We start from the raw sequence: 57671 nt of genomic DNA, 5'->3' as shown, positions 1-57671 counted from the left end.
TTTCATTAAACCGTGTGTTTATTTTATCCGGTGCAAAAACAGCATCCGCTGCTGAATTAACAATTAACTCACTAAAGCCATATACAACGGTGGTACAAATTGGGCAAAGCACCTTTGGTAAAGATAAGGGCGCTGTTATTATCAGAGACACCCGTTCACCACAACGCATCCCCTGGGCTATATTGCCCATCACTTATAATCTCTTAAATGCCAAAGGAGAAGGAGGATATACACAGGGGATTACGCCCCAGTATCAGCTGGATGAACTGGCAACTCAGCCCTTATCTCCTATTGGAAATACGAATGATCCCCTGATAGCAAAAGCAATAAATATCATTAACGGAGGTGCAAGAGAAAGAGAAACAAATACGGCAGTGAGGAGTTATTATGATTCAAGACAGCAGGCAGCAGATATGAACATTGTAAAAATACCCCGGTAAAAATAATAGCGTACTGTAGATACAGTACGCTTTGTTTGAAACATTTGATTGAGAGATGAATCGTATCTCTTTAATCGCCAAGGGGGTATTCTATTCTTTAGCAGGTATTAATCTTTTTGAATGTCATTAATGGATACTTTCTTTCCGGTAGCCCGCAAACTAATATCCTTAATAACAGTTCCACTTCCCGTTCCCATTAATAAAACACCAGGAGTTAAAGCAGGATCCTTCAGCGGCACATAATCCATATGTACATATTGCATAATAGCGGAAGTATCTTCAGGAAGATATCCTCCATACACAAATTCTCTTCCACCTACCAGCTTATCGTGACTAAATATCATTTTAGATTGAGAATTTCTCCCTAATAAAACGATTCCATTCCAGATAGGACTAACAGTATCTTTTACAAGAATAGATATAGGGAAATAAGGCTGCCCTTTCGCCAGTATTTTTGAACCACGGGTAATGATTAGACCACTCCCCTTTTTTCCTGGCAGCAGATCAATAACAGTACCCGGTTCAATTTGAATAGTAGCTTCATTACTTATATATACCCAGTCCTGAATGTACCATGTATGTGTATTTGTCAACAGGGTATTCCCGGTAATAATTGCCTGTAAGGTATCATTGGCCGGTATTGTCTGCAACTGTTGTTTTCCGGGTATATTGCCCTCTTCCTTTTTACAGCTGATGCAAAAAAGAAACACTATCAGTGGGTATAACTTTACTAAACTCATTTCAATAGCAATGGTTATTATTTTAAGGGCTGAGGAGGTTAACAAACAATAGAAACTAATATTCAGCATTCTGTGAAGCAAATTTCCATCTACCTCTTTGCTGTACACCATAAGCAGTAATGATCTGACTTTTTCCGGGAATAGGGCTGATGGCACACTCTTCAGATGAAAAAGCATCTATCAGGAATTCACCGGTAACAGTGTTTTTAAACTTCAATATATATGATATTGGCACTTCATTTTCAGTGGCCAATAATGAGATCTGAGTTGGATGTAATTTATTCTTTTCAAATCCTTTCCAGGATATACCTGTATCCTCATATTCTGTACCATTAAATTTGAATAAATATGCATCAATTTGTACATCATCTGCCTGTAATTCTACCGGCAACTGATTGTAAAGGAAAAACGAAGCAGAATCAGCAGCAATAACAACATTGCCGGCTGTCATAAAGCTTTGTATTCCTAATGTTGGGCTGTATGCCAGTTTTAATGCCAGCAAGGCACCTGCTGTTGCATTTACTGTCGTATCCAATAACAGCGTATCTGTTCCTGCCTTTTTAAAAATGATCTTGCTTGATTTACCTGCAGACAACATTAATGGTGATGATAATCCTATTGTCTTACCTGCCACAAGCGTATCTACCTTTGTATCGTCTACATATACGTCAACAGTCATCGTCCCCGGTAGTGCCAGAAGCTCCGCCGTAAAAGACGCAAAATAATATTCATTCACAGGTTCCCCTTTCTTACAAGCCGCCAGGAATATCAAAGCGGTAAATAAAATGCACTTGAAAAATTTAATCATTTTTGCTTTTTTTAAAAAAAGTGTGGAGAGCTGCCTCTCCACACTTTTACATAATTGAATCTTACTAGAAACGTGACCAGTTTGCAGCCCAGTCAGCACCACCATATGTGAATGCACCGGCAGCAAATGTGCGGGCATCACTTGATGTACTAGGATAATAATTTGCAGCACTGGCAGTAGTAGGCCTTACGAAAGGATTAACCAGTAATATACCTGCATTAGGAGTAGCACTTGAGTAACCACTGTTCAGCAACTGAGCAACAGCTGTAAAGTTAGCTGTAGTTAAACATGCGCTGGTACCTTCGATTCCGAATGGAGTTACGAAAGCATGAACCAGGTTGTTGTTTATTACAGACAGACCTCTTGAATAAGCACATGGAGTGTTACCTAAATTACCATCCAGAGAAATACCTTTATTGAAGCCCATGAAAATAGAATTCTGGAGATCAATACGGCTGCTTCTTCTGATATGAGCACCACGGCCATAAATACCAGTACCTGATGGCTGACCATTGGTGATGCTTGCAGCAGCAGCTGTAGCCTGACCGATGATAGTCATGTGATCAACAACAGCCTTAGTGTAAGGAGATACTGTTGAATCACCAGATGCCAGGTTATCACTTTCGATACCGTTAGACTGACTCTTATCAGCGCGGGTAACATCAGAAATACCTAAAGCATAAGAAATGTGACCAGAGAAACCGTTGTCGAAATCGAACATATCATCCAGTGCATCAACAGCTATCAGATAAGAAGCATTTACTGCACCACCGAAAAATTCGAATGCGTCATCTTTGGATTTGAAAACTTCAACGTGGTCAACTGTAGTACCAGAACCAACACCACCAAATGTAAGACCATTCAGTTCATTGTCAGTTGATAATTCATAACCTGCATACTCAATACGAACATACTGCAAAACACCTGAGTTATCAGCATTGTTGCTACCACCATAATAAGGGCTTGCTGGAGGAACACCACCGATACCTTCGATCAGAGCAGAATCACCCTGGTTGATATCAGCCTTTCCAAGTAAAACAACTCCACCCCAGTCACCAGATACTGGTGCTGCCTGATCAGAAGTAAATAAGATAGGGCTATACTGAGTACCTGCAGCGATGAGCTTAGCGCCTCTTGTGATTACCAGTGTTCCACCTGGAGCACCTTTGATACCCTGAATCAGAGCACCTTTAGAAATGGTCAGTGTAGCGTTGTTGGATACGTACACGATACCGCTCAATTTGTAAACTTTACAACTATCCAAAGAAAGGTTAGATGTAATTACGCCAGTAATGGTACTGTCTCCGCAGGAATGAATTGGACCAGCGGTTAAAGACCTGTCGTTGTTGGCAACCTGGTTCTCTTTCTTACAGGCTGTACCCAATGCCAGTACAACTGCTGCAAGTGATAAAATAAGGGAACGATTTTTCATGGGTTCTCTTTTTGTTTTGTTAAAGATGGAATGAATGATAAATGAATACCTGATCAGGATATATTTGTGTTTACGCGTTTACTCTTAAAAACTATAGCCAATTGTGATACTGAAGGTTCTGCCTGGTCTTGACTCATAATCTATCAAATCCTGTCCCTTCTGATAAAGCAGGTCCTTGATACTCGGATCCTTCTGGTGATTGCTGATCGCCGCATCCTTATAGAAATTCCTGTACACCACCGAATAACTGTTCAACAGGTTAGAAATATTCAATCTCAACTGCATCTTCTGCTTCAGCAAACGGATAGCCAGTTGTCCGTCTAATGATTCCAGCGGACGTTCGAACAATGATTCACTGTAATATGCCGCAGGGCGGAACATACGGTTTGTCACATAGTTATATACCAGGCTGAAAGAAACAGGCTTGATATCATAATAGAAACCTGCATTTACCATATAGTTACTGGCACCTGTCTGTGGTCTCTTTTCTTCTTTACCTACCTTTTCAACTGGCAGTACTTTGTTAGGATCATTAGGGTCCAGACTTCCATAATCTATATCTACAGGGGTTACACGTGAGGACAATGCTGTAAAATTGCCATACAAGGTAATATTACGTATTACAGGTACCTGGGTAAAAGACAATGATTTTCTTACCTCTACTTCCAGTCCATAATTCTTCGCATATTTATTATTCTTCAGAAAATAGATCCTGTTATCTCCCTGTTTATAGATCTCCATAGGATCTCTGAATTTCTTATAGAATAATGTTGCAGAAAGCACTTCACCAGCTGCAGGATACCATTCATATCGGAAATCAAAATGCTGTACTGTTGTGGATTTCACCAAATTGCTGCCATAAGTACCTCCCAGTTCAAAATCATATTCATTAAAGAAAGATAACTCTCTCAGGTCCGGACGGATAATACTCTCTGCATAAGCCAGGCGCAGATTCATCTGCTGTGTTAAAGTGTAAGTAAGGTTTGCTGAAGGGAAAAAGCGCCAGTTAGGCTCCCGGTTTGTAAGGGCACTATAATCCAACTGAGTACCAGGACCTCTTGATTCATTGATCTGGCGGAAAAGAGAATCCAGTACATTATTGATCTTATTAAGATTATAACCTTCTGCTCTTACACCCCATACCAGTCTCCACCGGTCATTGATCTTATTGTCCAGCATAGCATATACACCATGTAATACTGCTGTTTTATGGAAATCATCTGTAAACCTGTTGAAGTAGATCTCACCACCACGTTCCGGGACAAATGTCTGTGCCAAAGGAGGGAAATCCGCTGTGTTATATCCTTTTGACCCACTGTTCAATACATAGAACAACCTGTTCTTGCTCCATCCTGCATAACCCACTTTTAGTGTATTCTCAGACTTTAGTTTGCCAGTTCCAAGATTAAAAGGAGCGGATATTGCAAGATCCCAGTTATAATCCTTCTCATAAGTACGGCTCCACCAACGTAAGGCCCCTTCACTAATACCACTGCTGAATGGTGAGCGGATATTGAATTCATTTGATTCCAGTTTATCATTATCCAGCATAGTGGCCTTCAGCTGATGATTATCCGGTCTTTGTTTATCAAGTAATACATAACTACCCATCCACTTTAACCTGATGCCACGTTTTCCTAAGGCATGCTCTCCCTTCAACTGGTTCTGCCATAAGTTAGTCTGGGTAGTAAGATCATAATACCCTAAAAGAAATCCTGATGGATCTGAGTGATAACCAGAACCGATCAATAATTGCTGATCCAGGCTACGCAGGAATAAGCTCTGAAAACTAAGACGGGTACGTTCATTTTTATATCCCAATCCAAGTAAGCCACCGAGGCTGGTAGAAAAGCCATAGCTCTTGCCACTAAATGCCGCTCTGCCAGCTTCATCACCGTCACCGGCCCCGTCAAAACCATCTCTGCTCATACGCACATCTTTTGTCTGAAACGTATTGCGGTAACTCGCAGATACTACAACCCCAAACTGGTCTTTTGATGTTGGATGAAATACTTTACCTGCTGATAACTGATAATTCTGTGAAACAGGCGCCTTCATTTCATATACACCCCAGTTATTACTAAATGAGACAGACTGCTTATTTTCTGCATTATATTTAGCAATTACATCAGCAGTGTTCGTCCAGTCCAGCTTACCCAACAGGTTGCGGTGAGATGCTGCTTTACCCCAATACTCCTGCCCTTCCAGTTTCAGCGTACGAAAGTTTTTACCGGTCGTTTTATCATTTGTACTGCCACCTATGCCGATGTTAAGAAAATCCTGTGCGGGCATGTCCAGTGTATTCACTTCCACAGATCCTCCGCCAAATTCTGCACTACGGTCTGGTGTAAGGGTTTTAACAACTGTTACATTTTCTACGATATTGGAAGGAATGATATCGAAACTGAAATTCTTTCTGTTCATCTCAGTGCTCGGCATTACCTGTCCGTTTAATACGGCCTGGTTATAACGCTCACTTAATCCGCGTACTACCACATATTTATTATCAACAGTAGCTAATCCACTTACACGTTTTAATACATCTCCTATATTTTTATCCGGCGTACGGCTGATCTGTTCCGCACTGATCCCATCTGTGATAGATGCATTGTTTTTCTGCAATGCATACAACCCCTCGACAGATGCACGTTTATAATTTCCTGTGATGGTTACTTCCTTCAGATGAGAACCCGCACTTTTCATAACGATATCCAGCGGTAGAATGCTTTTCTCTTTCACAATTACATCTGTTACTTTGCGGGTATCATAAGAAATATAGCTGAATGTAAGTGTGTATGTACCTGGCTGCAGACTAAGTGTATAAGTACCGTCCACGCTCGTAACAATGCCCTGTCCATCACTTGACTGTATCGTTACGCCCGGTAATGGCTCATTTTTATTGTCTACTATTTTACCTGTAACCCGACCTTTATCCTGTCCTGCCACACGTTCCTGTTTTCCCTGTTTTAATGCGACTGTTTTATTTACAAAAGCGATATCTAAAGGAGCATATACATCCAGGAAATGGAGTACATCTCCTAACGGCTGATTATTAAATTTTACAGTTGAAAATGCACAATGTTGCAGATATTCCGGATCATACGTAAAAGTATACGGTGTCTGCTTTTCGAGCGATTTCACTACTACATCTGCGGTAGTATTTTCCAGGTTTACGGAAACCTTTTCTGACAATGATTGATACGATTGCGCCAACAGCGCCACAGGAGAACCTGTCACTAAAAAACTTAACAGGAGTTGCATAGCTTTCCCATTACAAAATCTGTTTGTAGATTTTTGCATACTTGAAGATTACTTTTAGTTATAAATAAATACAGAACCGGGCCCCCCCGGGAGTTATTGTTGATCTTGTTGTGTCTATTTTATTTCATACGTGTTGCTACTCAATCTCACTATTTTAAATCCGTGTACATATTGTATGGCTTCCAGTATATTTTCTAATGATTCACCTGCGGAGAACACACCTGATACCTTACGTGTACCAGACACAGTACTATCCATTATGATCCGGCATCCCAATCTCGTCTGCAGTTTGGCAAAGACATCCTTCAATGGCATACCATCAAATACCAGTTTGCCATATTTCCAATCCAGTACTTCCTTTGCTTTAAATACTGCCGGTACAGCTGTTTTCTGATTTTCACCATACTGTACCATCTGTCCCGGATGTAGTATACAGGAGAAAGAGGCAGCTATTACAGAGACTTTACCTTCTACCAGACTTACCTGTATATGTCCGTCTGCAAGATTAGCCGTAGAGATGTTAAAGGCAGTACCCAGCGCTGTAGTCACCAGCTTACCTGTGCGTACACTGAACGGACGTTGGGGATTATGTGCTACCTCAAAATAGGCTTCCCCGTTCAGTGACAACTCCCTGCTTGTGTCATTATAATTATTCGCATAGGCCACCGATGAATGCGGGCCTAACCATACTTTGGAACCATCTGTCAGTGATAAGAGCTTGATATCATTACTCTTATTGGAGAGCGTATCCCAGTTAAACGCCAGAGGCGCTTTACCGGCCGTTTGAAGCCTCGACTGCCATAACCATGCACATACTCCCAATAAGACCGCTACGGCAGCTGCTATGCTGTATAAACGGCGATATATACGATTACCTGTCTTCTTTATTTTCACCGGCTGACTCAAAGCATACATCTGACCGAACCAGTCATCTACTTCCGGTGTTTCCGGTTGTTCCAGCCAGGCTTCTGCCATTGCAGCTTCTTCAGCTGTGCAGTCACCTTTAAAGTATTTTTCAAGTATTTGCGGATCTATCTTCATTTCCTGTGTGTGGTAATAAGAGTACGCAGATGAATAGGGGAAGTACCAATGGGATAAGTGGAGTTTACAATTCCTTAACACCGGCCCTGCCGGGCAAAAGAAAAGCGTATGGTAGATACCATACGCTTGTTGTTAAGATTGTCATGTGAATGTTCGAGAATGCAAATCGTGCAGATCCTTTTGGGATCCGTTAATTATATTAGTACCTAATGAGAAATAATGTTTATTGCTAACAATAAATAATGTTGATGAATATAGTATGTTGCTGGCATATAGTCTTTATAATAAGGTTCTACAACACGTTCCTTCTACAATGCTTCCTCGTTCTTTGCGGGTATATACCCCCGCGTTACTAATAGTACACCTTTAAAATTTTTAATGACAAAGGGTTTTCTATTCATACGTGTTGCGCCAAGGGTTATACACAAATCATTCTTCGGGTCCGGAAGTGTTCATGCAAATTACATCAATTCACTGAAAGTTCCACAGCAGTAAAATAAAATTTCAACTTTTTTACATACAACTTTTGTGTGAATTAAAGCCCTTCCTTGTCCTCTCTAGCTATTTAGTCTGTGTTCTTACCGCAATATAGTATAAAGGAATACCAAGCAGGATAATTCCAAGTCCGGGTAATGCATAATTACTTTCAAATACTAACAGTAACAAAGCCAGCGAAGTTGCTACCACTATATATATAAGTGGCAACACAGGATAACCGAATGCCTTATACGGACGAGGTGCTTCAGGACGTTTTTTACGTAAGATAAAGATACCCAGTATGGTTAACACATAGAATATCAATACACCAAATATTACTAATACTAAAAGGTCATTGTATTTTCCGGAAAGACATAACAGAGATGCCCAAACGCACTGTATCCATAACCCGTTGGCAGGTACATTAAATGCATTCAGTTTGGCTGCTTTTTTAAAGAACAGACCATCTTCTGCCATCGTAGAATAAATCCTTGCACCAGACAGAATCAATCCGTTATTACATCCGAAAGTAGATACCATGATCATCACTGCAATGATGGTAGAACCAACCCCGCCGAAAATCTCCTGCGCTGCCGCTACTGCCACGCGGTCTTTTGCCGCAAAAGCAATATCATGTAATGGCAGTACTGCCAGGTACATCAGGTTAGCGCTTACATAAACGATGGTAACTAACAGTGTACCAAAGAATAATGCACGGCCAATGTTCTTCTGCGGGTTCTTGATTTCCGCTGCAATGAAAGTAATGTTGTTCCAGGCATCACTGCTGAACAGTGAACCTTTCATGGAGATAGCCACTGCACCAAACAATGCAAGGCCTGATAATAAGGTAGTTACGACTTCTCCGTTATTCTGTGTCAGAGATACAGCATCCCAGGCATGTGCCCAGTTCGCATTCCATATCTCCTGTTTTGCTCCCAGCAGGAAACCGAAGATAATCAGACCAAACAGCGATAACAGCTTAGCCAGAGTGAACACTGTCTGTATGATCTTTCCATTGCGGATACCCCGGGTATTGATCCAGGTGAGTAAGACAATGGAGATGATAGCGACTATCTGCGCGGCTGAGACTTTCAGAAAGCCCAGGTCCATCAGTATGTTTTCTTCACTAAAGGAAGGAATGATATAAGAGGAGAATTTTGCGAAGGCAACTGCCACAGCTGCAATCGTACCTGTCTGAATTACACTGAATTGCGTCCATCCAAACAGGAAAGCAACAAAGGGATTATAAGCTTCCCGCAGGTATACGTACTGGCCGCCTGCTTTTGGAAACATACCGGATAACTCTCCATAACTAACTGCTGCTATAATTGTAACAATACCTCCCAGTACCCACATGAGTGTGAGCCAGCCGGCAGATCCCAGGTTACGGGTAATTTCTGCTGAAACAAGGAATACGCCTGATCCTATCATGGAACCGGCAACAATCATAGTAGCATCCAGCAGGCTAAGGCTGGGACGGAAAGCCGAATTCTGGTTGTTCTCCATACAGGTTAATGGTTATATCGGTGTAATTAGAAAATCCCGTTCAGTCTATTTTGACAGAACGGGATTCCAAGTTAAAGTTTTTTTTATATGTTTTGCTATAGCAAGTATTATTTTTTCTCAGAAGCGTCCGCTTCATTCAGCCCTTTAATTACCTCATTGGTGATATTATACTGTTCATCTTTGTACAGTACATTGCTGGCTCCGGAGCGATAGGAAAGGATATATGCATACTTTTTGTCGCTGTTGAACTTCTGTAAGAAGTCGTTCAGCCTTTTCTGCAGTTCATCATTGAACTTACCTTCCTGTTCGGCATACTGTGCACGCATGTTCTGTGCTTTGCCTTCCAGTTGCTGTTGTTTGTCGTATAACAGGCGCTGAGCGGCTTCACCGTCTGCCTGTGTCATACTCTGTGCTTTACGCTGAAAATCAGCTGCTTCGTTCTGTAATGCCCTTACATTAGCTTTCAGTTCATTATCGATCGCCTGCTGTTTCTTTTCCAGTTCTGCTTTCTTCTCTTTGAAGTAATTATAGTTTGCTTCTACGGTGTCAATATCCACATAAGCAATAATAAACCCTTGATTAACAGTTGCTGTATTATTCCCTGTTGTAGTTGCCGCAGCGGGTGTGCTGCCTTGTTTAGCTGGTTGCTGACAGGCCATAAATGTTCCGGCTGCCAATGCTGCCAATACTCCGCTTTTCACAAATTGTTTACTAGTGCGCATGTTGTTAGGTGGATTTTTTTAATCTCCTTTGATTCGATTTAAAAATTGAACGGCTAAAATAAGGTTTTTACATGATTATAGGTAGTGTCCAGCCATCTTAACAACACTTTCACATTTGATATTTTAATGCATAAACGATACCAGTTTAAAACTATCTGCCACGAGCGCATTTCCATATACGATCCAGCTATAGATCTTCTGATTCTCTATTACAAAGTTGGAATCAATATTTCCACGCAGGCTCAGACTTGAATCTGCATAACGGATATCACGGATATGTGTTCCTGCCTGTACCGGTATAAAACTGGTGACAGCCGTATAACTGATACGCTGAAAACGTAAGGTATCCCCGAGATAGAAATCGAGTGTTACCTGGTTGGGAACAGTATCATAAGTATCACTCAGGTTCACGATACGCAGGTTACCCATGTTGGCTGCCGGTGGCGTGAGATTATCTTCTGCTGCCTGCAAACGCAGGTTATTATTATGGTCCAGGGAAAGGAATACGGAGGAGAAGTGACCATTGCGCAGACTGATTTGTCCGCCCGCAATAGTATCCAGGTGATTCCCTGCTGTAAAGATGTATAAGTTATAACGTTTTGCCAGGAAGCTGTGATAACCGGTACTTTGTCCGGCCCCCAGATTAGTACCAATAGTAGCTGTGTCGATCATTACATCATATTGTTTACCGGGTACTGCTAAAACCACATTGATACTGGAACTGGTAACAGGGATAGAACTATCACTGTTTTTATTACAGGCGATGAAACCTGTTATAAGAAGTATAACTATTAAAAGGATCCTTTGCTTCATAATACATTTGAAAGTTGCGGAAAGTTACAGGTAAAAAAAATGTCCCGGGCAAAGTGCCGGGACATTTTTTTTATACAATGATGTACTAAACTATTCTTCTTCGTCGAACTGGAATACTTCTTTAGAAGATGCCAGGATGTCGTATTCTTCTTTAGAACCAACGATCATGTTTTCGAACTCGCGTAAACCTGTACCTGCTGGTATCAGATGACCCGTGATTACGTTTTCTTTCAGGCCAAGCATATCATCTGTTTTACCGTTGATGGCTGCAGAAGACAGTACTTTGGTTGTTTCCTGGAAGGACGCAGCAGAGATCCAGCTGTGAGTACCCAGTGATGCTTTGGTAATACCCTGCAACAGTGGGCTGGAAGTAGCCGGAGCAGCGTCGCGGTATTCCACCAGTTGTTTATCTGCACGGCGCAGTAAGGAGTTTTCTTCCCTCACCTGACGCAATGTTACGATCTGGCCAGCTTTCAGGTTACCTGATTCACCAGGTTCTGTAACTACCTTCTTATCGTAGATATGATCGTTCTCTTCAAAGAATTCAAACTTATCGGTGGTATCACCTTCCAGGAAACGTGTATCTCCGGGATCTTCGATATTCACCTTACGCATCATCTGACGCACGATCACTTCAATGTGTTTGTCGTTGATCTTCACACCCTGTAAGCGATAAACTTCCTGGATTTCGTTCACCAGGTATTCCTGTACTGCGAACGGTCCTTTGATGGAGAGGATATCTGCCGGAGTGATAGAACCATCAGACAAAGCTGTACCTGCTTTCACGAAGTCACCGTCCTGAACCAGGATGTGACGTGTCAATGGCACCAGGTATTTCTTGATGTGACTTTCACGGCTTTCGATGATGATCTCACGGTTACCACGTTTGATGTTACCGAAAGCTACCACACCATCAATTTCAGATACGATGGCAGGATTGCTTGGGTTACGTGCTTCAAACAGTTCAGTTACACGTGGCAGACCACCCGTGATATCTCTCAGTTTACCGAGGATACGTGGGATCTTCACGATAACCTGACCAGCTCTTACAGTATCTCCTTCTTCAAGGATGATATGTGAACCAACCGGTAAGTTGTAAGATTTCGCTTCTTTATTACCATCTACAAACAGAGATGGGATCTTATTCTTGTCTTTGGTTTCAATTACCACTTTCTCACGGTGACCAGTTTGTTCATCAGCTTCTTCACGGAAGGTGATACCTTCTATGATACTGTCGAAACGAATGCTACCCGCAATTTCAGAAACGATAACGGCATTGTACGGATCCCATGTGCAGATGATATCACCTTTCACTACTTTCTGTCCGTCTTTCACCAGCAGGCTGGATCCGTAAGGAACGTTATTAGTGATCAGCAGACGGTCATTCTTCACATCCACGATACGTAATTCACCTGTACGGCCAATTACTATCTGTACTTTTTCACCATCACTGTTTTCGTAAGTGGTCGTTCTCAGACCATCAAATTGTACAGTACCATCAAACTTAGCCTGTAAGCCGGTATCTACTGAAGTAGAACCAGCCACACCACCTACGTGGAACGTACGCAGTGTCAGCTGTGTACCAGGTTCACCGATTGACTGAGCTGCAATGATACCAACGGCATCACCACGCTGTGTTACATAACCGGTTGCCAGGTTCTTACCGTAACATTTCACACACACACCTCTGCGGCTTTCGCAGGTAAGTACGGAGCGGATCTCTACGGTTTCGATAGAGCTGTTATCAATTTTATGAGCGACATCTTCGGTTATCATAGCTCCTGCTGCAACGATCAGTTCTTCCGTGTGTGGTTCAAACACATCGTGCAGGGAAGTACGGCCTAAGATACGGTCGTATAATGGTTCAACTACTTCTTCATTGTCTTTCAGTGCAGAAGTGGCAATACCGCGGAGGGTACCACAATCTTCTTCATTGATTACCACGTCCTGTGCAACGTCTACGAGACGACGGGTTAAGTAACCAGCATCCGCTGTTTTCAACGCCGTATCCGCAAGACCTTTACGCGCACCGTGCGTAGAGATGAAGTACTCCAATACGTTCAGACCATCTTTAAAGTTGGACAGGATCGGGTTTTCAATGATCTCAGAGCCACTGGAACCACTCTTACGCGGTTTGGCCATCAATCCCCTTAAACCTGCCAGCTGTTTGATCTGCTGTTTGGATCCACGCGCACCAGAGTCAAGCATCATGTACACAGAGTTGAAGCCCTGTTTGTCATTTGCCAGTTCACGGATCAGCGTTTCTGTTACTTTGGTATCTGCACGTGACCAGATATCGATAATCTGGTTATAACGTTCGTTATTCGTAATCAGACCAGAGTTATAGTTATCCCAAACTTCGTCTACTTCACTGGTAGCACCATCAATCATGTGCTGTTTAACTTCCGGTATGATCAGGTCATTGATGTTGAATGACAGACCACCACGGAACGCAGTGCGGAAACCAAGCTGTTTGATATCATCCAGGAACTTCGCAGTTTTCGGGATGTCAGTATATTTAATGATGTCACCGATGATTTCACGCAGTGACTTCTTAGTCAGCAGTGCATTTACGAAACCAGCTTCTTTTGGAACGTGCTGGTTGAAAATTACACGGCCTACAGTTGTTTCGATCAGTTTCCATTCCAGTTCATCCTTTTCGTTACGTATTGTTGCCTTTACGCGGATGTTGGCATGGAGGTTTACTTTCTCCTCATTGTAAGCGATGATTACCTCTTCTGCTGAGTAGAATGCTTTACCTTCTCCTGCTACCTTTTCGGTTTCAGTTGATCTCTTACCCTTAGAGATGTAGTACAGACCCAATACCATGTCCTGTGAAGGCAGGGTGATTGGTGTACCGTTCTGTGGGTTGAGGATATTGTGAGATGACAGCATGAGCAACTGTGCTTCCAGTACTGCTGCATTACTCAGCGGTACGTGCACGGCCATCTGGTCACCATCAAAGTCGGCGTTGAACGCAGAACACACCAGTGGGTGTAACTGGATCGCCTTACCTTCTACCAGTTTAGGCTGGAATGCCTGGATGGAGAGACGGTGCAGGGTTGGCGCACGGTTTAGCATTACAGGATGTCCTTTCAGTACATTTTCCAGGATATCCCATACAACTGCTTCCTTACGGTCTACCAGTTTCTTCGCTGATTTTACGGTTTTAACGATACCTCTTTCGATCAGTTTACGGATAATAAACGGTTTGAACAGCTCTGCCGCCATATCTTTTGGCAGACCGCACTCATGCAGTTTCAGTTCAGGACCTACCACGATAACAGAACGACCGGAGTAATCCACACGTTTACCTAACAGGTTCTGACGGAAACGACCTTGTTTACCTTTCAGTACATCAGACAATGATTTCAGGGCACGACCACCTTCTGCTTTCACTGCGTTTGACTTACGGGAGTTATCGAACAGGGAGTCTACCGCTTCCTGCAGCATACGTTTTTCGTTACGCAGGATCACCTCAGGTGCCTTGATCTCGATCAGACGTTTCAGACGGTTGTTACGGATAATTACCCTGCGGTACAGATCGTTCAGGTCGGAAGACGCAAAACGGCCACCATCCAACGGCACCAGTGGGCGCAGTTCAGGCGGTACTACAGGGATATATTGCATCACCATCCATTCAGGATGATTTTCCACACGGCCATTCGCTTCGCGGAATGCTTCCACCACGCTCAGACGTTTTAAGGCTTCTGCCTTACGTTGCTGACTGGTTTCAGTAGCCGCCTGGTTACGGAGCTGGTAAGACAGGCCATCCAGGTCTATCCTGGCCAGCATCATCTCTACCGCTTCAGCACCCATCTTGGCGATGAATTTGTTTGGATCTTCATCCGGCAGCATCTGGTTATCTTTTGGAAGCGTATCCAGTACATCCAGATATTCTTCTTCAGTTAACAGATCGCCATAGTTCATACCCTTTTCCTGTTTGGCACCAGCCTGGATGATCACGTATCTTTCATAATACACGATGGTTTCCAGTTTCTTGGAACTCATACCCAGCAGGTAACCAATCTTATTAGGCAGGGATTTAAAGTACCAGATGTGAACAACAGGAACAACCAGACGGATGTGACCCATTCTTTCACGACGTACTTTCTTTTCAGTTACTTCCACACCACAACGATCGCACACGATACCCTTATAACGGATACGTTTATATTTTCCGCAATAGCACTCATAGTCTTTTACGGGGCCGAAGATCCTTTCACAGAATAAACCATCACGTTCCGGCTTGTAAGTACGGTAGTTAATGGTTTCCGGCTTCAACACTTCCCCGTAAGAGCGTTCCAGAATGGAATCCGGAGATGCCAGACTGATGGTAATGCTGCTAAAGTTTGATTTAGGACGATTTTCTTTCTTGATGGCCATATATGTTGTTTAAAGAAAATTCACATGTAGAATTAGAAGCTGCAACTACTAAGAGCTATGGCAGTACTCCGTTTCACGAAATACTGCCTTGCTCATAGCTTATATTTTGTAACTACTAATCAAATTTCAGATCCAGACCCAGACCGCGGAGTTCATGTATTAATACATTGAATGATTCCGGAACGCCTGCTTTTGGTATATTATCACCCTTCACGATGGCTTCGTATGCTTTAGCACGGCCTACGATATCATCCGATTTAATGGTTAACAGTTCCTGCAGGATATTGGATGCACCATATGCTTCCAGTGCCCACACCTCCATTTCACCAAAACGCTGACCACCAAACTGTGCCTTACCACCCAACGGTTGTTGTGTAATGAGACTGTATGGTCCGATTGAACGGGCGTGCATCTTGTCATCTACCATGTGGCTTAATTTAAGCATGTAGATAACACCCACGGTTGCTTTCTGGTGGAAACGGTCTCCGGTTTCTCCATCATACAGGTAAGTATGACCAAAGCTTGGCAGTTTAGCTTCTGTGATGTAGTCTGCTATTTCTTCAGTGGTAGCACCATCGAAGATTGGTGTAGCAAACCTTAATCCCAGCTGCAGACCAGCCCAACCCAGTACGGTTTCGTAAATCTGTCCAAGGTTCATACGGGAAGGTACGCCCAATGGGTTCAGTACGATATCTACCGGTGTACCATCTTCCAGGAACGGCATGTCTTCATCACGTACAATCTTGGCAACGATACCCTTGTTACCGTGACGACCTGCCATCTTATCCCCTACTTTCAGTTTACGTTTGCTGGCCAGGTATACTTTCGCCAGTTTCAGTACGCCGGCTGGTAACTCATCACCAATGGAGATGTTGAACTTTTCGCGTTTGTAGCGACCCAGTTCTTCATTGTACTTGATGTTATAGTTATGCAGCAGTGTATTGATCTGATCGTTGGTACCCTCGTCTGTAGTCCAGCCCAGCGGATTTACGTTCTGGAAATCGATGTTCGCAAGGTTCTTCTGAGAGAACTTGGAACCTTTGGAGATCAGTACTTCACCATATGTATTGGTGATACCGGATGAAGTTCTGTCTTTCAGTAAAGTAAGCAGTTTGCTCATCAATACTTCCAGCAGGTCTTCTTCATTCTTCTGGTGTACTTTTTCCAGTTTTTCCAGGGACGCTTTTTCGCGGGTCTTGGAATTTTTATCTTTCTTGGCGCGGCTGAACAATTTCTTGTCGATTACCACACCTTCTGTGCTTGGAGGCGCTTTCAGAGAAGCATCTTTCGCATCGGAAGCCTTATCACCGAAGATAGCGCGAAGCAGTTTTTCTTCAGGAGAAGGATCAGATTCACCACGTGGGGTGATCTTACCGATCAGGATATCACCTTCTTTGATGTGAGCACCTACGCGGATGATACCGTTCTGGTCCAGATCTTTAGTAGCTTCCTCACTTACGTTTGGAATATCTGGTGTCAGTTCTTCTTCACCCAGTTTGGTATCACGTACTTCCAGTTCATATTCATCGATATGGATGGAAGTGAAGAGATCCTCGCGGCCTACACGTTCAGAGATTACGATCGCATCCTCAAAGTTGTAACCTTTCCATGGCATGAAGGCCACTTTCATGTTACGACCCAGGGCCAGCTCACCACCACGGGTAGCATAACCTTCTGTAAGGAAGTCGCCGTATACCAGCTGTTGTCCTTTCTTAACGGCAGGACGTAAGTTGATACAGGTACTCTGGTTCGTTTTAGCGAATTTAACCAGTTGATATACTTTCAGGTCATCTTCAAAAGACACCAGTTTCTGCATTTCGTCCCGTACGTAACGTACATGGATTTCATTTGCATCTACGAATTCAACTGTACCATTACCTTCTGATGTGATCTGCAGACGGGAGTCACGGGCTGCCTTACCTTCCAGACCAGTACCTACGATAGGCACCTGTGGATTGATCAGCGGCACTGCCTGACGTTGCATGTTTGATCCCATCAACGCACGGTTGGCATCATCATGTTCCAGGAACGGAATCAGGGAAGCGCTCAAACCAACGATCTGGTTAGGGGCAACGTCCATGTATTCTACTTCCTCTCTGTCTAATATCGGGAAATCACCGGTTTCGCGGGATTTTACCTTTTCATTTAAGAAGTGACCTTCTGCATCTAACGGTGCATTTGCCTGGGCTATCTTCACAGAATCTTCTTCTTCAGCACTCAGGAACTGCACTTTGTCCATATCCACTACACCGTTACGCACCTTGCGGTAAGGCGTTTCGATGAAGCCCATGTCGTTCACTTTGGCGTGTACGCAAAGGGTAGATATCAGACCGATGTTTGGTCCTTCCGGAGTTTCGATAGTACACAGACGGCCATAGTGGCTATAGTGTACGTCACGCACCTCAAAACCTGCTCTTTCACGACTTAAACCACCGGGCCCGAGCGCGGAGATACGACGTTTGTGCGTAATCTCAGACAATGGGTTGGTCTGATCCAGGAACTGGCTCAGCTGGCTGGTACCGAAGAAGGAGTTGATCACGGAACTTAATGTTCTGGCATTGATCAGGTCTACCGGAGTAAATACTTCATTATCACGTACGTTCATTCTTTCACGGATGGTACGGGCCATACGGGCCAGACCAACGCCAAACTGAGCGTACAGCTGTTCACCCACGGTACGTACACGACGGTTAGACAGGTGATCGATATCATCGATTTCCGCCTTACTGTTCGTAAGCTGTACCAGGTATTTTATGATAGAGATGATATCATCCTTGGTAAGCACCTTCATATCCAGTGGTGTAGGCAGACCCAGTTTCCTGTTGATCTTATAACGTCCTACATCACCCAGATCATAACGCTTATCAGAGAAGAATAATTTATCAATGATACCCCTTGCTGTTTCATCATCCGGCGCATCTGCTCCGCGCAACTGGCGGTAGATATGCTGAACGGCTTCCAGTTCGGAGTTGGATGTATCTTTATTTAAAGTATTGTAGATAATTGAGAAGTCGCCGCTCACCTCTTCTTTCTGCACGAACACGCTTTTCACGCCCATATCCACGATAGTCTCGATATTGGCTTCATCGAGGATACTGTCACGTTCAAGCATGATTTCATTACGCTCGATACTCACTACTTCACCGGTATCTTCATCCACAAAATCTTCCACCCAGCTTCTGAGTACACGGGCACCCAGTTTCTTACCAGCGTATTTCTCCAGGCTCTTCTTATCTGCTTTTACTTCGTCTGCCATGCCAAACAGCTGCAGGATGTCCTTATCTGTTTCGTAACCGATGGCACGTAACAGAGTAGTAACCGGGAATTTCTTCTTACGGTCGATGTATGCGTACATCACATTATTAATGTCTGTAGCAAACTCCATCCACGCTCCTTTGAACGGGATCACCCTTGCAGAGTAGATCTTGGTTCCGTTTGGATGTACAGATTGACCAAAGAATACACCAGGAGAACGGTGGAGCTGTGATACTACCACGCGCTCTGCGCCATTTATCACGAATGTACCTCTAGGCGTCATGTAGGGTATGTTCCCAAGGAACACGTCCTGCACAATTGTCTGGAAGTCTACGTGCTCCTCATCATTACAGCTGAGGCGCAGTTTAGCCTTCAACGGTACCGAGTAGGTAAGCCCACGTTCAATACATTCCTCTATAGTATATCTCGGAGGGTCTACAAAGTAGTCCAGGAACTCCAGATTAAAGATATTTCTCGTATCTGTAATCGGGAAGTTCTCCTTAAATACTTTAAAAAGGCCTTCATTGTTACGTTTGTCTGGTGTGGTTTCTAACTGGAAAAAATCCTTGAAAGATTGAATCTGAATAGCCAACAAATCTGGAGTCTCCGTAACTTGTTTGATCTTTCCAAAATTTACTCTTTCTTGTGTTTGGGCTTTTTTTAGAGACATATTCGAAGTTAGCAGTTATATTAACTTATATAATATTGTGAAGAAGCAAATCACAACATGAATCGGGGAAATTAAGATTTCTTTGCCAAATACCCTCCAAAAATTATCTGTCTTCCCTATTTGTCAAATCCACCGACCTGGTGATTTTCCCCTTTTTGACTCTCCGAAAAGACACTTTCCCAAAGGGAAGAAGGCCAAAAGTGCCAGAAGCACTTTTGACCTTATAAAGAGGTATCCTTAAGCAAAGAATTACTGAATTTCAACGTCAGCGCCTGCTTCTGTCAATTTGTTCTTCAGGTCTTCTGCTTCAGCTTTGCTCACACCTTCTTTCAAAGGTTTAGGAGCGCCGTCAACTAATTCCTTAGCTTCTTTCAGACCAAGACCTGTCAGATCCTTAACGATCTTAACTACGTTCAGTTTGCTAGCACCTGCAGATTTCAGGATAACGTTGAAGGCAGTTTTTTCTTCAGCGGCAGCAGGGCCTTCGCTTGCAGAAACTACAACTGCAGCAGCAGCTGGTTCAATACCGTATTCACTTTTCAGAAAATCGGCCAGTTCTTGTACTTCCTTAACAGTTAAACCTACTAATTGTTCGGCTAATGCTTTAACGTCTGCCATTTGTATAATTTTTAAAAGATGTTTGTAATGTTGTTAAACAGAGTGTTTTATAATTTGACTTGGAAGCCATTTTTGTTTGTTACCCGGGGGTAACTGATTATTCTGCTGCAGGAGCTTCTACACCAGCTTCTTCTTTCTTGCCTTTTTCCAGCAAAGCAGCGATAACGCGTTTTGCAGGAGATTGCAACAGACCGATAACGTCTCCAATGAGTTCGTTCTTGGTCTTGATTTTCACCAGGCTAGCCAGTTGGTTGTCTCCCAGGTAAACTTCGTCTGCTACGAAAGCAGCTTTCAGTTCTGGTTTCTCCACTTTCTTATTTTCCTTACGGAAAGTAGAAATGATCAGGGCTGGTTCTTTAGGACTGTCAGAGAACATCAGGGCAGTTACGCCATTCAGTGCGCTGTATACGCCTTCGTACTTAGTACTGTCCAGAGATTCCAGTGCTTTACGGATGAGGGTGTTTTTAGCCACCTTCATTTCTACATTCTTATCAAAACAAACCTTTCTCAGGTTGTTCACCTGTGCAACGGTCAGAGACTCGGTGTTGGTGATGTAGAAGTTGTTATATTGAGTGAACTTGCTTTTCAGCAGTTCAATCGCTTCGTTTTTTTGATCTTTGTTCATAGCTTTTTTCAATTTGTTGATCTACCGGAAGGTGAATCAGTTAGTTTTGAACAGATTTAGTGTCAACTGTGATACTTGGGCTCATGGTGCTTGCCATTGCCAGGCCTCTCAGGTAAAGACCTTTCGCTGTAGCAGGTTTTAACCTGATGATAGCGTTGATCAGCTCCTGTGAGTTCTGTTCGATTTTGTCGGAAGCAAATGATACGCGGCCGATAGAAGCGTGGATGATACCAGCTTTATCTACCTTGAACGTAATCTTACCACCTTTCACCTCGTTCACTGCTGCAGCTACATCATTAGTAACAGTACCAGTTTTAGGGTTAGGCATCAGGTTACGGGGACCAAGTATTTTACCCAGCTTACCTATTTTAGGCATTACCGCCGGAGTAGCAACAATTACATCAATATCAGTCCAACCTGCTTCGATCTTCTGGATAAATTCATCCAGACCAACGAAATCAGCACCAGCTTCTTTTGCTGCAGCTTCTTTATCAGGAGTGCAAAGAACCAGTACACGTTTAGTTTTACCAGTACCGTGGGGAAGCGTTACGGAACCACGGATAGCCTGGTCAGCTTTCTTGGGATCTACGCCCAGACGGATATGTAAATCGACAGAGCTGTCGAATTTTGTGCAGTTAAGATCTTTTACAAGAGTGGATGCTTCTTTCAGGCTGTACAGCTTGTTTTTGTCCACCTTTGTGTCGGCTGCTTTTCTTTTCTTCGTTGCCATTGCAAAATGTTTTAAAAGTTAACCTGCTTGTTCAACAGGGTGACACAATTAGTTGCCCCAAGGAGCGTTACCCTCAACAGTAATACCCATGGAACGGGCAGTACCAGCTACCATTTTCATAGCGCTTTCCTTAGTAAAGCAGTTCAGGTCGGCCATCTTATCAGCTGCAATAGCTTCAATCTGTGCCCAGGTTACCTTTCCTACCTTATTACGGTTGGGCTCTTTGGAACCACTCTGCAATTTGGCTGCTTCCAGTAACTGTACAGGTGCTGGAGGTGTTTTAATTACAAAATCAAATGATTTGTCGGTGTAAACAGTCAGCAATACAGGCAATACCTTACCCATTTTATCCTGGGTGCGGGCGTTGAACTGTTTGCAAAACTCCATGATGTTCACACCTTTGGAACCCAGTGCGGGACCAATCGGAGGTGCAGGGTTGGCCTGGCCGCCTTTTACCTGCAATTTCACGTACGTTGCGATCTCTTTTGCCATGTTGTTTCAGTTTAATTTGGTGAAAACGTTCCGCCTAAGACGGGACTCCCAAAACTAAAAGGACGAAATTTTACCTTTTAAAGGGGATGCAAAGGTATATAATAATGTATTGATTCGCAAAAAGAATTTGCTTTCGGGCATCCTTTTTGCTATTATCACCATTTTGAGGTTAAAATTTTACAATTCTATTGCAAAACTATTTTATCTTAAACCGCCGGTACGAACATTCTGGGTTAACACATCCCCGGCGAGCCTGACAAATCTAATTTAATTTACCGGAATTCCCAGCCCCGTTAACAAGTCTGTCCCAAATTCCCCCTAAGATTGTCTCTTATGCCCTCAACCTTCCCCGCTTCTATCTGTTATCTTTAATAAAATACCACCAATTATGAAACGTCTGTTGTTATTTGTCACTGTTATTCTCCCCTTCCTTGCCAAAGCACAAACCGCCGATCAGCAAAAAGCCTGGATGGAGTACATGACTCCCGGCCATGTTCACGAAATGCTGGCCAAATCAGATGGCGCATGGACATTCGAAATGACTTACTGGATGTCTCCCACTGCCCCTCCTTCCAACACCACCGGTACCACAGAAAACAAAATGGTACTGGGCGGACGTTACCAGGAATCCGTTCATAAATCCCAGATGGAGGGAATGCCTTTTGAAGGACATGGCCTGCTGGGTTATGACAACGCCAAAAAGATCTTCCAGAACACCTGGGTAGATAACATGGGCACCGGTATTATGACCATGGAAGGAAAATGGGACGATGCCACCAAATCCATTACCCTCACTGGTACCAGTTACGATTGCATGGCTGGTAAAGATGTAAACGTAAAAGAAGTATTTAAGATGATTGATGATGATCATCATACCATGGAAATGTACATGCCTACCGCTGACAACAAGGAATTTAAGAACATGGAGATCAAATTCACCCGCAAAAAGTAATTCGGTTCCATCGCAAACAAAAAAGTCCCGGCAATCTGCCGGGACTTTTTTAATATTATAAAAGAAATAGTTAGCTGATTTTCTCTACCTGCATGAAGTTCAGTTCTACAGGAGTAGCACGGCCAAAGATCTTCACCGTAACCTTCAGTTTCTTCTTATCTTCTATCACTTCTTCAATCACACCGTTAAAGTCATTGAATGGTCCATCGATGATCTTGATGGTTTCACCAACGATGAAAGGTTCGCTCATGGTCAGTCCGTTATCAGACATCTCATCTACTTTACCCAACATTTTATTTACTTCTGCTTTACGCAGAGCGATAGGTTTATCCTTACCGAGGAAGTGAATAACACCGGAAACGTTACGGATAGCCTGGATCACATCATCAGACATTTTGCCGTCTATCGCTTCGATCATTATATAACCAGGATAAAAGTTCTTTTCGCGCATCACTTTTTTACCTGCCAGTACCTTGTACACTTTTTCTACAGGTAAAAAGATCTGAGCAATCATACTACCCCAGTCAGAACGGCGAACCTCAATATCCAGGTACTCCTTCACTTTTCTTTCCTTACCACTTACTACGCGAAGTACATACCATTTTGTATCCTGAGCAGGTACAACAGCTTCATGTTCTACCTCAGGGATAGGAGCTTTTTGTTGTTCCTCTTCCTGATGTTCATGTTCCTCTTGTTCCTGTTCGGGGTTAATTGATTCTTCGATCATTATCAGAACATTTTATAATACTGAGTTAACACTAAGTTAGAAAGGGCATCCATACCCCATACAACGAGTGTAATAACAACAGTTGCTATTAAAACTACCATTGTAGAGGATTGCAGCTCCTGCCAGGTAGGCCAGGACACTTTATGCACCAGTTCGTGATAAGATTCCCGGAAGTAAGTTCTAATCTTATTCATGGTTTATGATATTAACCGTTTGGAAACGTAAAAGGTGAAAAGTGAAATGTGATTAAAATCATTCACTTTCCACCTTTCACTTTTGACAATTTGGATGCACGGGCAGTAGGATTCGAACCCACATCAAAGGTTTTGGAGACCTCTATTCTACCATTGAACTATGCCCGTATAAAAAGCCATTAGCGGTGAGCGTTTGACTAATCAGCTGATCAAATTTACTAAATTTTCTCTGCTAATCGCAATTTGCTAATTGCTAATGGCCTTATCTCGAAAAAGTGATTACTTAATAATTTCTGTAACCTGACCAGCACCTACGGTACGTCCACCTTCGCGGATAGCGAATTTCAGACCCTTTTCCATAGCGATTGGCTGAATCAATTTAACAGTCAGTGATACGTTATCACCTGGCATTACCATTTCAACACCTGCTGGTAATTCAACTTCACCTGTTACGTCAGTTGTACGGAAGTAGAACTGAGGACGGTATTTGTTGAAGAACGGAGTGTGACGGCCACCTTCTTCTTTGCTCAGTACGTATACTTCACATTTGAATTCAGTGTGCGGAGTGATAGAACCTGGTTTGCAAATAACCATACCACGACGGATCTGGCTCTTTTCAATACCACGTAATAACAGACCTGCGTTATCACCAGCTTCACCTCTGTCCAATAATTTCTTGAACATTTCAACACCTGTACAGGTAGATGTCAGTGGTTTTTCCATCAGACCTACGATCTCAACGGGTTCACCTACGTTAATAACACCACGCTCGATACGTCCTGTAGCAACAGTACCACGACCAGTGATAGAGAAAACGTCTTCTACAGACATCAGGAAAGGCAGATCAACCGGACGAGGAGGTAATGGAATGTAAGAATCCACTGCATCCATCAGCTCATCTACAGCTTTCACCCATTTTTCATCGCCAGCAAGAGCGCCGGTTGCAGAACCCTGGATAATTGGAGTATTGTCTCCGTCGTAGTTGTATTTGCTTAACAATTCGCGAATTTCCAGTTCAACCAGTTCCAGCAACTCAGGATCATCAACCAGGTCAACTTTGTTCATGAACACAACTATACGTGGAACGCCTACCTGACGAGCCAACAGAATGTGTTCTTTAGTTTGTGGCATCGGACCATCTGTAGCGGCAACCACCAGGATCGCACCGTCCATCTGCGCAGCACCAGTGATCATATTCTTCACATAGTCAGCGTGACCAGGACAGTCAACGTGTGCGTAGTGACGACTTGCAGTCGCGTACTCAACGTGTGCTGTATTGATAGTAATACCTCTTTCTTTTTCTTCAGGAGCCGCATCGATCTCATCATATCCTCTCTTCTCTGCCAGACCCTTATTTGACAGGATCGTAGTAATGGCAGCAGTTAAGGTTGTCTTACCGTGGTCAACGTGGCCGATGGTACCAATGTTTACGTGGGGTTTATCCCGCTTAAAGGTTTCTTTTGCCATTGTATTTTTTTTAGATGGTTTGTAAAGATTGTATTGATAGTTGTTTTAAAAAACGGTTTTTACAAACTTGTACCGATGATGAGAATCGAACTCATGGCCTTTTCCGGTAAAATACCAGAACTGCTCTTCCACTGAGCTACAACGAAATTCGGATTCAAATTGTTGAAACCCTTTAGAGCTGTTGATGAGAATTGAACTCACGACCTCTTCCTTACCAAGGAAGTGCTCTACCCCTGAGCTACAACAGCTTTTACTAAATTTGTAAAGAACTCTTTCGTTAACCAACAGTTGCCCATTACTTAACTAATGAGCGGGAGACGAGGCTCGAACCCGCGACCTACAGCTTGGAAGGCTGTCGCTCTACCAACTGAGCTACTCCCGCATAAAAAATAATAATAAAGAACTAGCGTAACAAGGAAGTTCCGCCTTTGCTAGGGGCAAAGGCGGAACATTTGCACTGTGTGGGCAGGATAGGATTCGAACCTATGAAGACGAATCAGCGGATTTACAGTCCGCCCCATTTGGCCACTCTGGAACCTGCCCAACTAAAATCCTAAAACTCCTTTTCAAAAGTCACGTCCATCGTCCGGACTTTAATTTTGCTTCGGAATTTTTCCGGAGCCACCAGAGGGATTCGAACCCCCGACCCACTGATTACAAATCAGTAGCTCTGGCCAACTGAGCTATGGTGGCATACCAAGTATTTATAAAAGGTATCCGTTAAAAGAGGTGCAAAAATAACAGTATTTAGATAATCTCAAAATCTTTTTTTTGCGCCCGGATACAAATTTCAAAACTTGTTTGTATTGGCTAAAATGCCCTACAGTAAAGAACTTTACTACCTTCGCCGATCCCTTTTTTCGATCGGGATGGCAAAGGTAGTAAACAGATATTTAATTCCAAAATATTTTTAAGGATTTACTGAAATTTCTTCTCTTTCTGCCTCTTGATCTGGGTTACGACTGAATCAAAGGCGGAGTCGAACGACTCTTCAAAGGATTTAGATTCATGCTTTACAAAGACGTCCTGGCGGGGGATATGGACTTTAATCTCAGCAATTTTGTCTTTAATCTGGTGGGCTATTCCATCTAACTTTAAAAAAACTTCAACACTGATAATGCGATCGTAGAATGTATTGAGCTTCTGTAGTTTTTTGCTCACATGGTCAATCAGTTTTGCATCCGCATCGAAGTGTACAGTTTGAATCTGAACGTTCATAGCATTTTAATTTTAATATTTAACAATCTTAGTACATGCTTGTAACATTGTTTACATAGGCTCTCATTTGTTTTAATGGTATCAAATATGCTTTACAAAGAACTCATTACTAATTTAGTCACTTTTGCACTCTTATTGATAACCATTTAGTAATATTTTGTTAATGTTCATTATCCTTTCGGATGAGCCTTCTTGAAAGCCGCCTTCAGCTTCTCTATGCTATTGGATGTATATACCTGTGTAGATGCAAGACTGGAATGACCCAGCAGTTCCTTCACTGCGTTCAGATCCGCTCCGTTATTAGTGAGATGTGTGGCAAACGTATGCCGGAGTATATGGGGACTCTTTCTGTTAATCGTTGTTATCTCGTACCGGGTGAGGTAATCCCGCACCACATTGTACACATATTTGGGGTATAACTTACGGCCCGACTTCGGATTTACCAGCAAAACCTCCTGGTCATATTCCGCCAGTTCCTTCCTGCAAACTGCCCGGTAAGTGTTTATTTCCTCCATCAGATGTGGACTGATAGGGATAATCCGCTCCTTATTGCCCTTTCCAAGCACCTTAATGCTCAGATTACCGGCATCAATATGCCTTTCCTTCAAAGAGATCAGCTCAGACAACCTGATCCCCGTATTATACAGCAATTCAAATATCAACTGGTGCGTACGCCCTTCCAGACTATCCGTAAACACCGGCTCCTTCTCCTCTCCCCTACGCATACTATGATTATCCTCCAGCGCCCGCATCCCCTTTTCATCAATAAAGCCAGGCAGCCGCTTCCCGATCTTGGGCGCAGTCACCTTCGTCATAGGGGTCATACTAACCTCCCCATGCCTTAATGCATATTTGAAGAATGATTTTAAAGAGGAAATCTTGCGGTTAACAGTCTTGGCCACATTACTATGCTCCATGAGCCAGGCCAGCCATGTACGGACATGGGAATGGGTGATGCCCGTAAGTGGCACATCACCGTAAGTTGACTGCAAAAACGTAAAAAACTGGGTAAGATCTTGCTGGTATGCAGAGAAAGTATGCTCAGAGTATCGTTTTTCGAGCCGGATATAAGCCAAAAAGCGGATGGCTACCGGATGTAATTCTTCACTCAATACAAAAAAATTGATGATTGTAAAGTTATGTAAAACCTTACAATCATCACATATCTTGCGTTGGAATTATCTGTAGTTCGAATTAATCGTCCAATTTACCACTAGCCAACTGCTGTTTGTAAACAGCTTTCAGTACCTGAGTACGACGCTTTACAGAAGGCTTGGTGAAAGATTGACGTGTCCTGAGTTGCAGCAGGATACGAGCTTTCTCAAACTTCTTTTTATACTTCTTGAGCGCCTTGTCAATATTTTCGCAATCTTTAGAATCGATGATCAACATAGTATTAGTCTCCTTTTTTTCAGGAAGGCAAAGATATAGCATTGTTTTAAAAAAACAAAAAAATGTAAGTATCAAATCCACTCTTTTGCAGGCAGCTCCCATCTCCTTATTATTAATTAATTTAGCTCCATGTTTACAGGAATAATAGAAGCATCAGGAGAAGTAATAGCCACCAGCATGGAAGGCAGCAATATGGAGATCACCATCCGGTCCTCACTGGCCCCGGAACTGAAAGTAGATCAGAGCATCTCTCACAACGGCGTATGTCTCACCGTTACAGAGATCAGACACGATACCTATAGCATCACTGCCGTGGCCGAAACCCTGCAGAAAAGCAATATAGGCTTACTGGCCCCCGGCCATAAAGTAAACCTGGAACGTGCCATGGTATTCAACGGACGTATAGACGGACACCTCGTTCAGGGCCATGTAGACAGCACAGGGGAATGTATCTCCTGTACCCCCATGGACGGCAGCTGGGAGTACCGCTTCCGCTACCCTGCCCAGTTCGCAGCCCTTATAGTGGAAAAAGGCTCTATCTGCCTGAATGGTATCAGCCTCACCGTATTTAATGTAACTGATACCGAATTTACCGTGGCCGTCATCCCCTATACATACGAATTCACTAACATCTCTTCTGTTTTACCCGGCAGTACCATCAACCTGGAATTTGATATACTCGGCAAATACGTGGCCAGGCAACTATCCGTCAAATCATAATTATGAAACTTACCTCTGCCCTGGCTATCCGTTACCCCATCATTATGGCCCCCATGTTTCTCGTTAGCAATGAGAAAATGGTAAAAGCTGCTATGGACAACGGGATTGCCGGTACTTTCCCCTCCCTCAACTTCCGCAAAGAAGGTGAACTGAAGACAGTACTGGAAAATCTCAATAAATACATGGCTACCTTACCTCCCGGACAAGGGACCTATGGTATCAACCTGATCGTTCAGAAGACCAATCCATTGTATAGCAAGCATTTAAAAGAATGTGTAGAGGCTAAAGTTCCTTTTTATATTACCTCACTGGGTAGTCCTAAAGAAGTGATAGCGGCAGCCCATAGCTATGGGGCTAAAGTTTTTTGCGATGTAACTAATATGCTTCACGCGGATAAAGCTGCCCAGGCGGGCTGTGATGGATTCATTGCCGTATGTGCCGGCGCCGGCGGTCATGCCGGTCCCTACCCCATGCACATACTGGTGCCTGCTTTGCAGAAAGCCTATCCGGATAAGATACTGATAGCGGCTGGTGGTATCGCTACCGGTCAGCAAATGGCCAGTGCGCTTCTGTTAGGTGCGGATGGGGCTTCTATCGGTACCCGTTTCATTGCCAGCAAAGAAGCTCCGGTTAGTGAAGAGTATAAAAATGGGATCGTTAATTATGGGATGGAAGATATTGTGCTGACAGAACGCCTCTCTGGTACGCCCTGTAATATAATTAACACCCCTGCGGCGAAGAAAATGGGCTATAAGCAGCATTGGTACGAGAAACTGCTTAGTAACAACCAGCGCACCCGCAAGTACTTTAAAATGCTGGTACAGCTGCGTGGCATGAAGAAACTGGAACAGGCGATAAAGCCGAATAACTATAATCAACTCTGGACTGCCGGTCAGAGTGTTGAAATGGTCCATGAAGTGAGCAGCATAAAAGATATTGTTGCTGATATAACCACAGACCTTAAAGCCACCCTGCAGAAAAACTACCTCTAATTCACCTGTGGATCCCCTTCATTTTATGATATAATAATTCCAATTATATTTTAATGCATTGCTAATCAGTAGTAAAAAAGCATCGAAATATTAATAGGTAGTGTTAACCTACTGATATTCTGTGCATTAGGGTATATAACCCGTATATAAGCCGTATATAACCCCTATATAACAGGTATATAAGCCGTACCTATAGAGATACGGCTTATATAGGGTTTATATACTAGTCTATTCTTAGTTATAAAGAGTTTACAAGAGGGTTTAGGCTCTTGCTGAGTTGTCTGAGATGTTTACTACACAAACCTGGAGCTTATTGAATAGTAGTGTTCACCGGGCTTTAGGGTCAGTCCCGGCGAATCTCTCCCCTATTTCTGGAACGATTTTTTCTACTTTTATCTCATGAGAATATTTTTCACTGCATTACAACTGCTGTTCTGGATACCTGCCCTTGGCCAGACAGCCATCTCTGCTACCTACGATTCCACCTCCGTCGCCGAACTTTACGACCGCATTCCTATCGGATTAAAACTCTTATATGATAACGGCCAGCTTAGAAAAACAGAAGGTTTCCTTCAAGGTGATTACCGCTGGAACCGCCTCAAAATAAACACTAACAATGGCTCCTTCCAGAATGGTACCCTGGTCATTAACCGTAAGCAACTGGCAGAACAACAATACACTGTACAACTGTCCGTTACCGTTCCTGACAAAGCACAATCATTCCAGGTACCGCTCAAGCTTCCTTATTTGCAAAGTATCCGGTTTAACCATTATGCAGACAGCTTAAAAAGAGATGTTCATTTTTACCTGAACGTAGAAGGGGTGTTCAGTAGCGGCAAAATATATCCGCTGGATACTTCAGTCATACAATTTGAAGTAAGTGAAGGGAAAGTAATTGGTCAGGACCTGCTGATAGACCTGCATTCTGCTACCCGTATCATTACAGTAACAGCGACTGATAAAAATAATCCAAACCTAAAAGTTACCACCAGCATCCCCGTAAAACAATTACCGGATGATATGTCCCTGATCAAAAAGAAATAATCCTAGATCAGGGAACGGGCTTTTAATTCCAAATATTTATTTACGACATTCATCGTCAGCTGCTGGGGGGGAGTCAGTAAAGACAAAATACCATACTGTGTCAGCTCACGTACCATCAGCTTTCTCTCATTCGCAAACTTCTGTGCAATTACCTGCCGGTAAATATCCGAGGTAGAATGCACTGCTTCCTGGCTCATCTTCTTCAACTCCGTATTCTCAAAAAACACCACCAGTAATAAATGATATTTCGCTAACCGGCGCAGATAAGGCAACTGCCTCTGCAAACCGGATACAGACTCAAAATTTGTAAACAGGATCAGTAAAGAACGTTGAGAAAATACACTACGCAACGTTACACTCAGCTTTTCATAATCACTCTCCTGCCATTGTGTTTCCTGTGCATACAAAGTATCCAGGATCTTATTCAGCTGCACTTTTTTATTGCTGGCAGCCAATACATCTACCTGGTTGGCAGCTAAAGTAACAAGCCCTGTTTTATCACCCTTCTGCAAAGCAATATTGCTGAACACCAGAGAAGCATTAATAGCATAATCCAGCAATGTTAACCCTTCAAAAGGCATCTTCATGGTACGGCCTTTATCAATCACACAATACACCTGCTGAGATCTCTCTTCCACATAACTATTTACCATCAGGTTGCCACGGCGGGCCGTAGCCTTCCAGTTCAACCGGCGGATATCATCTCCCCTTACATATTCTTTGATATGATCAAACTCCATGCTATGCCCTACCACCCGTTTCTTATGCACACCCATTTCCATCATTTTGGAATTGATGGAAAACAGTTCATAATTATGCAGCTGAATGAAGGAAGGGAATACCTTTACCATCTGTCCGTTCTCCACTACCACGCGACGCTGGGCCAGACTTAAAGGACTGCGGATAAAAGCATTCGTATTACCAAATTCATACTCTCCTCTTTCCAGCGGATGCAGTACATAACGTAATACTTTTGTCTCTCCCGGTTTCAGACTTTCTTTTTGTGTAAAGTCGCGTAGCTGAAACTGAAAAGGTATTTCATCCAGCAGGGTAACGAATACGGGAAAACGATAATTATTTACCAGCCCGATATCAACATTATTATCATCTCCGTTACTGAACCGCTGTGCCATTATACGCTCTACTATCAAAGGAGAAGCACCTGCTACAAACAGGAATACAACATCCAGTATCATCAGTACAGTCAATGATGCAATGATGATGAGTGCAATCGGATATAATGCCGGAAAAAAATAAGCCAGCACAAATAACATAGTAGTACTACCCAGGATCAGGTAAAACCGGGTAGTAAAAAATAAAGAATGAAAAAATGTCTTCTTCATATATTATCTCGGTACTTCCACCGCTTTAATGATCTGTGCAATCACTTCATCTGTGCTGATCCCTTCCATTTCACGCTCTGGTGTAAGCATGATACGATGACGCAATACATGCGGCAACATTTCAAGTACATCATCCGGTGTTACGAAATCACGGTTATTCATTGCTGCCAATGCTTTGGAACAATTCATTACAGACAATGAAGCACGTGGCGACGCGCCCAGGTACAAAGAAGCGTTCACACGGGTTTCCTGTATCAGCGCAGCAATGTAATGCAACAGTTTATCTTCAATATGTACCTGCCTGACCTGTGCCTGGAACTCTATGATCTGTGTAGCGGTGACTACTTTGTCTACCAGTTTGGTAAGGTCCGTTAAACCATTATGCTGATGCATAGACTGCAACATGGTTATTTCCTCTGTTAAAGAAGGATATTTCACTTCTATCTTAAAAAGGAAACGGTCTAATTGTGCTTCCGGTAAACGATAAGTACCTTCCTGTTCAATAGGGTTCTGTGTAGCCAGTACCATAAACGGAGCAGGTAATTTGTGAGAAACACCATCGTTGGTTACCTGACGTTCTTCCATTACTTCAAACAATGCTGCCTGTGTTTTAGCAGGAGCACGGTTGATTTCATCTATCAGTACCAGGTTGCTGAATACAGGGCCACGTTTGTATTCGAACTCCCTTGTCTGGGGATTGAATACAGAAGTACCCAGTACATCTGCCGGCATAATATCCGGAGTGAACTGCAGCCTTGAAAAATCAGCATCTATACAGCGTGCCAGCAATTTAGCGGTGAGGGTTTTAGCCACACCAGGCACGCCTTCAATCAGCACATGTCCCTGTGTGAGTAAACCGGCAATCAGCAGGTCTACCATCTGGTGCTGGCCGATAATAACTTTTCCTATCTGTACCCGGATAGCTGCCACTGCCTCATGCAGGGCACCAAAATCTGTGCGGGGCTGAAATGTAGTTTCCTCCATTATTTAGTGTTTAAATAGAATGCCTGTATATTTTTATAAAATGTATTCAGAAAATCGTCACTTACCTGATCGGCAAGTCGTATATGATGAACGCTATCAATAATTTCACGCACGGTATCTACCGGGATACCCGATTTATGCGATAGTGTATTGATAAAGGCATCATTCAGATAATTGGTGTTCATGTAGAAACGGGTACGGATAAACTCTAACCACTGCTGAATGATCTTTTGCCCCAGGTTCGCATTATCATGCTGCTGATAATATAACTGCCCCAGTGCATTCACAAACTCCAGCGAGTTATTCGTAATCACCGGCTTATCCGGAATAATACGCTGTCTGCGTTTTCCTTCAAATACGATATAGATGATGAGCAGCAGTATAGCCAGCCATAATGCCCAGCGCATAGCGGGATAACGCATCAACACCTGCCATTCACTAAAATCTCCTTCGGAACGTTTATAATCCTGGTATTTATAATACTCATCCCAATAAATATTACCCTGGTAATAATTGGTATAAGAAAATTCTTTACTCATTGATGCAATGTTGTTTTCATGCATCAGGAAATAGTTGGTAACAGCAGAAGGATTAAGGGAGATCAATATATTTCCTGATCCCTTTGTTACCCTGATAAAATTGGGACGACGCTGATTGTCTGTACCCAGGATAGTAGTGATGCTGGTATCCATGGAGGTGAAGTAATCCCCTCCCGGAATACCCGTACACAAGAAAGCTGTATCCGGCGCCATTGCAGGATTGACATAAAACTGTGCACTTTCTCTGTAATAAACATGCGAAGAATCTTTTGCGACAGCCAGGCCCAGTCTTTCCAGCAACAGGCTGTCCGGGGTGTTCACTGCCAGGAACAACTGGTTACCTTCATCCGCATAAGTGAGCATATCGTTTACATCCTGTCTGGTAGCATACAATTTGTCTGATACCAGTACATAGAGGTTGTATCCGCTGGAAAGCTCTTTATCTTTCTTATAAGTATCTGCAAATGGTTTGGTAACTACCTTTGGCTTTATCTCAGTAGAATATAATTCGGGCAATGCCTTAAACAGTACATAACAACCTCCCGGTTTTTTCTCCTTATAGTCGAAGCTTTGTTTTTTCAACTCTGCATCCAGGTCCTGTATGTTCTGCACCGATGCCGCGACCAAATAGATCAGCAGCAGTACTGTCAGCGAACCGATAATGATGATGGTTAGTTTTGATTTCACCGGGTATAGCCTAATTCGTTCATAAATTGACTGAAATGCTTGTGAATAGCTTCAAACTGTACTTCATTCACAGGTATTTCTCCGTACCATATATATTCATAATCCAGTGTAAGATTGGCAAAGGGTTTATACCATGCTGTTTGTGCCATTGCACGCAGGTAAGCCGCATTTGTTTTTTCCTTGCTGAAAGAAATAATTTCTTTATCAGATAACAGCCGCAGTGTCTGTAAATACAATAACCGTACAGCCAGCCTTAATTTACCGGCTGCAATAGCCGCCTGTACCTGTTTTTCATAAGCACTGAGGTCCAGTTCCTCTTCTGATAATGCTACAAATTCATCATCAATAGAAGTGCTTTTACGCCCTAAAATATATCCCTGGCTTTTCAGATAATTGTACAGGATGAAAGCCAGTACCAGTACTATCAGAATGATCAGTATCCAGTAAAAAGAACGGATGAACATGAATATTGCGATCAATATCATCTGCAGAGCAGTGAAATCCCTTTCATCAGCCTTTTTCTTCTTCTTGTACTGTAAGTCTTTATCCGCTTTAAATTCTTTTATCAGGGATGCAGGGACTTCCCGTAATCTCAGTCCATAACCTTCATCATCTTCGTAATTCGTCGAATCCTGATTTACAGGTATTTCCTGGTCCCAGAGATGATGTGGCGCAGCCACTCTTGTTACCGTAGTATCTGCATCATCGTATGCCGTTGAATCCTGTGCAGTTGCAGTTGAATCCAGTATTAACGGTTCATCCTCCTCTTCTTCATCTGAAGTTGTTTCTCCTGCATTCGAGATTGAATCCAGACGGGCCTTATATACAGACAGTGGTTCTTTATACTGCGCCCTGCCTGCCAGGGGGAGTAATGCCAGCAACAGTACCAGTCTTACACATCTATTCATTTAGCAGGTTTTATAACTTTCCCTTTTTCATCCAGCCGGAATCCCCTGCGCTGGAGTAGTATAGGATATACAATGAAATAACTGATGATAAACGCCAGCGATATCAGTAATATGGAAATACTGACAGCCATAGGCATAGCGGTATGGCGTGTTACAAATCCTTCCAGGAAAGCAGCCGTTATAAATAAAGGCACCAGGCTTATCACCACCTTCACTCCATCCCTGGCCGATTTTTTAAGAGCATCCACTCTTTTGCGGGTACCGGGGAACAGTAATCCACTGGCCATGATCAGTCCTGCACTACCGGCAATGACAATAGAAGAAATTTCCAGTGTTCCGTGAATCCATATTACCAGTACCGATTTTAGTCCCAATCCTTTTGAAAAGAAATAATACTGGAAAGCACCCAGCATCACTCCATTCTTCATCATAAACCACAACGACCCTACGCCAAACAGAATGCCTCCTATAAAACAAAGAAATGCTACCTGTATATTGTTATAGGCAATACGCAGGAACATATAGAGTTCATTCTCTCCTTTATAAACACCAAAGGGATCTCCCCTTTTAATGTTCTGTTCTGTCATATTCACATATTCATCTCCCATTACTCCTCTTACAAATGTTTCATCATGTGCAGCGGAAAATGCGGCAATCAGGCAAAAGAGCAGGAAAAACAGGAAGGTGAATAATATCAGGCGATGGTATTTGCGGAAAAGGAGTGGCAGTTCGTATACAAAAAAGGAACGGAATCGTCCGCTCTCCTCTTTATTATTAGCGTAAATGATTTGATAGATGCCTGCAGCCAGGCTATTGATATACCCGGTTACCTTGCTGAAGCTGTAAAAAGTTTTAGCATAGGCCAGGTCGTCCAGCAGCGTGGTAAAACGCTCTGCCATTTCATCGGGGTCACCGGTGGGCTCCTCCTGGTATTTTTTCCAGCGGGGCAGGTTCTTTTTAATGAAAGTAGATTCGCGCATGGGTTGTCAGATCAGGTATGCAGACTATGTCCCAGAATTTTTCTGTCTGCTCAAAATACTCTTATTAAATTTATAATCTCTTAACAAACATATACATTAATTAGTAAATTTGTACATGACCAGTGTAAAAATACCAACATCCTTCAACATTGATCTGGAATTTGAAACTGCGAATATCGGTCAGCGGTTCCTCGCCTGGCTTATTGATGTTTTAATAAGAGGAGGTTTTATGCTGGTAATGAGTGTCACTCTGGGAGATATGCATTACTCGCCCACCACGATGTATGTGATTTACTTCTTCATCTACCTGCTCCCTTTTACCTTTTATTTCCTGGCGCTTGAAATACTGATGAACGGGCAAACGCCTGGTAAAAAGGTCATGAAGATACGGGTGAGAAATATGAATGGTGGCAAACCCAGTATCAGTCAGCACCTTATCCGCTGGCTGTTTCGTGCGATAGAAACCCCCTGGATTGTCTTTAATGCTGTTATCCCGATCGTATCAATGGTACGTTCTCCCTATGACCAGAGACTGGGAGATGTGGTAGCCGGCACTATCGTAGTAAATACAAGAAGTAAGACCAGCATCAGCGAAACCATATTCAGGGATATGTCTGAGGTAGATTATACACCTCAGTTCCCACAGATCTTAAAACTGTCTGACAGGGACATGAATAAGATCAAAGAACTGATGGACAGGGCTATTAAATCTAAAGACGAGCAGTTAACGGCACGTGTATCCTACCGGGTAAGGGATGTACTAAGCATTCAATCGGACCTGGATCATCTTCCCTTCCTTGAAACAGTACTGAACGATTATAATTACTATACTACCAGATAAAAAAAACTGCCGGCTACATTGAATGTATGCCGGCAGTGATCATTATGGCAGAAAACAAAAATTACACAGTTGGTTTTCCAATGCTGTCGATTTGATCATCCACGTTTAAAGGTGTTCCTGAAGGACCACGGTACTGAATGGTTTTGTCGAAAGCCATGATTGGCAAAAACACGAAACTCAGGAAGATCAGGCCGATTGTAAAGCCGGTATCCTTGCCGAAGCTCTTGCTCAACAGATTAGCTCCCCAGATCTGAAAGATGATACCCACATATGGGATCAGCAATAAGATAGTCCACCATCCTGGTTTGCCAATGATTTTTGTGAAAATGTAGTAGTTATAGATGGGTACGATGGCGCTCCAACCCGGATGGCCAGCCTTCTCAAATATTTTCCACATGCATAAGCCGTAGAAGACAAGAATGACAAGGATAAAAATGAAGAAGCCAACACCGAACATGGCAGATATTCCGGATGAGGCGTCGTAGTTAGGTTGCATACGTGTAAAAGTTAAAGGTTAATGATAATTGGATAAATGATTACTATACAAAATAGAGATCTTTTAATTAATATTTATACAACATTCGTATTATTATTAACAAATATGCTTAAATAACTTTAAATGAGGTTGTTCCTGGGAGTTAAATTTTTATTACCTGAAATTTAAGCTCTTTTTTTGGAATTATCTACAATTCTCCTACATTTGCAGCCGGCAAGTCTTATACGACCAGCTCCTACTGAACTCCCCCAGGACAGGAATGTAGCAAGGGTAGGTGGTTGTAGCGGTGCGATGTAAGTAACTTGCCGATTTTTTTTCTCCTCTTTTTAGATTTCTTCTAAATTTTCACTGCAGCCCTCAGCATTAAATTTAAACTACCTAACTTTGCACTTCAATTATCTTGTTCGTTGAACAATTGAATGCCATTAAACTACTAAATCATTTCATCATGAAATTCTTTATAGATACTGCAAACCTTGCACAGATCAAAGAAGCAAACGACCTGGGCGTACTTGACGGCGTAACAACCAACCCTTCCCTGATGGCTAAAGAAGGCATCAAAGGTGAGGCGAACATCATCAAGCATTACGAAACAATCTGCGAACTGGTAGACGGACCTATCAGCGCTGAAGTACTTTCTACTGACTTCGCAAGCATTGTTGAAGAAGGTAAAAAGTTAGCGGCTATTCACCCGAATATCATTGTGAAAGTTCCAATGATCAAGGATGGTATCAAAGCATTGAAATGGTTTACCGACAACGGTATCAAAACCAACTGTACCCTGGTATTCTCCGCAGGACAAGCGATCCTGGCTGCTAAAGCAGGCGCTACCTACGTTTCTCCATTCATCGGCCGTATCGACGATACCAGCTGGGATGGTGTAGAACTGATCGCTCAGATTGCTCAGATATACAGCCTGCAGGGCTTTAAAACTGAAATCCTGGCAGCTTCTATCCGCAACGCCCTCCACATCGTAAGATGTGCTGAAGCCGGTGCTGATGTTTGTACCTGCCCATTAGACTCTATCCTGGGTCTGCTGAAACACCCTCTTACAGATATTGGCCTGGCCAAATTCCTGGAAGACGCGAAAAAAATGTAGTACATACTTTTAGATGGTATATATCCCCGGTGCAGTAATGTACCGGGGATTTTTTTTAATTAAACTTTCATTCTTTTCTGAAAGTTTTGTAACTTTGAGATGCATTTATGAACTCCAGCGTTAGGAACAGCACAGTAGGTTTATTCTTTGACTGATAAATGATGTTTTATGATCCAACCGAATGTTCCGGAAGCCGGCGTGCCACGCGTTGTTATTGTGGGTGGCGGCTTTGGCGGTATTAATCTGGCTAAAAAGCTCAAAAATGCACCTGTTCAGATTGTAATGTTAGACAGGAACAACTATCACCTCTTTCAGCCCCTCTTATACCAGGTATCTACAGCCGGACTGGAAGCAGACAGTATCGCTTTCCCCCTTCGCGCAATTTTTAAAAGTCAGAAAAATTTCATCTTCCGTATGGCCGAAGTTACCGGCCTCCGCGCAGCAGAAAACATTCTCGAAACCGGTATTGGCGACTTACACTACGACTACCTCGTATTTGCTACCGGCAGCACTACCAACTTCTTTGGCAACAAACTGATAGAAGAACATGCTATCGGTATGAAATCGCTGATAGAAGCCGTACAGATCCGTAACTATGTGATCAAACAATTCGAAGAAAGTCTGCTGCTGAAAGATGAAGCAGCCATAAAACCCAAACTCAACTTCGTAATGGTGGGCGGCGGCCCTACCGGCGTGGAAATGGCCGGCGCATTTGCGGAACTCCGTAAATACATCATGCCTAAAGACTACCCCGAGCTACCCGTTTCCCTGATGAACGTATATCTCATAGAAAGCAGTCCCCGCCTGCTGGCAGGAATGGCTGAACACTCTTCTGAAAAGGCACTGGAAGCCCTTACAGAACTAGGCGTGAAAGTGATGGTGAAAACCGTTGTAAAAGAATATGATGGTAAAACCTTAACACTGAGTACAGGAGAAAAAATAGACAGCCAGTCGTTGTTCTGGTCGGCCGGCGTGAAAGGCGTACCGGTAAATGGTATTGCTTCAGAAATAATAGCGCCCAATGGACGTGTGCAGGTAAATGCAGTTAACCAGATAGTGGGCCATACCAACGTATATGCGATAGGCGATATCGCCCTGATGACGGATGAGATTCACCCCAAAGGCTATCCGATGGTAGCACAGGTAGCTATTCAGCAAGGCGCCAACGTAGCCGCTAACCTGAAGAAAACCCTGAAAAACGATCATAACTTAGTGCCTTTTAAATATAAAGACCTCGGCAGTATGGCTACCATAGGCCGTAACAAGGCAGTGGCAGAATTTGCCGGCATGAAACTGTACGGATATTTTGCCTGGATGGTATGGATGGCAGTACACTTATTAAGCCTGCTGGGATTCCGTAACAGGCTGGTAGTGTTTATCAACTGGTTCTACCGCTACTTTACCTTTGAGAGAGGGACCCGTATTATTATTAAACGGGGTGCAGCAAATATTGTGAAACTAAGACAGACAGTAAACTTCTAATTTACGCAGAGGAACAGAAGAGCAACTGTTAAGCATCAAAAGAGCAATATCCTACGCTTATCCTTCGCTAAAAAGCGAAGGATAAGCGTAGGATATTGCTCTTTTATCGTTCTTCTGAAGCCGTTCAGAACCTCTTTCACGTATTAATTACTTTCTGCTTAACATAGAGTTCAATGTAACAGTAGCCACCAGTTCATCTGATCTCCCCCCTAATGCCCGGTAATATACCAGGATGGTATAATTATTCTCTGTCTCCCACCAGTTACCTTCTGTATATTCTGTAAATGGCTGACTACCAGTTACGGTTTTATCTACCAATGCATATTCGTAATTATAAAATCCCTGTTTCAGGAATAAAGCGCCCTCATAGGCCATTGTAGCAGGGTTAAAAGAGAGCTTTGTATTATCATTGATCTCATAGTCGGTCAGTTGCCCCACTATATACATATCATAACCCGCATACGGCTCTTTTACAGGGAAACTGAAATGTACATTGGCATAATCCCCCTCAAAGAACGGGTCATAATCATCCAGCGTAGCCAGGTAGTATAACCCGTTGATATCCTTGATATACTGATACAATTTACTGCCTCTTTCAAAATCCGGCTGGGCATATACATCTGTACCATCTTTACGGTAATCCGTATGTTTCACCCTTTCCGTTTGTAAACGGAAACTGCGGAGATCTATCCATCTCCACTCCTTCCCTGCCGGCATCACACAATCTACTTCCCAGTTATATTCTATCGTATTTCCTTTGATAAATAACGGACGGGGATATTTGATCGCCTTATCCCAACGGTAATTCTGCAGGATCACCACTTTCAGCTGGTCAAAAGGGTTCACGAGGTTCAATCCACCTGTACCCACTGAAAAATTAATTTTCTGATGTGTCCTGAATATTTTAGGTGTTACCGGCTGTTGTATAAAACCACTTACGCCTGCTTTATTCCCTACTACCAGCATACGGCGGGTAAATGCCAGCTGAGTGGTATCGCTATCCAGGTAAACCTTTAAGAGGTAATTCCCTGATTTGATAGGATAGCCATTCTGACTCGGCAGCTGCACACTGTAATGGGTATACTTCTGTAAAGCAATACTGGAAAAACGGGAATCCTGGATCCTGTTTTCGGAGAAACCGCGCAGGTATTCCAGTTGGTTGATCTGAGCCTGTGACCAGTCTGCATTACACAGCACAAAGGTGTAGTAGTAGTTTTTTACATCATTATCAAGATCATCAAAGCTCAGGTCCAGTTTATCGCCACCTCCCAGTGTAATCATGGGTAAAGTGAGCTGGTCGCCAGCCTGGTTGAACTTAACAGATTTGATGTTGTTATAGTACACGTGGTCGGGGCCAATGGGGTTATCCTGCGCTGCTACGGGCAGGATATATGCTAATAGTACTAGCAGGCAGAAAACAGGTGGTATCCTCATAATAATATTCAAGTTACATTATTTCCGGTCACCTAATAACGGTGCTTTTGAGCGGATAAGTATAATTTGATACTTTTGTCCTATGCGTCTATCATTTCTAGTTGCCAGGAGGATCGCTTTTAACAGGTCTTCCTCTTTTTCCCGGTTCATCATCAATATAGCTGTTTTAGCTACAGCCATCAGCGTAGCGGTGATGATCATGGCAATAGCGCTGGTAAATGGTTTTCAGCAGACGATCCAGCAAAAGATCTTCAGCTTCTGGGGACATATTCACATCACACAGTACCAGCCCAATGCCGGCCCCCTGACAGAACAAATCCCTTTCCAGGGAGATCCCGCCATGGTAGCCCGGCTGAAGAATATTGAAGGCATCAATACCGTGAATGCCTATGCCTCCAAATCTGCCATCATTAAAGCAGAAAAAGATATTGAAGGCGTTATTTTCAAAGGTGTAGACCGTCAGTATAACTGGCAGCACCTGCAGCAGTTTTTTGTAGAGGGTGGCCCTATCCGTTACAAGGATAGCAGTTATTCCCCTGAAATAGTGATTTCCGTAAGCCTGGCTAAAGAATTACAGGTAAAACTCCATGATCCCCTTATTGTATATTTTATTCAGGGGAACGGACAGGCTCCCCGGGCACGTAAACTGACTATCAGCGGTATTTATAAAACCAGTATCGAAGAATATGATAAAACCTATATCATAGGAGATCTGGAACTTGTGCGGAAACTCAATAACTGGCAACCGGGAGATGTAGGCGGATATGAAATGTTTGTGGATGACTATAAAAAGATGAATGCGATCAGTATCAAAGCAGATGCGGTGATGCCTGATAAATTATTCATCCGTACCATTAAAGAGATATACCCGAATGTGTTCGACTGGTTACAATTACAGAATCAGAACGAAATCATCATCCTCATCATCATGACCATAGTAGCAATCATTAACATGATCACTGCTATATTGATCCTGATACTGGAGCGTACCAATATGATCGGTATTATCAAAGCGCTGGGGATGCGTAACTGGAATATTCAGAAGATCTTTATTTACCAGGCCGGGTACATTGTACTGGCCGGACTGATACTGGGAGATATACTGGGCATCGGCATCGTGGCCTTGCAGCAAAAGACCGGCTTCTTTAAATTATCTGAAGAAAGTTATTATATGTCTGTAGCCGCTGTATCACTACACTGGTGGGAAGTACTGCTGATTAATGCAGGTACTTTTATCATCTGCCTGCTGGTACTGATTATACCGTCTATGGTTATACGGAGGATTACCCCGATGAAGGCGATACAGTTTAAATAAGCAGCCGCCCACAGATAATACCTGCTGCAATACCTGCATTCAATGATTCGGCTCCACCTAACCGGGGGATGGTAATCCGGTGGGTACAGGCAGCAATGACCTGGTCGCTCAATCCGCGGGATTCATTTCCTATCAGAATAATCCCTTCTTCTATCTTCTTAAATTCAACAATATTGGTTCCATGCAGCGTAGCGGCATAAGAAGGTACTTCCTGTAATAAGGGGATGATCTCACTTTCTACTATCCGTACACGGGCTATGCTACCCATCGTAGCCTGGATCGTTTTAGGATTATAGGCATCCACACAATCCGGAGAACAGATGACCTGTTTAATGCCGAACCAGTCGGCTATACGAATAATAGTCCCGAGGTTACCAGGGTCCTGAATAGTTTCCAGCGCAATAGTGACTACTCCTTTTAAAACAGCCGGTGTTGGTTCAGGGATATTCAGCAGGGCCATGGCCTGGTTGGGCGTGGTTAAAGCGGAAATCTGCTTTAAAACAGCTTCATCTACAGCAGTGACCCGTACATTACTGAGTAATTGTTCATGTGCACTGATCCAGGAGGCAGTGGCATATACTTCCTGCACTGGTACTCCTTCTGACAGCAGTTCAGGGACGATCTTATCTCCTTCGGCAATGAACTGGCCAGATTTTTGACGGTATTTTTTATGCTGTAATGATTGAATATACTTAATTTGCGCCTTTGACAACATAGGGCCAAACCTACATGATTTCTATTAATCGGCAAAGCAAGGGGTCTATGTGCACTGATTGAAACAAAGCTACTAACTATAAATATTGTATTGACTGTGATGCAGCGGCCACTGAATTATTTATTTATACTGATCACTTCCGTGGCACTGTCAGCTTGTTCCAATACGAAATACCTTCAAAAAAACCAGTTGCTGTATATCAACAGCAGCGTAGAAGTAAAGGGAGATGCCGCCTCCATAGATAAACAAAACCTTCGCAGTTCCCTTACATCCAAGCAGCTGATGATGCAGCAGTCCAATAAACCCTTTATTGGCAGCCGCTTCAAAGTATGGCTGTATAACCAGAAATACAACGAGAAGAAGTCCAACTGGTTCTGGAACATGATGCTCTCCAAACGCAACCTCGATGAACCCGTGATCTACGATTCCCTGAAAACAAAGGAGTCTGTAAAACGTATGGTCAGCTATATGAATAACCAGGGTTATTTCTATGCTACCGTGGATTATCATGAAACAATTAAAAAGCAGAAGGTAAGCGTTAAATACAAAGTGAATACCGGCCGGAACTTCATCATCGATAAAATAGATTACGAAATACCAGACACCACCCTGCTCAACCTTACAAAGAAAAACGAATCATTGTCGCTGATAAAACCCGGTATGGCCTACAAACAGGAGCTGCTGGGCAGTGAACGCGAAAGGCTTATGCGTGTTATGCGCAATGCCGGTTATTACAAATTTGACCGTGATGCGATAGAGTTTGAGATAGATACCCTGCATAAAATGCTGTTCCGTAACCTGATGAACCCATTCGAAGGTATCGTGAACGTGTACAATGAGAAGAAAGGACTGGACCGTCCTACGATGGATATCACAGTGAAAATCCGTAACCCGGATGATTCTGCTGCCCATTACGACCTTTATCATATAGACAGCATATACACCTATCCGGATTATCCGGCCTACGGGAATACGGCTGATTCGACCTTTAAAGAGCTGCAACAGAAAGACCTTACCATCCGCTACCGGCAGAACTTATTAAAACCAATTGTATTATCCAGATCTGTTTTGCTACGCAGCACAGATCTCTATTCACAGCAAAAAACAAACGACGCTATCAACCGCCTGTATGATTTAGGCGCCTGGCAGTTTGTAACGCTGCAATACAAGGAGAAGAAAGATACTTCCCACAGACTGGACGCTTATATTTTCCTGACACCGAAACGCCGCCAGGAAATAGGGGCCAACTTTGAGGTAAGTACCAGCTCGGATTACCTGCTGGGTAGTGGTATCACGCTGAACTACAAACACCTGAATATCGCCCGTTCTGCCACTCAGCTGAATATCACGCTGAACGGTGGTATAGAACTGATCCGCAACCAGGAAAATACCTGGATGCTGCAATCGCAGGAGATTGGCGGACAGGTAAGTCTGATCTTCCCCCGCTTCATCATTCCTTTTTTCAAAGTAGCGCAGACAAACCGTTCTACAGGAAGAACAAGGTTAACCACCGGGGTAGATTACCTGACACGTATTGATAAGTTCTATATCTCCAACGTAAATGCCTCCTTCGGTTACGAATGGAACGAGTCCCAGAACAAACGCTGGATCGTTAAGCCAATATCACTGAACTATGTAGGTGTAAATCTCAATAAATTATTCCGCGACTCTACCGTTGCAAAGAACCCTTACCTGCAAAGGAGTTTTGAACCGGCATTCATTGGAGGAGAGAACGTAACCTATATCTTCAGTAATAACGATATCTACCATAAACTGCATAACTCTTATTTCCGCGCGAACATAGAGGAATCCGGCGCATGGCTGAATGGGATCAACAGCCTGTTGGGTGCAGCTACCAATTACAAAACGAACCTGGATACATTAACACATACTTCCATCGCCAACTTTGTAAAGCTGGAACTGGATTACCGGCATTACTGGAACCTGACCACACACACTACCCTGGCCACCCGCGCCTATGCCGGTGTAGGTATCGCCTATGGCCACTCAAGCGTACTGCCTTATATCCGGCAGTTTACCGCAGGAGGGCCTAACAGTATACGTGCATGGCGTTTGCGAACTTTAGGTCCGGGTACCTATAAAGATACTTCTGCAACGGCGATCAGCTTCCCCGATCAGACAGGTGATATGAAACTGGAAGGCAATGTGGAGTACCGGTTCGACCTGCTTCGTTTGTTTAACGGCACCATCAACCTGAAAGGAGCAACTTTCCTGGATGCCGGTAACATATGGATGCTGAAGAAAGATGCGGACCGTCCGGGATCAAACTTTCAGTTGTCCAGCTTTTATCACGACCTCGCCATTGGTACTGGTGCGGGTTTAAGACTGGATTTCTCTTTCTTCCTGATAAGGCTGGATTGGGGCATTCCCATCAAAGTACCTTACTTTACCGGTAATAAAAATGGCTGGTATCTCAGTCAATGGCAACTGGGTGATGGCCAATGGCGCAGAGATAATATTATCTGGAATATCGCGATCGGTTATCCTTTCTGATCTTTAAATTCATCTATAAATACCTGAATATCTTTTGCATCTTCTAATCTGAAGGTGCCTATCCTTGTTCTGCACAGGCTACTCATATACCCCCCTACACCTAATGCAGCGCCAAAGTCATTTGCCAGTGAACGGATATAAGTGCCGGTACTGCATACTACTCTGAAGTGTACTACAGGCAATTCTATTTTAGTGATCTCAAATTCAGCAATGAAAATGCTTCTTGGTTCCACCTTTACTTCTACTCCTTTACGGGCCAGCTCATAAATAGGTTTCCCGTTTTGTTTGATAGCGGAGTGAATAGGCGGTAATTGCTGCTGTGCTCCCATGAACTGCTTTGTAGCATCTATGATCATCTGTTCAGTGATACCGTCCAGGGATTTAAAATCGACAGGTTCAGATTCCAAATCGTAGGTAGGTGTTACAGAACCCAACGTAAACGTACCGGTATATTCTTTTTCTGCTGCCTGGTATTCGTTGATCTTCTTGGTCATTTTACCGGTACAGCAAATCAGCAAACCGGTAGCCAGCGGATCTAAGGTACCTGCATGACCGGTTTTCGCCCTGGTAGTATTCCTTATCTTACGCACTACATCGAAGGAGGTCCATTTCAATGGTTTATTGATCAACACTACCTGTCCTTCTTCGTAAATATTTTTGTCTGCCGTCTGATTCATGGCGCAAATATAAGTGGGTTAGGGATTTTTTACTATTTTCACGCAATTTTCAGACTATGTCCTTAGTACAACACAGCAACGCAAACGTCAGATACCAGCAACAGGTGGACAATTCCATTAACTACGTGATGCCATTCATTGAAGCGGCCATGCCTATTACTCCGGATATCCGGATTATGGAGATTGGCTGTGGAGAAGGCGGCGTATTAATCCCCTTCCTGGAAAAAGGATGTCATTGTGTAGGTGTGGATCTATCCGATGATAAGATCGCACTGGGGTATGAGTTCCTGAAGCAGTATGTAGATGCAGGTATCATGCAGCTCATCAACAAAAATATTTATGATGTTGATTTTTTAGGAGAGTTCAAAAATTCTTTTGACCTTATTATCCTGAAAGATGCCATCGAACATATTCCTGATCAGGCGAAAATTATCGGTTATCTCAAAAACCTGCTGACGCCGAGAGGTCAGGTGTATTTTGGTTTTCCTCCCTGGTATATGCCACATGGCGGCCATCAGCAGACCTGCCGTAGCAAGGTGCTGAATATGATGCCTTATATACATTTACTCCCTAACCCGCTTTACAAAGGACTGTTACGTGCTTTTAAAGAAGATGAATCCGTGATCACCGAATTAATGGAGATCAAGGATACAGGGATTTCTATTGAACGGTTTGAGAAGATCGTGAAGGAACAGGGGTATGGTATTACTAAGAAGCAGTTTTATCTCATTAATCCTATCTACAAGTATAAATTCGGACTGAAACCAAGGTTACAGTGGGGACCGGTAGCGAAATTACCCTTCTTAAGGAATTTTGTTACTACTTGCGTGTATTATATGATACACTAGCCGGTTGTTACAGCTCGTTCCATATTTCCCAGCTGGCTTCTGCCTGCAGGATGAGCATTTCATGCCCGTTCTTGACAGTTGCTCCTTTATCCTTCCCCTGTTGCAGGAAAGAAGTAGTAGCCGGGTTATAGATCAGATCATATAACAGATGTTTGGAAGAGAGGAACTGGTAAGGTATTTCCGGAGCAGCATCTTCATTAGGATACATTCCGAGAGGGGTAGTATTGATAATAATGGTATTTTCTTCCATCACATCAGCATCTAACTGATCATAGGTCACAGCACCCGGAGAAGCCTTCCGGCTTACCAGCTTATAAGGGATATTCAGTGCTTCCAGCACGTACTGTACAGCCTTGGCGGCACCACCGGTACCTAATATCAATGCATTAGTATGATGTGATTTCAGTAATGGCTCCAGAGATCTCTTGAAACCTATGGCATCTGTATTAAAGCCGGTCTTTACACCGTCGATAAAACGGATACAGTTCACAGCTTTGATCTGCGCAGCAGCAGGGCTTAGTTCATCTAAATAAGGGATTACCGCCTGTTTGTAGGGGATGGTGACGTTTAATCCGCATAAGTCCGACTGATTTTTTATCAGAGAGCTAAGCTCCTTTATGGCAGGCAGCGGAAAATTGTCGTAGATACAATCTTTAATATTCTCTTTAGTAAATTTCTCAGCAAAGAAACCCTTAGAAAACGAATGGCTGAGAGGATAGCCAATGAGACCGTATACTTTCATAACTGTAGAAATTTAGCGCTGATATTAGAAGCTATGTGTTTAGCTCCGATTTAGCTACGTTAGGAACTCCGTTTTACCTACAATTTAGCTCCGTTAGGAGCTACGTGTTTGTAGCAAATGTTTATATCCTCTTTGATTGACTCCGTAGGAGTCCCCTAAGTTGTGAATATTAGGAGACTCCTACGGAGTCGGTGTTTTGTTGTTTAATATATTTCTACAAACACGTGGCTCCTAACGGAGCCTATTATGTTTTGCATTATTCTTTATCCAGGAAGAGATGGAATGTGTCGCCTCTGAGGCCAACACGCATAGCTTCCAGGGAAATTACTTCATGAGGGGCCAGGTTGCCCAGGTTAGCATTACAGCCAATCAGCTCCAGGAAATACAACTGCTGTGCTTTCTGAGGAGCTTCCCAGATGATCTTTTCAGCAGGGATCTGTGTCAGGATTTCCTGTACCAGACCTTCACGTACTTCACCAGTACCACGGTAAATACCTACGTTACCACTTTCACGGGCTTCTGCAATCACATAGGTAGCACCAGCGCCCAGTTCAGCACTCATCAGCTCAATCCACTTGTAAGGAGGGATAATGTGTTCCGCATCTTTAGAACCCACTTCACTCAGTACTATTCCGATTTTAGCCAGTTTCTCAATATAACCGCATTTCTCAGCATGAGGAATAGTGATAGAACCATCGGATACTTCCATCATTGTGATGCCGTAGTCTTTGATGATATCTACATACCCCTGAAACTGATTCCTGATGAGGAAAGCTTCAAATAAAGTTCCACCGAAATATACCGGGATGTTAGCAGCCTGGTATAATTCAATCTTTTGACGCAGATTAGGCGTAACGAAAGAGGTGCCAAAACCCAGTTTTAAAATATCTACGTGTGGCGCCGCGACCGATAAAAAATTCTTAGCTTCTTCCAAACTTAATCCTTTGTCCATGACCATTGTAAGTCCATGGTTGCGAGGCTTCTTTGTCCGATCGGGAATTTGTGTCAGATTAAAATTCATTTAAAACATTTTTATCGTCCTGGTCAGTAACCCTATCATCTAAATATAAAGGCACTGAGGACGGGCCTTCATAAATGTAATGGTATGGAATAGTAAATTATATGTATATAAAACTGGGCGCAAAATTACTACATTCCAATTAAAGTGTCTCAAATAAGAATTTTAGGAAATGTAAAATGCGAAACACCGAACGCTTGCATTGAACGTTCAGCGTTTCGCATTTGATATAAGCGTTACGCTATCTTATTGATTTTTACTGCGTTTGGTCTTTTTATAGCGTGATATAATCTCTACAATTGAGCTGTGCTGCAACAATGAAGGATCTAATTCTATGAGCTTTTTCACATGTTTGGCAGAGCGTTGCAGGGCATTTTCCAGCAATATCAAGCCTTCTTTGGATTTCCCCAGGGCAAACTGCACGGCTGCACGGTAATATAACAATACCGGCTTGTAACCCAGTTTGTTATCTGCAGCATCCAGCTGTGTCAATGCTTCCTGGAAGAAGCCTGAAATGTAAAGACCGCGGATAAATTCCTGCCAGGTGGTGATACTGGAAGGACGTAAGCGAACAGCCGCCAGCAGGTGAATAAGCCCTTCCTTATTACGCTCTAATTCCAGGTAACACTGACCCAGTGCTATCAGGTATTCAGCGCTGTTTTTATTGATTTTAATAGCGCTGTTGATGGATTTTATGGCATTCTCCCAGTTGGATTCTGTCATATAGGCCACCCCTATCTTATAATACAGTTTATCATCGCTGGGGCTTAAGTGAGAAGCCTTGCGGTAATAATACCTTGCCTGCGTGTATTTGCGCTGTCTCTCGTAACAGTGGCCGATAGCCTCATAGATAACGTCTTCCGGTTTGGCTATTTCCAGGTGTTTTTTCAGCACTTCAATAGCTTCTGCGTACTTACGTAAGCGGATGTAGGCATCCCCCATGTTGCGATAGGCATAATCAAACTTCTCATCGATTACAATAGCGTACTGGTAAGCATCTATTGCTTTCTCATAGAGTTTCAGCCCCTGAAAGGCGGTAGCGAGATTAAACCAGGCAAGCTGATTATAAGGGTGTTCGTTGATGATATTGGTATGAAGGCGTATGCTTTCTTCGTTTCTTCCGGTGAATTCCGTCCAGAAACAGATCTTATGCAGGGCTTCTTCATTATTGGGAGCATGCTCCAGGGTAAGTTTGAGGCAGTCGAATACTTTGTCAAATTCTTCGCAGTCGTCGTACACATCGGCCAGTTCCAGTAACAGTTCCGTCTTATCTTCTCCGTCGAATATTGCAATCTGTTCTTCCAGCAAGGCTGCGGCTTTCGCATGCTGGTTCATAGCCAGGAATACGTCTGTTTGTAAGATGTACAGGTTAATATCTGTACTGTCAAGGATGGCTGCTTTTTCCAGCAGCTCCATGGCATCCTGGTATTTTTTTGCTTCTATGAGCAGATTGGCTTTTTTTAGTAAGAGGGAGGAAGAATAAGGGAACTGCTCGATTGCTATTTCAGCAGCGTGCATCGCATTGGGGAGTTCATCATGCTCATCATAATAGTCTATGATCAGTTCGAAAGAATCCTCATCTAGAAAGGAATGAGACTGGCCAGATTTCAGGTTTTCAAACTGCTGCAACAAGTCTCTCAGCTCCTCAAAATCTTCGTTTAAAAATGGAAAGTCTTGATTCATTAATGTAAATATAAGAAATTTTTGAATCGGGCACTATGGCCCAAAGTAGCAAGCTTTATGAAAAATTTAACATTTATTTAAGAATTTATCGTAACTTAGTTAAGGATTTGTTATAAAATATATTGAAAAGTTTGTACATTTGTGATACAATGAAACAGATAACTAACATATTTCAGGCCTTTTCATTGTCTTTCTTTTTGGCGGGCGCCCTGGCAATAGTTGCTATCAGCGCACAAGCCAGTGACAACATATTAACCGACAAGAATAAAGACAAGATAAAGAAAACAGAAAGCGGATTATCGCTGATGCCTAAAGCTAACTTAAGCCTGGATGCAGGCTTTCGTTACAGTGGTTCTATGACTTCAGCATTCCGATTGTCTGATAACAGTGCCTTGAGCATCAAGTCAGTAATGACTTTTAAGAAAGGAAATGTGACGTACGTGTTGCCTTATGCGACGAAGATACAACCACCTTCCAACATGAATTTCCATCATCTGCAGATCATTCTGCCTTTGAAAAGGAACTAATTACAACTGATATTGCATTCCTGCATATAAGAAAGGCTTCGGTAATCCCGAAGCCTTTCGTTTTTATAGTTAGTTCCCAATCTTCGACATCTCTTCCCTGCTAATCTCTTTATAACCTGATTTAGGCGTATCGAAATAAGACGCCGGCACCGCAAACAGATCTACTTTCGTCGCAATCATCGTTGTCTTGGTCCCGTTTTTATTAAGGATCTCAAACTGTAAAGGAATCCCCTTCAGGTTTACGAAACGGCGGTTGAACTGTTTGTTCTCAGGAATCAGGTCTGTTGAATAATACACGTCAAAGGTCTGGCCATCAGACATTTTCCCAACAGAGCGTTTACAGGTGTATCCTGCTATCTCCTTGGTTTCCTTTGCATCTGTGAACTGCACGCTGGCATATTGTTTCAGCTCCTTTTCATAATCCTCTTTTCCTGCGCGGATCAGGTATTTATCACCATGATTATCAATCAGTGTTACTACTGTCTGATTCCGGCTGTCTATCAGATAACTATAATGAAGGGCTTTAAAATCGATGTCAACACGGCTTTGAAGGCCCTTTACGTATTGTGTGAGGGTACCTCCTTCAAAAGTTGGATCAGCAGGTTGCCCGGCGGTCTCCATTTTGTAAACAATTTTCGCATCTGAAACCAGGCGTTGTGCAGTTAACTGGCCGGTGATCAGGCTGAATAACAAAAACGTTAATAGATACTTCTGCATAACAAGTGTTGTGTGATTCATAGGTATATTGAAAAAATCATACCGGTTTACCATTTCATTTTTTCCTTGGTGAGAAATGCCTGGATACCACGTTGACAGTCAGTATGTTCACGGGTTTCAGCGTTTCTTTGTGCGGCTCCTTCCAAAGCTTCTTCGAGGGGTAAATCCAGTACGCCGGCAATCAGTTTTTTAGTCACTTTCAGTGAATTGGCAGAAGCACCGCTGCACAGGTCTTCTGCAATTTTCGCTACATATTCCGCTATCTCTGTAGCCGGAACTACCTGATTCACAAGACCATAGTATTCCGCTTTCTGGGCAGATATCAGTCTGCCAGTCAGTAAGAGGTCGCGGGCACGCCCTTCCCCTATTTTCCTTACCAGGAATACGGATACCAGTGCAGGGATAAAGCCGATCTTCACTTCTGTATACCCCAGCAATGCATCCGGTACGGCATAACTCAGGTCGCAGAGAGTTATCAGTCCGCATCCTCCGGCAATGGCATGTCCTTCTACCTGGGCAATAATAACTTTATCATGATAATAGATCTGCTGCATCAGTTGCATCAGAGAGCGGGAATCAGTGAGGTTTTCTTCTCTTGTATTTTTCTGTAGCTGCTGTAGATATTCAAGGTCTGCACCGGCGCAAAATGCTTCACCGGAGCCTTTCAGTATAATTACTTTTACGTTTACATCTTTTTCTGCTATGCTAAAGGCGGTCTGTAGCTCTGCTACCATAGCACCGTTAAGCGCATTACGCTTTTCCGGGCGGTGCAAGGTGATAGTTGCTACACGCGCTGTGACATTATATAGGATATGTTCAAAAGTCATTTATTTCGTATTGGCAATTTCAGATTGCAGAATGAATATAGCAAGAACCTGCGAAATTCTGCAATCTGAAATTGTCAACCGGGCTTATTGGGTAATCTCTTCTATCACTTTACCCACACAACCACTAGGCATCTGAATATGCAGCAAAGCAGCCAGGGTAGGCGTGATATCCGTCATACCAATGGTGCGGTTACTATGGCCGGGATGAATACCCCATCCCATCCATACCAGCGGAATATGCGCATCATAAGGATTCCATACACCATGTGTGGTACCTGTTGCACCGCCTTCAATATAACCAGGCAGTAATACATACTGGATATCGCCACTGCGTTTAACATTGAATCCGTTGGTGATCATGGTACGCAGCGGTTCTGCCAGTGTAGTGGTATTCAGTTCTGTTAATGAGAAAGCATTGGAGATGGCCGGTTGTTTCAGCAGGTTAGCGATGATCAGGTCTCTGACCTCTTTCTCATTTTTACCACTTTTAGCAATCGCATCATGATCCAGGCTTAACTGGAAATTATCTGCTGCAATGATGGTTTTTTCTATACCAAAACGGTCTTTTACCAGTTGGTTGAGGTTAGCGATTAATTTTGGATCATTGTAAGCCTTACCAGGAAGCTTGTTTTCTTCCATAAAACCAGGTACATGTGCTACGCCATGATCTGCGGTAATGAAAAAGGTGTATTGTCCTTTCCCTACGGTCGCATCCAGGTACTTAAAGAAGGCATCCAGGTCTTTGTCAAGGCGCAGGTAAACATCCTCTATTTCGATCGAATTAGGCCCAAACTGATGACCTACATAATCTGTTGACGAAAGGCTGATAGCCAGCATATCTGTCACAGCTCCTTTACCTAACTGGTAAGCTTCTACTGCTTTTTTGGCAAATTCCAGGGTCATGGTATTTCCGAAAGGAGTAGACGCTATTGGTGGATTAGCGTGTGGGAATACAGGAGCAGTTGTTCCTTTGAAGTTGCCTTCGTAAGGTTTATTATCGTCTGTACTCAGTTTATATGATTCTATGGGATATAAGGTGGTCCATGGCTGGCTCAGGTAACGGGCAGGCCATTTTTCGTTGTTATAGTCCTTTGCCCAGGATGGCAGCTCTTTCATATAGTAGGTGCTGCTGATCCAGTTGCCGGTACTGGCATCAAACCAGTAAGCAGCGGTAGCGGTATGTCCGGCAGGTAAAATGGAACCCCTGTCTTTAATCGCCACACCGATCACCTTACTCTGAAAATTGTTAGAGAGGCGCAGTTCATCGCCGATGGTGGTCACCAGCATATTGCGGGGACTCATTTTTCCGGCAGCGGAAGTGCTGCCCACGGTAGTTACGGTTGTATCTTCTGCACAGTAGAGGTCTCTTCCCAGCTCCCGGCTATACCAGCTGTTGCCGATAATTCCGTGAACAGCGGGAACAGAACCGGTATATATACAGGTATGTCCGCAGGCTGTAATGGTAGGAGTATAATTAATTAATGTATTTTCGCAGGAGAACCCATCCTTCAGTAACCGTTTGAAGCCACCATCAGTATAACGGTCTGAATAACGGTAAAGGTAGTCCCATCGCATTTGATCCACCACTATGCCGACCACCAGTTTGGGACGATCTACATTTTTTACTTTGCTTTGTGTAATAATGGTAACAGGTTTGGGAGAGGTTGCTTTTTGTGCGATTCCGTTCTGTGAGGTATATAATAATGTTGCCACGCAGATTCCCGAAAGAAATTTCCAGTTCATATTTAAGAAATTGTTCACTTTTATAAAAGTAAAGCAAGTTTACAAAAACTAATATTTTAATACCTTTGTGTCCGATTGATTCAAACATTATTAATCATTACTTAACATATGGATATATTCGAGAAACTGCTTAAACACATGGGCCCGATCGGCGAACACTCAAATAGAGCCCATGGTTATTTCGCTTTTCCTAAGCTGGAAGGTGAAATTGGTCCCCGCATGAACTTCCGGGGCAATGAAAAGATCGTTTGGAGCCTGAACAACTACCTTGGCCTGGCTAACCATCCTGAGGTGCGTGCTACGGATGCCAAAGCAGCAGCAGATTATGGACTTGCCTCTCCAATGGGAGCCCGTATGATGAGTGGTAACACTAACTACCATGAGAAGCTGGAAAAAGAATTATCCGACTACATGGGCAAGGAAGACACTACCCTGCTCAACTATGGTTATCAGGGTATTATGAGTTCTATCGATGCTATCTGCAACCGCAGGGACGTGATCGTATACGACGCAGAGTGCCACGCCAGTATCATAGACGGATTACGTCTTCACCAGGGTCACCGTTATGTGTTCAAACACAACGACATGGACGACCTGGAGAAACAACTGAAACGTGCAGAAGAACTGTCTAAAACTAATGGTGGTGGTATCCTTGTAATTACTGAAGGTGTGTTCGGTATGGCCGGCGACCAGGGTAAACTGAAGGAAATTGCTGCTCTGAAAGACAAATACGAATTCCGTTTCTTAGTAGATGATGCGCATGGATTTGGTACGATGGGTAAAACCGGTGCCGGTACAGGGGAAGAACAGGGCTGTCAGGACAAAATTGACCTGCTGTTCAATACTTTCGCAAAATCCGGAGCTTCTATCGGCGCTTTCATCAGCGGTGATAAAGCGATCATCAACTACCTGCGTTATAATTCACGCTCCCAGATCTTTGCCAAATCTATTCCTTTGCCTATAGTGATTGGTCACTTAAAGCGTGTGGAACTGATGCGCAAACATCCGGAATTGAAAGCTAAACTGTGGTCGAACGTTAACAAGCTGCAACAGGGTCTTCGCGATCGTGGCTTTAACATTGGCAGCACTAACTCTCCTGTTACGCCTATCTATCTGCAGGGCGATATTCCGGAAGCAACTGCTATGTGTCTGGACCTCCGTGAGAACTACAATATCTTCTGTTCTATCGTTGTATATCCTGTTATACCTAAAGGACAGATCATTTACCGTCTTATTCCTACCGCTGCTCATGGCGATGAGGATATAGAACTTACCCTTGAAGCATTCACCCAAACCAAAGCCAAATTGGATAAAAAAGAATACAAAGTGGCTGAGATACCTATGGTGTAATAATATTGCTGATAAGAGCCCTGTATTGCCGGAAGGTGATACAGGGCTTTTTTATTCTGATAGAATATTATTGAAGTCTGAGATTGTTTTAACCAGAATGGTTATGCAGGGATGAGTTGGCTTGATTATTGAAATAGATTACATGCTTCCTTGAAAATAAGGAAGCCCCGGGAAAATCCCGGGGCCTCACAACAAATCGTTCTTTCTCACTAGGTGTTATTCACTTAGCTTTCATTAGGACATGGTAGAACTATGGTTTTCATAGAATAAGGAATCCTTTTGATTCCAGGGATAATTTATAGGATAGTAGTCAATAGGTATAGGATAGTCTTCTCTTTATTTCATTAGGTATAGGATAGTAATTTTTGTTCGGTCTACTTAAATTTCGACCTTTTTTATTTGCTTCTCTCTTTATCAAAAGTAGGTTAACCACTGCTATATAAGCTCACACGAACATGGGATTTTGTTAATGAGTTGTTAAAACGAAAGTGTAATACAATAAATGGATTACACAAAGAAAATACGCGACAACACTACATTTCGGGTATAAGAAAGTTTATAAGTGTGTGATGTACAATTGTTAAATACTGTTAAAAAAGGAAAAGTGCAGTATAACACCCATGTGGGATATACACTGCACTTGTTAATAAATTAATAGATACGTTTTAAACTAAATGTGATTCCAGCGCTGTATCATAATTATTCTTCCAGTCAGCAACAGTTCCCCAACTCTCACCATCAATTATCACCTGCTCACCGTGTACGGTACCTATCTTCTCAAAACGAACAGAATAATCAGTAGCATCTACCAGGCTGTGTAACAGCGACTCAAACTTGTCTTTATCTTCTGGTCTTATTGTTACAACTACACGGCTCTGGCTTTCACCAAACAGGTAAGCATCCTTACGGAAATTACTATTGGCATTGATATCGAACCCAAGTCCGCCAGCCATTGCACTTTCCAGCAGAGTAATGAACAATCCGCCTTCACTTACGTCATGGGCAGACTGTAACAATCCTGCTTTGTTCAGCTTCGTAATAGCCTGTTGCAGCTGCTGTTCTTCTTCCAGGTGGAAGTGAGGTGCAGGGCTGTACTCTATTCCGATCAGCTTGTGCAGGTACTCAGAACTACTGATATCATTACGGCTTCTGCCTACCAGGTACACCAGGTGACCGGTTTGCTTGAAGTTTAAAGTGATACGCTGTTCGATACTGTCCAGGATACCCAGCATACCAATAGTTGGTGTAGGATACACCGGACCATCAGGAGACTGATTATAGAAGCTCACGTTACCACCGGTAACGGGAGTATTAAATTTACGGCAGGCCTCACCCATTCCCTTCAGTGCATATACGAACTGGTAGTATACTTCCGGGTCGTAAGGGTTACCAAAGTTCAGGCAGTTGGTAATCGCAACCGGCTCACCACCACTGCATACGATATTACGGGCAGCTTCAGCAACGGCTATCTGTCCGCCAG

Annotated in this window: 49 protein-coding genes, 5 tRNA genes and 1 other RNA gene (2 of these 55 running past the window's edge); 14 read left to right on the top strand and 41 right to left on the bottom strand. The window is 43.1% G+C overall.

Annotation, left to right across the window (positions count from 1 at the left end; genetic code table 11):
* Positions 1 to 440: the 3' portion of a S41 family peptidase gene (locus tag BMW86_RS15080; protein ID WP_089782556.1), read on the top strand. It extends 922 nt beyond the left edge of the window; the window shows 440 of its 1362 coding nt (coding positions 923-1362); its start codon lies off the left edge, out of view; it ends in the stop codon at positions 438 to 440.
* A gap of 107 nt (positions 441 to 547) precedes the next feature.
* Here the strand turns inward: BMW86_RS15080 and BMW86_RS15075 are convergent, their stop codons facing one another.
* From BMW86_RS15075 to rplK, 14 genes are all read right to left on the bottom strand, one after another.
* Positions 548 to 1180: a hypothetical protein gene (locus BMW86_RS15075; RefSeq protein WP_143056572.1), complete on the bottom strand. Its 633-nt coding sequence runs from the start codon at positions 1178 to 1180 to the stop codon at positions 548 to 550.
* Positions 1181 to 1235: 55 nt separating this feature from the next.
* The gene (locus tag BMW86_RS15070) at positions 1236 to 1988 is read right to left on the bottom strand and encodes a DUF4397 domain-containing protein (RefSeq protein WP_089782554.1); all 753 of its coding nucleotides are present in this window, start codon (positions 1986 to 1988) and stop codon (positions 1236 to 1238) included.
* Positions 1989 to 2052: 64 nt separating this feature from the next.
* Positions 2053 to 3420, bottom strand: a complete 1368-nt coding sequence (locus tag BMW86_RS15065; protein ID WP_089782553.1) for a hypothetical protein — start codon at positions 3418 to 3420, stop codon at positions 2053 to 2055.
* A gap of 84 nt (positions 3421 to 3504) precedes the next feature.
* Complete coding sequence (locus tag BMW86_RS15060) at positions 3505 to 6720, bottom strand: TonB-dependent receptor domain-containing protein (RefSeq protein ID WP_255372930.1); 3216 nt, start codon at positions 6718 to 6720, stop codon at positions 3505 to 3507.
* Positions 6721 to 6795: 75 nt separating this feature from the next.
* The gene (locus tag BMW86_RS15055; protein WP_089782552.1) at positions 6796 to 7722 is read right to left on the bottom strand and encodes a FecR family protein; all 927 of its coding nucleotides are present in this window, start codon (positions 7720 to 7722) and stop codon (positions 6796 to 6798) included.
* Positions 7723 to 8283: 561 nt separating this feature from the next.
* Entirely contained in the window at positions 8284 to 9705 is a 1422-nt protein-coding gene (locus BMW86_RS15050) for an APC family permease (RefSeq protein ID WP_089782551.1), read from the bottom strand.
* A gap of 107 nt (positions 9706 to 9812) precedes the next feature.
* Positions 9813 to 10427, bottom strand: a complete 615-nt coding sequence (locus BMW86_RS15045; protein WP_089782550.1) for an OmpH/Skp family outer membrane protein — start codon at positions 10425 to 10427, stop codon at positions 9813 to 9815.
* Positions 10428 to 10550: 123 nt separating this feature from the next.
* Positions 10551 to 11240, bottom strand: coding sequence for a DUF4397 domain-containing protein (locus BMW86_RS15040; RefSeq protein ID WP_089782549.1), 690 nt, complete (start codon positions 11238 to 11240; stop codon positions 10551 to 10553).
* A 90-nt stretch (positions 11241 to 11330) separates the two neighbouring features.
* Positions 11331 to 15626 (bottom strand): DNA-directed RNA polymerase subunit beta', encoded by a 4296-nt coding sequence (rpoC, locus tag BMW86_RS15035; RefSeq protein ID WP_089782548.1) that lies wholly within the window; start codon positions 15624 to 15626, stop codon positions 11331 to 11333.
* A gap of 115 nt (positions 15627 to 15741) precedes the next feature.
* Complete coding sequence (rpoB, locus tag BMW86_RS15030; protein WP_089782547.1) at positions 15742 to 19551, bottom strand: DNA-directed RNA polymerase subunit beta; 3810 nt, start codon at positions 19549 to 19551, stop codon at positions 15742 to 15744.
* A gap of 249 nt (positions 19552 to 19800) precedes the next feature.
* Positions 19801 to 20169: a 50S ribosomal protein L7/L12 gene (gene rplL / locus BMW86_RS15025; protein ID WP_089782546.1), complete on the bottom strand. Its 369-nt coding sequence runs from the start codon at positions 20167 to 20169 to the stop codon at positions 19801 to 19803.
* Between the two features lie 97 nt (positions 20170 to 20266).
* Positions 20267 to 20794 (bottom strand): 50S ribosomal protein L10, encoded by a 528-nt coding sequence (rplJ, locus tag BMW86_RS15020; RefSeq protein ID WP_089782545.1) that lies wholly within the window; start codon positions 20792 to 20794, stop codon positions 20267 to 20269.
* A 40-nt stretch (positions 20795 to 20834) separates the two neighbouring features.
* Positions 20835 to 21524, bottom strand: coding sequence for a 50S ribosomal protein L1 (gene rplA, locus BMW86_RS15015; RefSeq protein ID WP_089782544.1), 690 nt, complete (start codon positions 21522 to 21524; stop codon positions 20835 to 20837).
* A gap of 48 nt (positions 21525 to 21572) precedes the next feature.
* Positions 21573 to 22016: a 50S ribosomal protein L11 gene (rplK, locus tag BMW86_RS15010; protein ID WP_089782543.1), complete on the bottom strand. Its 444-nt coding sequence runs from the start codon at positions 22014 to 22016 to the stop codon at positions 21573 to 21575.
* 388 nt (positions 22017 to 22404) lie between these two features.
* On the opposite strand from rplK, the gene BMW86_RS15005 reads away from it, so the two are divergent.
* A complete protein-coding gene (locus tag BMW86_RS15005; protein WP_089782542.1) occupies positions 22405 to 22968 on the top strand; it encodes a DUF1579 domain-containing protein in 564 nt (187 codons plus the stop codon).
* Positions 22969 to 23038: 70 nt separating this feature from the next.
* Here the strand turns inward: BMW86_RS15005 and nusG are convergent, their stop codons facing one another.
* From nusG to rpsU, 11 genes are all read right to left on the bottom strand, one after another.
* Positions 23039 to 23695 (bottom strand): transcription termination/antitermination protein NusG, encoded by a 657-nt coding sequence (gene nusG, locus BMW86_RS15000; protein ID WP_089782541.1) that lies wholly within the window; start codon positions 23693 to 23695, stop codon positions 23039 to 23041.
* Positions 23696 to 23697: 2 nt separating this feature from the next.
* Positions 23698 to 23889, bottom strand: coding sequence for a preprotein translocase subunit SecE (secE, locus tag BMW86_RS14995; RefSeq protein ID WP_089782540.1), 192 nt, complete (start codon positions 23887 to 23889; stop codon positions 23698 to 23700).
* Between the two features lie 97 nt (positions 23890 to 23986).
* Positions 23987 to 24057 (bottom strand) — tRNA-Trp (locus tag BMW86_RS14990).
* 111 nt (positions 24058 to 24168) lie between these two features.
* Complete coding sequence (gene tuf / locus BMW86_RS14985) at positions 24169 to 25356, bottom strand: elongation factor Tu (RefSeq protein ID WP_089782539.1); 1188 nt, start codon at positions 25354 to 25356, stop codon at positions 24169 to 24171.
* Between the two features lie 176 nt (positions 25357 to 25532).
* Positions 25533 to 25604, bottom strand: a tRNA-Thr gene (locus BMW86_RS14975).
* Between the two features lie 61 nt (positions 25605 to 25665).
* A tRNA-Gly gene (locus tag BMW86_RS14970) sits at positions 25666 to 25738 on the bottom strand.
* Between the two features lie 80 nt (positions 25739 to 25818).
* Positions 25819 to 25899, bottom strand: a tRNA-Tyr gene (locus tag BMW86_RS14965).
* A 76-nt stretch (positions 25900 to 25975) separates the two neighbouring features.
* Positions 25976 to 26049: transfer RNA gene (locus BMW86_RS14960), tRNA-Thr, on the bottom strand.
* A gap of 225 nt (positions 26050 to 26274) precedes the next feature.
* Positions 26275 to 26574 carry an HPF/RaiA family ribosome-associated protein gene (locus BMW86_RS14955; RefSeq protein WP_089782538.1) on the bottom strand — a complete coding sequence of 100 codons (300 nt, stop codon included), beginning with the start codon at positions 26572 to 26574 and terminating at the stop codon, positions 26275 to 26277.
* A gap of 170 nt (positions 26575 to 26744) precedes the next feature.
* Entirely contained in the window at positions 26745 to 27686 is a 942-nt protein-coding gene (locus BMW86_RS14950; protein ID WP_089782537.1) for a tyrosine-type recombinase/integrase, read from the bottom strand.
* A gap of 82 nt (positions 27687 to 27768) precedes the next feature.
* The gene (gene rpsU / locus BMW86_RS14945) at positions 27769 to 28068 is read right to left on the bottom strand and encodes a 30S ribosomal protein S21 (protein ID WP_255372929.1); all 300 of its coding nucleotides are present in this window, start codon (positions 28066 to 28068) and stop codon (positions 27769 to 27771) included.
* Positions 28069 to 28095: 27 nt separating this feature from the next.
* Between rpsU and BMW86_RS14940 the strand changes: the two genes are divergently transcribed.
* The 3 genes from BMW86_RS14940 (at position 28096) to BMW86_RS14930 (ending at position 30722) form a co-directional block, all read left to right on the top strand.
* Entirely contained in the window at positions 28096 to 28686 is a 591-nt protein-coding gene (locus BMW86_RS14940) for a riboflavin synthase (RefSeq protein WP_089782536.1), read from the top strand.
* A 2-nt stretch (positions 28687 to 28688) separates the two neighbouring features.
* Entirely contained in the window at positions 28689 to 29678 is a 990-nt protein-coding gene (locus BMW86_RS14935) for an NAD(P)H-dependent flavin oxidoreductase (RefSeq protein ID WP_089782535.1), read from the top strand.
* A 399-nt stretch (positions 29679 to 30077) separates the two neighbouring features.
* Complete coding sequence (locus BMW86_RS14930) at positions 30078 to 30722, top strand: hypothetical protein (protein ID WP_089782534.1); 645 nt, start codon at positions 30078 to 30080, stop codon at positions 30720 to 30722.
* A 2-nt stretch (positions 30723 to 30724) separates the two neighbouring features.
* On the opposite strand, the gene BMW86_RS14925 is transcribed toward BMW86_RS14930, so the two are convergent.
* The 5 genes from BMW86_RS14925 to BMW86_RS14905 are packed head-to-tail and all read right to left on the bottom strand — an operon-like array spanning position 30725 to position 36163.
* Positions 30725 to 32065, bottom strand: coding sequence for a DUF58 domain-containing protein (locus tag BMW86_RS14925; RefSeq protein WP_089782533.1), 1341 nt, complete (start codon positions 32063 to 32065; stop codon positions 30725 to 30727).
* 3 nt (positions 32066 to 32068) lie between these two features.
* Positions 32069 to 33049, bottom strand: coding sequence for an AAA family ATPase (locus tag BMW86_RS14920; RefSeq protein WP_089782532.1), 981 nt, complete (start codon positions 33047 to 33049; stop codon positions 32069 to 32071).
* On the bottom strand, positions 33049 to 34275 hold the full coding sequence (locus BMW86_RS14915; protein WP_089782531.1) for a DUF4350 domain-containing protein: 1227 nt from the start codon (positions 34273 to 34275) through the stop codon (positions 33049 to 33051). Before BMW86_RS14915 ends, BMW86_RS14920 begins: the two co-directional genes overlap by 1 nt.
* Complete coding sequence (locus BMW86_RS14910; RefSeq protein WP_089782530.1) at positions 34272 to 35183, bottom strand: DUF4129 domain-containing protein; 912 nt, start codon at positions 35181 to 35183, stop codon at positions 34272 to 34274. The genes BMW86_RS14915 and BMW86_RS14910 overlap by 4 nt, the downstream gene beginning before the upstream one ends.
* Positions 35180 to 36163, bottom strand: a complete 984-nt coding sequence (locus BMW86_RS14905) for a stage II sporulation protein M (protein WP_089782529.1) — start codon at positions 36161 to 36163, stop codon at positions 35180 to 35182. Before BMW86_RS14905 ends, BMW86_RS14910 begins: the two co-directional genes overlap by 4 nt.
* Positions 36164 to 36278: 115 nt before the next feature.
* Between BMW86_RS14905 and BMW86_RS14900 the strand changes: the two genes are divergently transcribed.
* Entirely contained in the window at positions 36279 to 37004 is a 726-nt protein-coding gene (locus BMW86_RS14900) for an RDD family protein (RefSeq protein ID WP_089782528.1), read from the top strand.
* A 61-nt stretch (positions 37005 to 37065) separates the two neighbouring features.
* On the opposite strand, the gene BMW86_RS14895 is transcribed toward BMW86_RS14900, so the two are convergent.
* Positions 37066 to 37500 carry a DUF5684 domain-containing protein gene (locus tag BMW86_RS14895; protein WP_255372928.1) on the bottom strand — a complete coding sequence of 145 codons (435 nt, stop codon included), beginning with the start codon at positions 37498 to 37500 and terminating at the stop codon, positions 37066 to 37068.
* Positions 37501 to 37711: 211 nt separating this feature from the next.
* Between BMW86_RS14895 and ffs the strand changes: the two genes are divergently transcribed.
* From ffs to BMW86_RS14880, 3 genes are all read left to right on the top strand, one after another.
* An RNA gene (gene ffs, locus BMW86_RS14890) (signal recognition particle sRNA small type) lies at positions 37712 to 37811 on the top strand.
* A gap of 137 nt (positions 37812 to 37948) precedes the next feature.
* Complete coding sequence (fsa, locus tag BMW86_RS14885; RefSeq protein ID WP_089782526.1) at positions 37949 to 38599, top strand: fructose-6-phosphate aldolase; 651 nt, start codon at positions 37949 to 37951, stop codon at positions 38597 to 38599.
* Positions 38600 to 38767: 168 nt separating this feature from the next.
* Entirely contained in the window at positions 38768 to 40081 is a 1314-nt protein-coding gene (locus BMW86_RS14880; protein WP_089782525.1) for an NAD(P)/FAD-dependent oxidoreductase, read from the top strand.
* 147 nt (positions 40082 to 40228) lie between these two features.
* Here the strand turns inward: BMW86_RS14880 and BMW86_RS14875 are convergent, their stop codons facing one another.
* Complete coding sequence (locus BMW86_RS14875) at positions 40229 to 41515, bottom strand: type IX secretion system plug protein (protein ID WP_089782524.1); 1287 nt, start codon at positions 41513 to 41515, stop codon at positions 40229 to 40231.
* Between the two features lie 82 nt (positions 41516 to 41597).
* Here BMW86_RS14875 and BMW86_RS14870 point away from each other — a divergent pair, with 82 nt between their 5' ends.
* Positions 41598 to 42830 (top strand): ABC transporter permease, encoded by a 1233-nt coding sequence (locus BMW86_RS14870; protein ID WP_089782523.1) that lies wholly within the window; start codon positions 41598 to 41600, stop codon positions 42828 to 42830.
* Here BMW86_RS14870 and BMW86_RS14865 read toward each other — a convergent pair.
* Positions 42823 to 43545, bottom strand: coding sequence for a TrmH family RNA methyltransferase (locus tag BMW86_RS14865; protein WP_089782522.1), 723 nt, complete (start codon positions 43543 to 43545; stop codon positions 42823 to 42825). The two genes, BMW86_RS14870 and BMW86_RS14865, sit on opposite strands and share 8 nt — an antisense overlap.
* Positions 43546 to 43644: 99 nt before the next feature.
* Between BMW86_RS14865 and BMW86_RS14860 the strand changes: the two genes are divergently transcribed.
* The gene (locus tag BMW86_RS14860) at positions 43645 to 46059 is read left to right on the top strand and encodes a translocation and assembly module lipoprotein TamL (RefSeq protein WP_089782521.1); all 2415 of its coding nucleotides are present in this window, start codon (positions 43645 to 43647) and stop codon (positions 46057 to 46059) included.
* On the opposite strand, the gene truB is transcribed toward BMW86_RS14860, so the two are convergent.
* Positions 46047 to 46736, bottom strand: a complete 690-nt coding sequence (gene truB, locus BMW86_RS14855) for a tRNA pseudouridine(55) synthase TruB (RefSeq protein ID WP_089782520.1) — start codon at positions 46734 to 46736, stop codon at positions 46047 to 46049. The two genes, BMW86_RS14860 and truB, sit on opposite strands and share 13 nt — an antisense overlap.
* A gap of 56 nt (positions 46737 to 46792) precedes the next feature.
* On the opposite strand from truB, the gene BMW86_RS14850 reads away from it, so the two are divergent.
* Positions 46793 to 47584: a class I SAM-dependent methyltransferase gene (locus BMW86_RS14850; RefSeq protein WP_089782519.1), complete on the top strand. Its 792-nt coding sequence runs from the start codon at positions 46793 to 46795 to the stop codon at positions 47582 to 47584.
* A gap of 7 nt (positions 47585 to 47591) precedes the next feature.
* Here the strand turns inward: BMW86_RS14850 and BMW86_RS14845 are convergent, their stop codons facing one another.
* From BMW86_RS14845 to BMW86_RS14835, 3 genes are all read right to left on the bottom strand, one after another.
* Positions 47592 to 48326 (bottom strand): shikimate dehydrogenase family protein, encoded by a 735-nt coding sequence (locus tag BMW86_RS14845; RefSeq protein ID WP_089782518.1) that lies wholly within the window; start codon positions 48324 to 48326, stop codon positions 47592 to 47594.
* Positions 48327 to 48582: 256 nt separating this feature from the next.
* Positions 48583 to 49347, bottom strand: a complete 765-nt coding sequence (locus BMW86_RS14840) for a phosphosulfolactate synthase (RefSeq protein ID WP_089782517.1) — start codon at positions 49345 to 49347, stop codon at positions 48583 to 48585.
* A gap of 243 nt (positions 49348 to 49590) precedes the next feature.
* Complete coding sequence (locus BMW86_RS14835; RefSeq protein ID WP_089782516.1) at positions 49591 to 51027, bottom strand: tetratricopeptide repeat protein; 1437 nt, start codon at positions 51025 to 51027, stop codon at positions 49591 to 49593.
* Positions 51028 to 51176: 149 nt separating this feature from the next.
* Here BMW86_RS14835 and BMW86_RS14830 point away from each other — a divergent pair, with 149 nt between their 5' ends.
* Complete coding sequence (locus tag BMW86_RS14830; protein ID WP_089782515.1) at positions 51177 to 51554, top strand: hypothetical protein; 378 nt, start codon at positions 51177 to 51179, stop codon at positions 51552 to 51554.
* Positions 51555 to 51623: 69 nt separating this feature from the next.
* On the opposite strand, the gene BMW86_RS14825 is transcribed toward BMW86_RS14830, so the two are convergent.
* From BMW86_RS14825 to pafA, 3 genes are all read right to left on the bottom strand, one after another.
* Positions 51624 to 52271: a hypothetical protein gene (locus tag BMW86_RS14825; RefSeq protein WP_143056571.1), complete on the bottom strand. Its 648-nt coding sequence runs from the start codon at positions 52269 to 52271 to the stop codon at positions 51624 to 51626.
* Between the two features lie 47 nt (positions 52272 to 52318).
* Positions 52319 to 53098 carry an enoyl-CoA hydratase/isomerase family protein gene (locus BMW86_RS14820; RefSeq protein WP_089782513.1) on the bottom strand — a complete coding sequence of 260 codons (780 nt, stop codon included), beginning with the start codon at positions 53096 to 53098 and terminating at the stop codon, positions 52319 to 52321.
* A gap of 84 nt (positions 53099 to 53182) precedes the next feature.
* Positions 53183 to 54841, bottom strand: coding sequence for an alkaline phosphatase PafA (gene pafA, locus BMW86_RS14815; RefSeq protein ID WP_089782512.1), 1659 nt, complete (start codon positions 54839 to 54841; stop codon positions 53183 to 53185).
* A 108-nt stretch (positions 54842 to 54949) separates the two neighbouring features.
* Between pafA and BMW86_RS14810 the strand changes: the two genes are divergently transcribed.
* Complete coding sequence (locus BMW86_RS14810; RefSeq protein ID WP_089782511.1) at positions 54950 to 56191, top strand: aminotransferase class I/II-fold pyridoxal phosphate-dependent enzyme; 1242 nt, start codon at positions 54950 to 54952, stop codon at positions 56189 to 56191.
* Between the two features lie 665 nt (positions 56192 to 56856).
* Here the strand turns inward: BMW86_RS14810 and purL are convergent.
* Positions 56857 to 57671, bottom strand: the 3' end of a protein-coding gene (gene purL / locus BMW86_RS14805; protein ID WP_089782510.1) for a phosphoribosylformylglycinamidine synthase subunit PurL. The gene runs 1441 nt beyond the window's last position; only the last 815 of its 2256 coding nucleotides appear in the window; the start codon falls outside the window, past its right edge; the stop codon is at positions 56857 to 56859.

Origin of the sequence: Chitinophaga sp. YR573, from assembly GCF_900110995.1 — a bacterium.
In the GTDB taxonomy this organism is placed as follows: domain Bacteria; phylum Bacteroidota; class Bacteroidia; order Chitinophagales; family Chitinophagaceae; genus Chitinophaga.
Note: the sequence above shows the minus strand (reverse complement) of the source record. Positions and strands in the feature narration are given on the sequence as shown.

What these genes read in the sequence shown, in the direction of transcription:
- BMW86_RS14935 (WP_089782535.1), top strand. Translation starts at nt 28,689, where the DNA reads ATGAAACTTACCTCTGCCCTGGCTATCCGTTACCCCATCATTATGGCC.
- BMW86_RS14840 (WP_089782517.1), bottom strand. Translation starts at nt 49,347, where the DNA reads ATGAATTTTAATCTGACACAAATTCCCGATCGGACAAAGAAGCCTCGC.
- BMW86_RS14895 (WP_255372928.1), bottom strand. Translation starts at nt 37,500, where the DNA reads ATGCAACCTAACTACGACGCCTCATCCGGAATATCTGCCATGTTCGGT.
- BMW86_RS14865 (WP_089782522.1), bottom strand. Translation starts at nt 43,545, where the DNA reads ATGTTGTCAAAGGCGCAAATTAAGTATATTCAATCATTACAGCATAAA.
- BMW86_RS14830 (WP_089782515.1), top strand. Translation starts at nt 51,177, where the DNA reads ATGAAACAGATAACTAACATATTTCAGGCCTTTTCATTGTCTTTCTTT.
- BMW86_RS14925 (WP_089782533.1), bottom strand. Translation starts at nt 32,065, where the DNA reads ATGAAGAAGACATTTTTTCATTCTTTATTTTTTACTACCCGGTTTTAC.
- BMW86_RS14900 (WP_089782528.1), top strand. Translation starts at nt 36,279, where the DNA reads ATGACCAGTGTAAAAATACCAACATCCTTCAACATTGATCTGGAATTT.
- BMW86_RS14835 (WP_089782516.1), bottom strand. Translation starts at nt 51,027, where the DNA reads ATGAATCAAGACTTTCCATTTTTAAACGAAGATTTTGAGGAGCTGAGA.
- BMW86_RS15050 (WP_089782551.1), bottom strand. Translation starts at nt 9,705, where the DNA reads ATGGAGAACAACCAGAATTCGGCTTTCCGTCCCAGCCTTAGCCTGCTG.
- BMW86_RS14905 (WP_089782529.1), bottom strand. Translation starts at nt 36,163, where the DNA reads ATGCGCGAATCTACTTTCATTAAAAAGAACCTGCCCCGCTGGAAAAAA.
- rpsU (WP_255372929.1), bottom strand. Translation starts at nt 28,068, where the DNA reads ATGGGAGCTGCCTGCAAAAGAGTGGATTTGATACTTACATTTTTTTGT.
- BMW86_RS15045 (WP_089782550.1), bottom strand. Translation starts at nt 10,427, where the DNA reads ATGCGCACTAGTAAACAATTTGTGAAAAGCGGAGTATTGGCAGCATTG.
- BMW86_RS14810 (WP_089782511.1), top strand. Translation starts at nt 54,950, where the DNA reads ATGGATATATTCGAGAAACTGCTTAAACACATGGGCCCGATCGGCGAA.
- BMW86_RS14880 (WP_089782525.1), top strand. Translation starts at nt 38,768, where the DNA reads ATGATCCAACCGAATGTTCCGGAAGCCGGCGTGCCACGCGTTGTTATT.
- rplK (WP_089782543.1), bottom strand. Translation starts at nt 22,016, where the DNA reads ATGGCAAAAGAGATCGCAACGTACGTGAAATTGCAGGTAAAAGGCGGC.
- secE (WP_089782540.1), bottom strand. Translation starts at nt 23,889, where the DNA reads ATGAATAAGATTAGAACTTACTTCCGGGAATCTTATCACGAACTGGTG.
- BMW86_RS14920 (WP_089782532.1), bottom strand. Translation starts at nt 33,049, where the DNA reads ATGGAGGAAACTACATTTCAGCCCCGCACAGATTTTGGTGCCCTGCAT.
- nusG (WP_089782541.1), bottom strand. Translation starts at nt 23,695, where the DNA reads ATGATCGAAGAATCAATTAACCCCGAACAGGAACAAGAGGAACATGAA.
- rplL (WP_089782546.1), bottom strand. Translation starts at nt 20,169, where the DNA reads ATGGCAGACGTTAAAGCATTAGCCGAACAATTAGTAGGTTTAACTGTT.
- BMW86_RS15060 (WP_255372930.1), bottom strand. Translation starts at nt 6,720, where the DNA reads ATGCAAAAATCTACAAACAGATTTTGTAATGGGAAAGCTATGCAACTC.
- rplA (WP_089782544.1), bottom strand. Translation starts at nt 21,524, where the DNA reads ATGGCAACGAAGAAAAGAAAAGCAGCCGACACAAAGGTGGACAAAAAC.
- rpoB (WP_089782547.1), bottom strand. Translation starts at nt 19,551, where the DNA reads ATGTCTCTAAAAAAAGCCCAAACACAAGAAAGAGTAAATTTTGGAAAG.
- truB (WP_089782520.1), bottom strand. Translation starts at nt 46,736, where the DNA reads ATGAATCAGACGGCAGACAAAAATATTTACGAAGAAGGACAGGTAGTG.
- BMW86_RS15040 (WP_089782549.1), bottom strand. Translation starts at nt 11,240, where the DNA reads ATGAAGCAAAGGATCCTTTTAATAGTTATACTTCTTATAACAGGTTTC.
- pafA (WP_089782512.1), bottom strand. Translation starts at nt 54,841, where the DNA reads ATGAACTGGAAATTTCTTTCGGGAATCTGCGTGGCAACATTATTATAT.
- BMW86_RS14845 (WP_089782518.1), bottom strand. Translation starts at nt 48,326, where the DNA reads ATGAAAGTATACGGTCTCATTGGCTATCCTCTCAGCCATTCGTTTTCT.
- BMW86_RS14820 (WP_089782513.1), bottom strand. Translation starts at nt 53,098, where the DNA reads ATGACTTTTGAACATATCCTATATAATGTCACAGCGCGTGTAGCAACT.
- BMW86_RS14825 (WP_143056571.1), bottom strand. Translation starts at nt 52,271, where the DNA reads ATGCAGAAGTATCTATTAACGTTTTTGTTATTCAGCCTGATCACCGGC.
- BMW86_RS14930 (WP_089782534.1), top strand. Translation starts at nt 30,078, where the DNA reads ATGAGAATATTTTTCACTGCATTACAACTGCTGTTCTGGATACCTGCC.
- BMW86_RS15075 (WP_143056572.1), bottom strand. Translation starts at nt 1,180, where the DNA reads ATGAGTTTAGTAAAGTTATACCCACTGATAGTGTTTCTTTTTTGCATC.
- fsa (WP_089782526.1), top strand. Translation starts at nt 37,949, where the DNA reads ATGAAATTCTTTATAGATACTGCAAACCTTGCACAGATCAAAGAAGCA.
- BMW86_RS14870 (WP_089782523.1), top strand. Translation starts at nt 41,598, where the DNA reads ATGCGTCTATCATTTCTAGTTGCCAGGAGGATCGCTTTTAACAGGTCT.
- rplJ (WP_089782545.1), bottom strand. Translation starts at nt 20,794, where the DNA reads ATGAACAAAGATCAAAAAAACGAAGCGATTGAACTGCTGAAAAGCAAG.
- BMW86_RS14850 (WP_089782519.1), top strand. Translation starts at nt 46,793, where the DNA reads ATGTCCTTAGTACAACACAGCAACGCAAACGTCAGATACCAGCAACAG.
- BMW86_RS15065 (WP_089782553.1), bottom strand. Translation starts at nt 3,420, where the DNA reads ATGAAAAATCGTTCCCTTATTTTATCACTTGCAGCAGTTGTACTGGCA.
- BMW86_RS14910 (WP_089782530.1), bottom strand. Translation starts at nt 35,183, where the DNA reads ATGAATAGATGTGTAAGACTGGTACTGTTGCTGGCATTACTCCCCCTG.
- BMW86_RS14940 (WP_089782536.1), top strand. Translation starts at nt 28,096, where the DNA reads ATGTTTACAGGAATAATAGAAGCATCAGGAGAAGTAATAGCCACCAGC.
- rpoC (WP_089782548.1), bottom strand. Translation starts at nt 15,626, where the DNA reads ATGGCCATCAAGAAAGAAAATCGTCCTAAATCAAACTTTAGCAGCATT.
- tuf (WP_089782539.1), bottom strand. Translation starts at nt 25,356, where the DNA reads ATGGCAAAAGAAACCTTTAAGCGGGATAAACCCCACGTAAACATTGGT.
- BMW86_RS14955 (WP_089782538.1), bottom strand. Translation starts at nt 26,574, where the DNA reads ATGAACGTTCAGATTCAAACTGTACACTTCGATGCGGATGCAAAACTG.
- BMW86_RS14875 (WP_089782524.1), bottom strand. Translation starts at nt 41,515, where the DNA reads ATGAGGATACCACCTGTTTTCTGCCTGCTAGTACTATTAGCATATATC.
- BMW86_RS15070 (WP_089782554.1), bottom strand. Translation starts at nt 1,988, where the DNA reads ATGATTAAATTTTTCAAGTGCATTTTATTTACCGCTTTGATATTCCTG.
- BMW86_RS15005 (WP_089782542.1), top strand. Translation starts at nt 22,405, where the DNA reads ATGAAACGTCTGTTGTTATTTGTCACTGTTATTCTCCCCTTCCTTGCC.
- BMW86_RS14860 (WP_089782521.1), top strand. Translation starts at nt 43,645, where the DNA reads ATGCAGCGGCCACTGAATTATTTATTTATACTGATCACTTCCGTGGCA.
- BMW86_RS15055 (WP_089782552.1), bottom strand. Translation starts at nt 7,722, where the DNA reads ATGAAGATAGATCCGCAAATACTTGAAAAATACTTTAAAGGTGACTGC.